The following is a 57,671-nucleotide window of genomic DNA, read 5'->3' as shown; positions in this document are numbered from 1 at the left end:
TGCTGTGGGATAAGAAAACCAACACCATTGTGAGTAACGAGTCGTCTGAAATCATTCGCATGTTTAACTCAGAGTTTAACGAGCTAACGGGTAACACCGATGATTACTACCCGTGGGAGTTGTCCAAGAAGATTGATGAGTGGAATGATTATATCTACCCAAACATCAACAACGGCGTATACCGAACCGGCTTTGCGACAACACAAGAAGCCTACGAAGAGGCGTATGAAGCGTTATTTGAAGCGTTAGATAAAGTGGATGCGCATCTTAGTGAGAAACGTTATTTAGCGGGAGAGCAGATTACTGAAGCGGATTGGCGGTTGTTCACGACCTTGGTTCGATTCGATGCTGTGTATGTGGGTCACTTCAAGTGTAACAAGCAACGAATTGCGGATTACAAACATATCCAAGGTTATCTAAAAGAGCTCTATCAAATAGAGGGTATTAAAGAGACGACCGATTTCTATCATATCAAGCGTCACTACTACTACAGCCACACTGGTATCAATCCGACTCAAGTTGTACCCAAAGGACCAGAGCTAGACTTAGAATCACCACATGGTCGAGGCTAGGCTTACCAAGTAGTTCCTTTACTCCAGACATAAAAAAACCCTAGATAAACATCTAGGGTTTTTGCTTTTTACAAAAGAAAAATTAGTTAATTACTTTTTCTTCAGCTTGTGCAGCTTGGTCTGCTTGGATAGCCGTTAGAGCTACTGTGTAAACGATATCGTCTACTAGAGCGCCACGAGACAAGTCATTTACTGGCTTGCGCATACCTTGAAGCATTGGACCGATAGATACTAGATCTGCTGAACGCTGTACAGCTTTGTAAGTCGTGTTACCCGTGTTTAAGTCTGGGAATACGAATACTGTCGCTTTACCTGCAACTGGAGAGTTAGGCGCTTTAGAAGCGGCTACGTTTTCCATGATTGCTGCATCGTACTGTAGAGGACCGTCGATCACTAGATCAGGACGCTTCTCTTGAGCAAGTTTCGTTGCTTCACGTACTTTATCTACGTCTGCACCCTTACCAGATTCACCAGTAGAGTAAGAGATCATAGCAACGCGTGGGTCGATACCGAATGCCGCAGCAGAATCTGCAGATTGGATAGCGATTTCAGCAAGCTGTTCAGCTGTTGGATCTGGGTTGATCGCACAGTCACCGTATACAAGAACTTGATCAGGCAGAAGCATGAAGAAGATCGAAGATACGATAGAAGCATCAGGAGCAGTCTTGATGATCTGGAACGGAGGAACGATAGTGTTCGCCGTTGTGTGAACAGCACCAGAAACTAGGCCGTCAACTTCGCCAGCTTCAAGCATCATAGTACCTAGGAATACTGAATCTTCTAGCTTCTCACGAGCAACAACTTCAGTCATACCTTTAGCGCCACGAAGTTCTACTAGACGAGCTACGTAGTTTTCGCGAACTGATGCAGAATCGATGATCTCAACGCCAGCGCCAAGCTCAACACCTTGCTGCGCTGCAACGCGACGGATTTCTTCAGGGTTACCTAGAAGTACACACGTTGCGATACCGCGCTCAGCACAGATAGCCGCAGCTTTAACTGTACGTGGCTCATCACCTTCAGGAAGAACGATGCGCTTAGCCGCTTTACGAGCAAATTCAGTTAGCTGGTAACGGAATGCTGGTGGGCTTAGACGACGGATGCCTTGAGTACCTTCAGATAGAGAATCAATCCAAGGGCCATCAATGTGGCTTGCAACGTGATCGTTAACGAACTCGATACGCTCTTTATCGTCTGCAGGAACTTCTAGGTTGAAGCTCTGTAGGTTTAGAGATGTCTGCCAAGTGTTACCTTGAGCCTTGAAGATCGGCAGACCTGAAGCGAATGCTGGTGCACAAAGGTTAGCAATGCTTTCTGGAATGTCGTAACCGCCAGTAAGCAGGATTGCGCCAATCTCAACACCGTTTTTCGCAGCAAGAGCCGCAGCAACGATAACGTCAGGACGGTCTGCAGAAGTTACTAGCAGTGAGCCTGGTTTGAAGTGCTCAATCATGTGCGGTAGAGAACGTGCACAGAAAGTGATGCTCTTAATACGACGAGTTGAGATTTCACCTTCGTTAACGATTTCAGCGTTAAGGTGCTTAGCCATATCAACCGCACGAGTTGCGATTAGATCGATGCTCCATGGCACGCAGCCAAGAACACGGATAGGGCTAGAGTTGAAGATTTGCATTACTTCAAGGTTCGCTTGCTGAGCGCTGTCTGCATCATCAAAGATTTCAGATAGGTCAGGGCGAGTACGGCCAGCCTCATCAACAGGAGCGTTAAGCTTGTTGATGATTACGCCTTTGATGTTTTTGTTCTTAGTACCGCCGAAGTTAGAACATGCTACTTCTATACGCTCTTTAAGCTGCGTAGGGTTGTCAGTACCAGGAGTCGCAACGAATACGATCTCCGCGCCAAGTGTTTTTGCGATTTCCGCGTTCACTTGGTTAGCAAATGGGTGCTTACGAGTAGGTACTAGACCTTCGATTAGCGTAACTTCTGCGTCTTTGTTGATCTTGTTGTATTGCTCAACAACAGACTCAAGAAGCTCGTCCATTTTTTCGCTACCGATCAAAGCTTCAGCTTTAGTCATTGCGATTGGCTCACCAATCTTAATGTCGCTGTTTGCGCTGATGATAGTAGACGTTAGATCTGGTTGGTTACCACCGCTGCGAGGCTGAGCGATTGGCTTGTAGAAAGAAACACTTACGCCCTTACGCTCCATAGCGCGAAGAACACCCATGCTAACACTAGTAAGACCAACACCAGCGCTTGTAGGGATAAGCATAATAGTACGTGACATTGACGAACACCTTTGACTATTGGAAATAAAAAAAGCTCAACTGCTATTCCCACCGATATTTAAATTGGGGTAGGAATAGAAGTTGAGCCCCATTTTCTTGATATGAAAAACTGACTAGCTTCGAATGAAGCTAGTCAGGAAAATCAATTAAAGACCTGCTAGTTTCGCAGTGTCTTCAGCAATTACTAGCTCTTCGTTAGTAGAGATAACCATTGCAGGGATACGGCTGTTAGCTGTAGTGATAGTACCTTCGCCGCCGAAACGAGCTTTAAGGTTAGCTTCACCGTCAACTTCGATACCGAAGATGCCTAGGCGGTTAAGAACCATTTCACGGATTGGGCCTGAGTTCTCGCCGATGCCGCCAGTGAAAGTGATTGCGTCTAGACGACCTTCTAGAGTTGCAGTGTAACCAGCTACGTACTTAGCTAGACGGTGACAGAACACGTCCATTGCACGAGTTGCTTCTTCTTTCTCACCGTAGTTGTCTTCAACGAAACGACAGTCAGAAGTCACTTCAGTTAGACCAGCAAGACCAGACTCTTTAGTTAGCATGTTGTTGATTTCTTCAACAGAGTAACCAAGTGCGTCGTGTAGGTGGAAGATGATTGCAGGGTCTAGGTCACCACAACGAGTACCCATTACAAGACCTTCAAGAGGAGTAAGACCCATAGAAGTGTCTACAGATTTACCGTTCTTGATTGCACATACAGAAGCGCCGTTACCTAGGTGACAGTTGATGATGTTAACTTCTTCAACTGGCTTGTTTAGTAGGCCTGCAACTTCACGAGTGATGAATAGGTGAGAAGTACCGTGCATGCCGTAACGACGGATGCCGTGCTCTTTGTACAGGTTGTACGGTAGAGCGTATAGGTAAGACTCAGAAGGCATTGTTTGGTGGAACGCAGTGTCAAAAACAGCAACGTTTTGTAGACCAGGGAAGTTCTGTTGAGCCGCTTCGATACCGATAAGGTGAGCAGGGTTGTGAAGAGGTGCGAAAGTCGCAGCGTCTTGAATACCCTTAAGAACTTCATCAGTGATAAGTGCAGAAGAAGTGAACTGCTCGCCACCGTGTACGATACGGTGACCGATAGCGCCAAGGTTAGCTTTAAGCTCAGGCTTAGAAGCAAGAATAGTTTCTACCATGAAAGATAGTGCTTCTACGTGAGCTGCGCCCGCGCCTAGTTGTGCTTCATGCTTGCCATCAAGTTTCCACTTCATACGAGCTTCTGGAAGACCTAGACACTCAGCAAGACCAGTTAGGTGCTCTGCACCTGTTTCTGCATCAACAACAGCGAATTTAAGAGAAGAACTACCACAGTTTAAAACTAAAACTAGCTTAGACATTAATGACTACCTGTTTATTTTTCTGATCGAAATCAGTTAAGGATGAAAATTAATCTCAAGAATAGTCGAAGCACATAGGCTTGCGTACTAACCTTGGTCAAAAAAACGTTAATTTCCGTATAAAGTGAAAGCGCTCTTTATCAAAAAGAGGCTTGTGCATTCCTTGCAGAAGTCTTCTCAAAGTTGCTTAAATTGTAAATAAGGGCAACAATGAGATTGAGGTCTGCAAATAATAGCGATATTGTGCAAATATAACAAAAAAATTTGAAAGAATATTATTTTTCGTCAAATTTTTGTGTTTTTAGTTGATGATTTCAACTTTTTTTTAATGGGAGACTCATATGAGCAATAGAGTTGGTTTAGCTAGTAGTTTAAAAGATGGCCAAAAGTACATGGATCTCTGGCCCGTCCGAAAAGAGTTAAACGCGATCTTCCCAGAACAACGCATTATTAAAGCGACCCGCTTTGGCGTGAAAGTGATGCCTGCGATTGCCGCTATCAGTGTTCTTACACAAATGGTCTTTAATAATTACCAAGCGATGCCACAGGCTGTGGTTATGGCTTTGTTTGCGATCAGCTTGCCGCTACAAGGTATGTGGTGGTTGGGCAATCGCTCAAATACACAACTTCCGCCGGCGCTAGTATCGTGGTACCGCGAACTGCATGAAAAGATCACTGAAACGGGTTTTGCGTTAGAGCCTATGAAGCCGCGCCCTCGCTATAAAGAATTGGCAATCATTTTAAATCGTGCCTTTCGTCAGTTAGATAAATCCTCAATGGAGCGTTGGTTCTAAAGAATCCCAGCTCTCCCTCTTGTCTGAGAACAACTATTCATCTTCTATAGCTTGTTCTCAGATTTGCTCCTCTTTTTGTTACCTCGCTTACTTTCCGTTTAGCTTACCTGTCCTTATTCACTTGGTTTCTTACCTTCCTCCGAAGTCAATATAACCTTTCTCACATAACTCGAGCTTTGTTGTATTTTTGTTAAATATCACTTCAAGTTATCAATGGTTACTGGTAATAATGTCAATAGTGATTTTGATGTTGTTCTCTTTGAGCGAGTAATGACGGGTAGAGCTTGATTCAGGGAGCGATAATGAGTTCTGTAAGAAAGGTATTGGCAGCGGTTTTAAGTTGCTTGATGTTGCTATGGACTGGCAATGCAATGGCAAACGTTGCCAAAGTGTCGGTTTCACAAGTTGTTGACCATCCAGATCTGAATGCGACACGTTTAGGGCTTCTTGAAGGATTGAGAGCCAATGGTTATGAACCCGGTAAGAACTTAGAATTCTCCTATGAAATGGCGAATGGTAACCCGGCTCAGGCAGCCAAGATTGCCAGAGAGCTCGTCAGTGAAAATCCACATGTACTTGTTGGTATCGCGACACCGACTTCACAAGCCTTAGTGTCGGCGACTCGCTCGATTCCTATCGTGTTTACCGCGGTTACGGATCCTATCGGCGCTAGGCTCGTTAAACAATTAGAAAAGCCGGGGCGTAATGTCACGGGGCTTTCTGACTTATCTCCGATCACTCAGCATGTGTCATTAATCAAAGAACTGCTCCCTGAAGCTAATTCAATCGGTGTAGTTTACAACCCAGCAGAAGCAAATGCCGTTGCGTTAGTTGGGTTATTGAGAAAGGCAACTCGAGATTTCGGTTATACACTTCACACCGAAAAAGCGCTGACTGTTGACGATGTCGAAGCAAAAGCAGAATCCATTGCTAAGAAGTCCGATGTTATCTATGCCTTGACCGATAATACGGTTGCAAGCGGCATGGAGGGTCTTATCAAAGCGGCTAACCATGCAGATACGCCAGTCGTCGCAGGCGCCACATCTTATGTCGGAAAGGGAGCGATTGCTGGTTTAGGTCTAGATTATTATGATGTTGGGGTTCAGACCGCGGATTATGTCGCAGCCATTTTGGAAGGACAGAAGCCCGGGAAGTTGAGTGTCAAAACTGCGCAGAGCTCTCAGCTGGTGGTCAACCTAGATGCTGCTCGTGAGCTTGGCGTGACAGTGCCTCAATCTGTGATTGAGCGTGCGGTCATTAGCCGGTGAATTGAGTTTGGTGTTAGGTGAGCTAATAGGCCATAAGTCATATTATTAACAGCATTGAAATGGGCTCAGATAACAAACTCACCTGCTCTATATGTTGGCGCTTCTCTATTTTATTCATTTGTAAGCGGTTATTTGACCGTTAGGTGTGTCGTTAATATCAATTTACATTATTTTACGTCGAGCGAATTGCCGATTAATGTAATAATATTAATGGGGAAAATGAAAATAGCTGAACGCTAAGAGCACATTATATGAAAGTAAATAGGCACTTTAGCCTAACCTTTGTTTTCGGGTTTCCCGCTGTGATCGCCGCGATGTTACTTGGCCTAATAGGAAAGAATCATTTTGACGCGGTAGAAAAAGATATCAGTAGTGAGTTTCATCGTATTGAAGATGTGTTCAAAAGAACCACAAAAGTGGCGACAGCCCTAGACTACAGCTTCTCCAACTATTATAAATCAGGAAACCCTCTCTTTCTTGATCACAACAAACATGTTGTGGATGGTCTTTGCCAAATCTGGCCTATTGATGTATTGCTACTTGCCGACGGTAAAACCTCAGACATTCCCTCTGTCGATATCGACTATATGCTAATTGGTCAAGAGTCTCTTTGTTCTGAAAGCAGTGATAGTTATAAGAGCGCGTCAGAAAAAATAGCGTTAGCTCCTATTCTTTCATTTTTATCCCAGCTTGATGAATACCATGCCGGCGTGCACTTTATTGATACGAGCGGCTATGTGATCTCTTCACCTGAAGGTTTTGCCAAAGGGCTGAGCAAAGAGTTACTCTCGACCATAAAGAGTCGTCCTTATTGGCAGAAAACAGCCAACAACCCTGACCAACTCACCCTTTCAGGCCCTGGTTATCGTTTTGATTCCCTTGACCGTATAATCAGTATGACGATCCCTGTATTCCATAAAGGCGTTCACCAAGGGATGCTGTCGGTGGATATTAATGCTGACAAGCTGCTCGCAAACTCGAATGAGCATCTTGCAGGTCGGATCGATATCATTGATACCACTTTAGCGACTCCGGTAGATTCTGCGGCGTTTTATCACGAGATCAAACTGGATGGTGTCTCGTCTCACCATGCGATGTATTACAAATTAGACATCGCGAAAGAGGTTGAGCACTTTTTCGTCTACGAGAAAGACAGCCTTATTGTTGCCATCATTGTGTATCTGTTCTCAGTAACCATCTTCTTCTACGTCAATTCCAATATTGAACGTGGTTACTTCAAAGATCTCGCAGCCAAAGACCCTATGACAGGGTTATTGAATCGTCGTGGCTTAGAAGCGTTCTGGCGCAGTGTAGAGCACGATCAACTGTTTGCATTAACCGTCTTCGATATTGATGATTTTAAGTCAATTAACGACACCTACGGCCACGATAAGGGGGATGATGTGATTCGTTATATGTCGCGTCAGATCAGCAACAGTATTCGAAGCAGTGACGTTGCAGCACGGTTTGGCGGTGAAGAGTTTGTCGTTTATATGAAAGGCGAAGATCGTGAAACTTTGATGAGAACATTAGAGCGAGTGAAGAATGCGATTTGTTCCACTTCAGCCGACATTATTCCAAATGGATTTACGGTGTCTGGCGGTGTCTGCATTGTTGAAACTGAGCAAAGTAAACTTAACTTCGATGAGATATTTAAGTACGCCGATGAAAAGCTGTACGTGGCTAAGACGACGGGTAAAGACCGTCTTGAATTTTAACCACGTTATTGAATCGATGCTTTGTATGAAAATGAAAATGAAAATGAAAATGAAAATGAAAATGAAAGAGGGAAGAGCGAACGTGTCTACCAAGCAAAGCTTATTTGCACCGGTAAACACGTTTGTAGCGTTGGGTATTTAACCCTAAACATAATCTTAAACAGGTTGGCGGCGTTCTTCTTGATAACGCTGAAGGCGTTCTACAATCGGTGGCGCCTTTTTGAAAGTACGAATTTCTTTAAACAGTTCGTTCGCTTCAGGGTAGCCTTTACTTAGATAAACAAACCACTGCTTCACTCTATTGGGGTAGTACATGCCTTTGTCCCCTTTAATTTGAAACTCTGAATAGCGCAGCAAAAGTTCAATGACTTTATCCCACGGCATTTTCTGGTGGTTGTGCTTAACGACGTTACCAAGGTTTGGAATATTGAAAGCACCACGGCAGACCATTAATGAATCGACGCCTGTTGCTTCTATGCAATCTTGACCATCTTGATAGTTCCAGATCTCCCCATTAGCAATCAACGGCAGAGATGTTTTTTCTCTTATTTGATTGATGAAGTCCCATTTGATTTCGCTGGCTTTATAGCCGCCAACTTTGGTTCTTGCATGCACGGTGAGTTCGTCAGCTTTGGCTTGTTCGATGGCATCGACGATTTCAAAGCACTCTTCCGGATGCTCCCAACCTAATCGAATCTTTGCGGACACAGGAATGTGTGCCGGTACCGCTTCTCGACAGGCGTTCACCACTTGATAGATGAGCTCTGGCTCTTTTAGCAATGAAGCGCCACCATTACTTTTGTTGACCGCTTTTGCTGGGCAACCAAAATTAAGATCGATCCCTTTCGCGCCTAAGCTAGCAGCTTGAAAAGCATTCTCGGCCATCCAATTTGGGTGTTGCCCTAGAAGTTGGAGATGGATTGGCACACCAGCCATGGTCTGAGAGCCTTGATGTAGCTCAGGGCAAATACGGTGGAACACATGCGGGGGAAGAAGTTGATCTACGACGCGCACAAACTCTGTCACACAGAGATCGTAATCATTAATCTCTGTGAGAATTTCACGCATTAGGTGGTCTAGAACGCCCTCCATAGGGCCAAGTATTACGCGCATGTTGCTTTACCAAAACTGAATGAACCGAAAAATTCGAGGCGTGATTGTACGGTGTGCTTACAGAATTGTCACTATGAGTGTGGTGCATGTCTTAATGATGGTTTCGTCTCTTAATAGCGACATCTTTGGGAGGATGGCGTTATAATATCGAAAATGCCCAATATCCAGAGCTTTCATGACATATCAATTATTAAGCCTACCAGAATCAATCACTGACATTACTCCGCAGTTTATGGAAGGTGCAATCCTTGCCTCTAACTTAGCGACCAAACCACTCGATCCAGAAGAGTGGCTGGTTATCGTTGCGCCTGAAGCGGGTAAAGAGCTGGTAAAAACGGTGACAGAACAGATTAATCGCCAGCACAACCTGATTCAGCGTAATGAATACCTATTAACAGACGTACTGGCTGAAGGTGACTTTAACGAACAGTTCGCTGATTTTTCTGAAGGCTTCATGATGGTTTGGCCAACAGTGGAAGAGCAGTGGCAGAACGTGACAGTCGCGGATGGTACTCTGCGCATGTTGCAAGCGCTCTTAACCACCTTGATGCTTGCGATTGATGAAGAGCAAACTCAACAACAAATGATCGCTGCAGGGCTTACTAACCCACCATCGCTTGCCGATTTAGTGGGTCAAGTCGATCTGATGATCTCAGAAGTGGCAATGGCAGCGGATGAAGCTATGTTGGGCAATAAGTCCCAGAGCGTGAACCCGTTTAAAGACATTGGTCGAAACGACCTTTGCCCTTGTGAAAGCGGCAAGAAGTTTAAACAATGCTGCGGTAAAAGCAGCTAATCACGGCTTGTTGAGCAACTTAGTTTGTGTGAATAACAGACTCTCTTAATATGTTCAAAAGCTTAAGTAATAAAAAAGTCGACCTCGTGGTCGACTTTTTTGTTGTCCAAGTGTCAACGGCTTACTGCAAGTCCTTTTTCGACTTCACAAATTGAGAAATAACCACAATACCGAAAGCAACCAAGTTACCTGCAAAGATAATTACTAGCCACTGAGGCATAGAAAGATCGAAGAACTGCCACACAACCTTGCTGCAATCGCCGTAAGCCTCAAACATCCACGGAGCCCATTGGTTTAAAGGCGCCCAGCTAGGGAAGGTTACGAATAAGTCGCAGGTTGCGAAAGGGGACGGATTGAACTGGTAATCGACGTGCTCTAAAGCAAGCATCAAACCTTTGTATGCGCCAAATCCCCAGCTAGCAAGGCCTAACCAGCGTGATATTGGGTTATTCGGGGCAATCGCACCAATCATGGCGGCAACACCGATAGCGAGCATAGCAACGCGCTCATAGATACACATCACGCAAGGACCAAGCATCATCACGTGTTGGAAGAAGAGAGCGCACGCTTCAAAAAAGACAATAAAAGCCAGCAGTAAAAGCCAAGATAAACGTCCCTTAGAGAAGTCTTTGATCATTGCTAAAAAGTTCACGAATTGAATCCTGTCTATAAAATAAAAAAGCCCTGATTACTCAGAGCTTTTTATCTTGGATAAGTTTCCTAATCAACTAATATTTTTGATTAGTTAGTTATAGTTATTGTGGTTTGCGACACAGTGTTTAGCTTAGTGACCACCAGAGATAACTGGAGCGACGACTTCACCAGTGCGTTGAATGATCCAACCAGCATCGTAGAACCATGCTGTCATTGGCTCTACGATGAACACAATGCCTGCTAGGCCAACCAGTGCCAATACGATGGTGTATGGCAACGCCATGATAACCATGCGACCGTAAGACAATCTAATTAACGGAGCAAGTGCTGATGTTAATAGGAATAGGAATGCAGCCTGGCCGTTTGGCGTTGCAACAGAAGGTAGGTTAGTACCAGTGTTGATAGCAACAGCAAGTAGGTCGAACTGATCACGAGTGATGATGCCTTCAACCAGTGCAGTTTTCACTTCGTTAATGTAAACCGTACCGACGAACACGTTATCTGAAACCATCGATAAAATACCGTTGGCAATATAGAAGAGTGCGAGCTGTGCGCCTTTATCTTCAACGTGAAGTACTGCATCGATGACTGGCTTAAATAGAGCTTGGTCGATGATCACAGCAACAACAGCGAAGAAAACGGCAAGAAGTGCAGTAAATGGCAGCGCTTCTTCAAAGGCTTTACCCATAGAGTGTTCTTCAATAACACCCGTAAATGCTGTAGCTAAGATGATCACAGACAGGCCAATCAAACCTACTTCAGCAACGTGAAGTGCAAGGCCGACGATAAGCCAAACTGCGATTGCACTTTGAACCCATAGTTTTGCTACGTCTTGCTTTGTGCGGTTTGCACGTTCTTTGTTGTCAAACTCAACTAAGATTTGGCGAACATTCATTGGTAGTTGAGCACCGTAACCAAACACTTTGAATTTTTCGACAAGTGCACAAGTTAAAATACCGCAGAAGAAAACAGGTAGTGTTACTGGCAGCATACGGATGATAAATTCACCGAACTCCCAACCTGCTTGCTTAGCAATTACCAAGTTTTGTGGTTCACCTACCATGGTCATTACACCACCCAGTGCTGTACCCACACCAGCGTGCATTAGCAGTGAACGTAGGAAAGCACGGTAGTTTTCTAGGTCATCACGAGTTAGCTCTGAGATCTCTTCATCATGAGTATGATCGTGCGAAGACGTTGTGCCCTTGCCTGATGCAACCTTGTGGTAGATAGAGTAGAAGCCGACCGCAACGCTAATAACTACGGCGATTACTGTTAGTGCATCTAGGAATGCTGATAAGAAAGCGGCAGCAACACAGAAGGCAACGGAGAGTAAAATTTTAGATTGGATGCCAAGCAAGATCTTCGTGAAAATGAACAAAAGCAGTTCTTTCATGAAGTAAATGCCAGCAACCATGAATACGAGCAAGAGTAATACAGGAAGGTTTGCTTGCAGCTCGTGATAAACCATTTCTGGTTTGGTCATGCCAATGGCGACTGCTTGAATAGCTAATAGACCACCCGGTTGAAGTGGGTAGCATTTGAGAGCCATAGCTAGAGTGAAAATAAACTCAACCACCAATAGCCAGCCCGCAACAAATGGGTCAACTAGGAAGAAAACAAACGGGTTGATGATTAAAAAGGAAATGATGGCAAGTTTATACCAATCAGGAGCTTTACCAAGGAAGTTCTTGATAAAAGCGTTTCCGAGAGACATCGGCATGTTAATACTCTTTTATGTTGATTATGAATAGACAAGCAATACAACATTTTGAGAATCGAGCTATAGAAATTGTTAAAAACTATGACTAACAGTGACTTAGAAAAACTACATTCCATGTAATGTTCTGTGGTCTTGCCAAGTCACTCCCTTAGAAACTCAAGCACTGCTTATTTTTGAGCGCAACTTTACTCTTAGATAACATTTAGTCAACAGGAAAAGCCCTGTAGCCCTAAAAATACCTCTTTTTTGTTGAGAAACGCGATCAAAGTAGCGCAAGCATACCACTTAAAATGTGATAAAAACCGACTAGAATCAATATTTCAGCGAAATGATTGAAAATTACAGAATAACGACGGCTTATATATGATTATTACAACTTAATATTGCAAATTAATAGCTTTAAAAATATGACCAATCCCATTGATTTTAAAGAAAAATTGTTGTGTTAACGGTTTGTTTAAATGGTGGTTTAGAGTCGCTTGCTTTACAAACCTGAGGTGCAAACGTGTGCTGAACTTTAGAGTTATAACTCTAACGGTGTTTAGGGTGAGTAAAATTTTTGAGGGTGTTTCCGCTAGGTGTGAACTAGTGGTATGATGAGTAAATTAGAACAGAATAATTAAATTGGATTGAAGTGTAGATGGTCATTAAGGCGAAGAGCCCGGCAGGATTTGCAGAGAAGTATATCATTGAAAGTATTTGGAATGGCCGTTTCCCTCCAGGTTCTATCTTGCCCGCAGAGCGTGAGCTTTCTGAGCTGATTGGTGTTACACGTACTACGCTTCGTGAAGTACTACAACGTCTTGCTCGTGATGGTTGGTTGACAATCCAACATGGCAAACCAACTAAAGTTAACCAGTTTATGGAAACCTCAGGTCTTCATATCCTTGATACGCTAATGACGTTGGACGTTGATAACGCAAGCAAAATGGTAGAAGATCTGCTTGCTGCTCGTACTAATATCAGCCCGATCTTTATGCGTTATGCATTCAAAGCAAACAAAGAAGCTTCAGAGCGTACTATCAGTAACGTGATTGAATCTTGTGAAGCGCTACTTGCGGCACCAACTTGGGATGAGTTCCTAGAATCGTCGCCATACGCTGACAAGATCAAACAAGCGGTAAAAGAAGATTCAGAAAAAGATGAAGCGAAACGTCAGACGATCTTAATCGCGAAGACTTTCAACTTCTATGATTACATGCTTTTCCAACGTTTGGCATTCCACTCAGGCAACCAGATTTACGGCCTGATCTTTAACGGTGTGCGTAAACTTTATGACCGTATCGGTAGCTACTACTTCTCTAACCCAGAAGCACGACGTTTAGCGATGGACTTTTATAAAGAGTTGTTCATTATCTGTGAAAGTGGCGAGCGCGAAACTTTGCCATTAGTGATTCGTAACTACGGTATCGCAAGTGCACAAGTTTGGAATGAAATGAAAACGACATTGCCGACGAACTTCACTGAAGACGACAGCTAAGGCATAGGTTTACTATTGTTGTTCCTGTTTAGTCAGTGACGTAAAGAAAACGAAAAAGCGGCGAGATAATTCAATTATCTCGCCGCTTTTTATTTATCTGTCGTTACTAGAAAATTATCAGTGGGTCAGTTACTTACCTATGACGAGTAATTTATCTATGTGTAGCAACTTAAAATTTATCTAGGAGTAGTAACTTAACCCGCAAACTCTTCTGAGTCTGGACGGTTGGTAAATTGCACACCGTTTAGAAAATCGCAAAGTAGTTGGTCTTCACACACTTTGTAGTTTTTGTTTTCTGGCTTGCGGAAGTAAGCGCCGATTTCGTACTTGCTCAAGCTAATGCCAACCACTTCTAGTACGTCCAAAACATCTTCTGCTTTCATGTTCAATGCGATACGAAGCTTCATGAAGATCATGTTGTTCGTCAGTGCAACTTCAGGTTTAGGTTGCTCGCCTTCTTTTTTGCCACGCTTAAGGTTGATGAAACCATTTAGGAATACCGCTAACTCTTTATCTTTCATCTTAGAGCATGACTTGTCGTTGTCATCTTTTAGCCAGTTAATCACTTGGTCATGAGCAACAGTCACATCAGCTTGTTCGATAGCTTTGATGATTTGTGCATTTTTAAGGTTTAGTGCGTGTTGAATACGACGCAAGATTTCGTTGTTAGTCACTGGGGATTCCTAAAAAGGGTTTTAGAGTAAAGAGGTGTTGGTTTAGCCTATTTTTGTCGACGAACCAATTTCTACTCTACATAGCATAGTTGACGGCGACTCTAACAGAGAACGCTAATTTTCGGTAGATATAAAAAATCCCCAATGCTGATTAACTCTTTCAAGTCAAAAATGCATTAGGGATTTAGTGATGGGTGCTTGTTATCTGACTGGAGTCAGAATTACATTACACGCATACCAGGTTGAGCACCTTCGTGTGGCTCAAGGATCCATAGGTCGCTGCCGCCAGGGCCCGCTGCTAGGATCATGCCTTCAGACATACCAAACTTCATCTTACGAGGTTTTAGGTTTGCTACCATTACAGTTAGCTTGCCTTCTAGCTCTTCAGGTTTGTATGCTGATTTGATACCAGAGAATACTTGGCGAGTCTCACCACCGATGTCTAGTTGGAACTTCAGTAGTTTGTTCGCTTTTGGTACTTCTTCACAAGAGATGATACGAGCGATACGCATGTCTACTGCTGCAAAGGCATCGAACTCAATCTCGTCTGCGATTGGCTCTTTGTCTAGCTCAGTTTGGCTTGCTTGCTCTTTTTCAGCTTCTGCTTTTTCTTTCGCTGCTGCTTCAGCGGCTGCATCTTCTTTAGAAGACTCAACCATTGCTTCCACTTTCTTAGGGTCAATGCGGTTGAATAGCGCTTTGAACTTAGTGATCTCGTGATCAGTTAGCGGAGTAGCAATCGCTTCCCACGTTAGCTCTTCGTTTAGGAAAGTTTCAGTGCGAGCTGCAAGCTCTGGCATCACTGGTTTCAGGTAAGCCATCAGTACGCGGAATAGGTTAATACCTACAGAAGAAACTTGTTGAAGCTCAGCTTCTTTGCCTTCTTCTTTAGCAAGAACCCAAGGTGCTTTTTCGTCGATGTACTGGTTAGCTTTATCCGCTAGTGCAGTGATTTCACGGATAGCACGGCTGAATTCACGAGTTTCGTATAGCTCACCGATACGCTCAGCTGCAGCAACGAATTCGTTGTATAGCTCAGGCTCTGCAAATTCAGCAGCTAGCTTGCCTTCAAAACGCTTAGTAATGAAGCCAGCGTTACGAGAAGCTAGGTTAACAATCTTGTTTACTACGTCAGCGTTTACACGTTGAGTGAAGTCTTCAAGGTTAAGATCTAAGTCATCGATGCGGCTGTTTAGTTTAGCAGCGTAGTAGTAACGTAGACACTCAGGGTCTAGGTGGTTTAGGTACGTGCTTGCTTTGATGAATGTGCCTTTCGACTTAGACATCTTCGCACCGTTCACTGTTACGTAGCCGTGTACGAATACGTTGTTTGGCTTACGGAAACCTGCGCCGTCTAGCATTGCTGGCCAGAATAGGCTGTGGAAGTAAACAATGTCTTTACCGATGAAGTGGTAAAGCTCAGTTGTGCTGTCTTTCTTCCAGTATTCATCGAAGTTTAGATCGTCACGTTTGTCACATAGGTTCTTGAAAGAAGCCATGTAGCCAACAGGTGCGTCTAGCCATACGTAGAAGAACTTGTCTTTTTCGCCTGGGATTTCAAAGCCGAAGTAAGGTGCATCACGTGAGATATCCCACTGTTGCAGACCAGACTCAAACCATTCCTGCATTTTGTTTGCAGTTTCATTCTGTAGAGAGCCAGAACGAGTCCACTCTTTAAGCATGCTTTCGAACTGAGGTAGGTCGAAGAAGAAGTGCTCAGAGTCTTTCATTACTGGAGTTGCGCCAGAAACCGCTGATTTAGGGTTAATTAGCTCAGTTGGGCTGTATGTCTCACCACAGTTATCACAGTTATCACCATACTGGTCTTCTGACTTACACTTAGGGCAAGTACCTTTTACGAAGCGGTCTGGTAGGAACATCTCTTTCTCAGGATCGAAAAGCTGAGAAATAGTGCGGCTAGAAATGAAGCCGTTCTTTTTAAGTTCTAAGTAGATGTGAGAAGCCAGTTCACGGTTCTCTTCGCTGTGTGTGCTGTGGTAGTTATCAAAGCTGATATCAAAGCCAGCGAAGTCTTTTTGGTGCTCTTCACTAACAGCAGCGATCATCTCTTCTGGCGTGATACCCATCTGTTGAGCTTTAAGCATAATTGGCGTGCCGTGAGCATCGTCAGCACAGATGAAGTTTACAGTGTTGCCACGTAGACGCTGGTATCGAACCCAGATATCAGCTTGGATATGCTCAAGCATATGGCCAAGGTGAATAGAGCCGTTAGCGTACGGAAGCGCACAAGTTACCAAAAGTTGTCTTGGATCAGTTGCCATACTTAATAATTCGCTTTTTTGATAGGTATAAATTTGAGAGGTAATACTACTTTATAACGTGTGATACGCCAAGGTATCAGACTAAGGATTCCCCTAGTTTTTTAGGGGTTCAGTCTTCATCTCGTGGGTGATAGCATAAATAAAAAAAGGAGTCCCAATGCGTAACTTTACTTCTAAGCAAGATTTCTGTTCATGGTTGAATGAGTTCGAGTCACCAATCCTCATCCCAGAGTGGGCGCTACACCAAAATATTGTATCGGTTGATCCGCGTGGATCATTTGTTATCACCTTACCTTTTGCCGCTAATCAGCTTGCGGTTGAATTGGAACAGTGGATTCACTCTCAGATTGAACAACAGCTTGTTAGCGCTTTTCAGTTTGAAGTGAAGGTGAAGCCGTCTGCGTTAGAAACCACGGTTGCGACACCATTGAAGGGGGTGAAGAACATCATCGCCGTGACATCTGCAAAGGGTGGGGTGGGTAAATCGACCACTTCAGTCAACCTTGCTTTGGCTTTATCTAAGTCTGGTTCAAAAGTGGGTTTGTTGGATGCGGATATCTATGGTCCTTCTGTACCTATGATGCTTGGCCAATTAGATGCGAAACCAGAAGTCCAGAATAACAAGTGGATGATGCCAATCGAAGCGCACGGTATTTTCACTCACTCTATCGGTTATCTTGTGTCGAAAGATGACGCTGCGATTTGGCGCGGTCCAATGGCGGCCAAGGCTTTAGGTCAGCTTGTTAACGAAACCGTATGGCCAGAGTTGGATTATCTAGTTATTGATATGCCACCGGGCACGGGCGATATTCAGCTGACGTTATCGCAACAGATCCCAGTGACCGGGGCTGTAGTGGTGACCACTCCTCAAGATTTGGCGCTAGCGGATGCACGTAAAGGCGTAGCGATGTTTGATAAGGTGAGTGTGCCAGTCGCAGGCTTAGTTGAAAACATGAGCTATCATATTTGTAGTCACTGTGGTGAGAAAGAGCATATCTTTGGTGTTGGTGGTGCCGAAGCTATGTCAGAAGAGTTTTACCTCGATATTTTGGCACAGATCCCTCTTCATATTGATGTGCGAGAAGATATCGATGCAGGTTGCCCGACGGTGATTCGTCGTCCAGATAGTGAACATACACGTCACTACTTAGAGCTTGCAGAGAATGTGGCTGCGAAGATGTTCTGGACCGGCAAGGCGAGACCAGAAGCGATTAACTTCTCTATGGTTGAATAACGAATCTATGGTTGAATAGCGCAAGTTAATCACAAAGTCGTTTAAATATAGTTTGGATTAGATAAACAGCGGTGGATTTAAGTCAATATCCATTGGGCTTGTGCAAATAGTTGTAGGCAAGTTATTTGAAAGCAAACGATTGCATTCATTAAATGCATTGATATCATCAATTTGACTGCAATTAGCTAAAATGGCGACTAGAATCTATGTGCTTTAGCCCCTATAATCAGGCGGTTTATCTCTTCCCACCACCAAACCATATCGGGTGCAAAATTAATGTCTGATAATAATCAATGTGTCATCGTAGGTATCGCTGGCGCTTCAGCTTCAGGAAAAAGTCTGATTGCTAGTACAATTTATAATGAATTGCGCGAAAAAGTAGGCGACCATCAAATTGGTGTTATCACGGAAGATTGCTATTACAGCGACCAAAGCCACTTGAGTATGGAAGAGCGTGTTAAAACTAACTACGATCACCCAAATGCACTAGATCATGATCTTTTATGTGAACATCTACAGCAGCTAATGAGTGGCAACGCCGTAGAAGTTCCTGAATACAGCTACACAGAGCACACACGTACTTCTGAAACGACTACACTTACTCCAAAGAAAGTGATCATTTTAGAGGGTATTCTGCTTCTAACAGACCCGCGTCTTCGTAAACTAATGCACGCAAGTGTGTTTATGGATACACCATTAGACATCTGTCTATTACGCCGTGTTAAGCGTGATGTAGAAGAGCGTGGTCGTACAATGGACACGGTACTTAAGCAATACCAAGAAACAGTACGTCCAATGTTCATGCAGTTTATCGAGCCTTCAAAACAACATGCAGACATCATCGTTCCTCGTGGTGGTAAAAACCGTATTGCGATTGATGTGCTAAAAGCGCACATTGCGAAGTTGTTGAAGTCTTAATCGAATAAAATTTTGCCTAAGTGACTCACTTAGCTTTATTTTTTACCGAATCAGTGGCACTTTTATAGTGCCACTTTCTTTTGGAATCTAAGCAAGGAATATGCGGATGAAGAAACTACTCATTTTCATAGCTGTACCAGTGTTTGTTGTCGTTGCAGCAATTCTGGCACTAGTGCTGTTAGTGAATCCCAACCAATTTAAGCCATTAATTGTCGAACAAGCCCAAAAACACACAGGCCTAGAGCTAGTGATCGAGGGTGATATCAGCTGGCAATTCTTCCCATCCATTGGCTTTGAACTTGGTCAAACTGAATTACGCAACCCTGAAGGTTTTACGCAACCTAACCTATTTAAGGTTGATACCGTTGGCGTTGACGTTTCGGTTACTCCGCTATTTAGCAACCAACTAGAGATCGGCAACATTACTCTAGATGGTGCAGAATTCTATTTAGAAACGCTTAAAGATGGTCGCAAGAACATTGATGCACTAACGCAAGCGTCAGCGCCTCAAGAATCTGAGCCTGCAGCAGGCACAAGTCCTGAATCAGCGCCTGCCCCTCAAGAGCAAACTACCACAGACGCATCGGGTTGGACGATCAACCTTGCAGGCGTAACTGTATCAAACGCATTGTTTGAAATGGACGACAAGCAAGCGGGTTCATTCACTAAGCTATACGATGTGTCTTTGAATCTTTCTGAGTTTGCCGTTGATACATGGACAACCGCGACATTTGCGGCTTCTGGTGAGAACAATCAACAGAATTTCTCTGCACAAGGCAGTGCAGAATTCAAATTAGCTGAAGGCTTTGCAAGTTACGCACTTCGTAATATCGACTTAAACGCTAAGTTCAATGATTCAGCGACGTCGATTGAGTCAGCAAAAATTGGCTTGAATACGTTTGAGTTCGATAAGGTAAACCAACTGACTTACGCTGTAATCGGTAATGCAGCTGGCCTTGACCTTGATCTTAAAGGTGGCGGTGAACTTACTGTTGATAGCGCGATTTCAAAAGTAACGCTGAACAAGTTAACGTTAGACTCAACATTCAAAGGCGACACGCTTCCTCAGTCTCCAATGAAAGTCGACATGCTGTCTGACTTAAGCTTCGATCTTAACAAGAGCCACCTGAGCTTTGTGTTAGAGAAGCTACAAGCTAACGCTATTGCATTAGACGGTAAAGCAGACGTAATCCTATCTGAAATACCAAAGGTTCGTTTCTCTCTTCATAGCCCGAATATTGATTTAGATGAATTCTTAGGCTTAGGCAATACAACAGAAACAGCGAGCACAGCGCCTTCTGGTTCTGCTGGTGGTTCAACGTCAAGTTCTGGTAGTTCAGATCCAGCTAAAGAAGTGGAACCTGATCTGTCGGCTCTGAAAACGTTAGACGTGAAAGGTGACATCACGATTGATAAGTTCAAGGCGAACAACGCGAAGATGCAGAATGTTAAAACCGCATTTTCGGTTAACCGTGGTATCGCAGAGCTAACCTCATTCACCTCGAATCTTTACCAAGGTTCTATTTCTGCTACTGCAAAGTTAGACGCTCGTAAAACACCAGCGACTTACACGGCTAAGAAGAAAATCAAAGGCGTGAAAGTACAACCGTTACTGGTTGATGTTGCAGATAACGATATGCTGGAAGGTACCGGTAATATTGATGTCAACGTGAAAGGTAAGAGTCTAACTCCGACGGGTATCAAGAAAAACCTAGTCGGTACTATCGCGATTAACTTTGAAGATGGTGCAGTTAACGGCATCAACGTAGCTCAACTGATTCGAGAAAACTACGCTAAGATCAAGGGCGAGAAAGTTGAAAGCACAAATGAAGCTCAAAAAACGGACTTCAGTGCAATGAAAGCGACGCTGAAAGTGGATAAAGGTTGGGTTTCAACTAACGACTTATCAGCACAGTCGCCACTGTTACGTGTGACAGGTCAAGGTAAAGCAAACTTCATCAATGAAACGGTCGACTTCCTTGTGCGTACATCAATTGTGGGTTCACTTGAAGGTCAGGGCGGTAAGAGCATCGACGACCTGAAAGATGTGACTATCCCAATTAAGGTAACAGGTCAGTGGGCAGCCCCGAAATTTGCACTTGTTTTTGATGATGTATTGAAACAGAAAGCACAGAAAGAAATTGATCGTGGTTTAGAAAAGTTAGACGAAAAGTACGGTGACAAGATCAAAGATGAGAAAACAAGAGACGCAGTAAACGGTCTACTAAAAGGTTTGTTTAACTAGTCTTCATCTCATTTAAAAATGAACAAAGCGCCACTCCTGTTGTAGGAATGGCGCTTTTTATTTTTGGCTCGATAATACTCAAGAGAGATTCCCTATGACACTCGTCCCTCGCTCTAGGGAATGACGATAGGCCGTCGTCCTTTGTTCAAGAGCGTAACGGCCTAGTGGTCGTCATCCTCGAGAGGGAAGAATGACCGAGTCGGGGATCTCTGGTTGAAGGTGATTACCAGTCAACGCCTTGTAGCGCTTTAACACCAGATTCAAAAGCGTGTTTCACATTGCGAACTTCAGATACTGTATCTGCTATCTCAGTAAGAGTACGGTGCGCGCCACGACCTGTAATGATGACAGACTGCATCTTCGGGCGGTTATTCAACGCCTCAACCACTTCATCGAGTTCGATGTAACCGTAGCTAACCATGTAAGTCAGTTCATCAAACAGAATCACATCGATCGACTCATCAGCCAGCATGCGTTGGCACTCTTTCCATACACGCTGCGCAGCTTCAATATCTTGCGCTTTGTTCTGAGTTTCCCAAGTAAAGCCTGTGCCCATGACTTGGAACTCGACATCAAGCTTTTGCAGAACGTTTTTTTCGCCGTTATCCCAGGTACCTTTAACAAACTGAGCAACGGCGCATTTCTTACCATGACCAACTGCACGTGTAATCGTACCAAAACCGGATGTTGATTTACCTTTACCGTTACCCGTGATGACCAGCAATAGGCCTTTTACTTCTTGTGCTGCAGCGACACGTGCATCGACTTGTTCTTTTACTTTCTGTTGTCTTGCTTTGTGGCGTTGTTCTTTGTTGTCTTCAGTCGACATAACAAATCCTTTTAAGTTGTGATTGCGTCTATCATAGCCTAACTTAACGATAGCAAAAACCATCGGAAGAACAGGTGATTAGGGATGAAAAAGATACTCGTAGTTTGTATGGGGAATATTTGCCGCTCGCCAACAGGTGAAGCGGTGCTAAGGAAGAAAGCGCAACAGCTGGATATTGATGTTGTGGTCGACTCTGCGGGGACGATTGGTTTTCATCAAGGCAACCCGCCAGACTCGCGATCCAAATCTGCAGGAGAGAAGCGAGGCTACAGCTTTAAGGGGATTACTTCTCGTAAAGTGGTAGATAATGACTTCGAAGAATTTGACCTGATACTCGCGGCCGATAGGGCGAATTTAGACGACTTAATGAGCCAATGCCCAGTTCACCTCCAATACAAGCTCGCATTATTTTTGAGCTTTGGAGAGTCACAATATCAAGAGATCCCCGATCCGTATTATGGTGAGGGAAATGGTTTTGAATTGGTGTTGGATTTAATCGAAGAGTCTAGCGAAGCGATACTGCGTTCGATGTAGTGTAGGAACAATGTACGTCGTTTTGTTATCAGCGTAAGGGCTGACCGATAGGTATAAAAAAGGCCGACATTGAATGTCGGCCTCTCTAAATCTAACTTAAAGCTACAGCTAAGATTACTTAGACATTACTTTGTAGATTGGGTCTTCTGCAACGTTCGCTTCAACTAAGCTACCTGCTTTGTGCAGCATAGCAACACAGTCTTGGCTTAGGTGGCGAAGGTGAAGTGTTTTACCTAGCGCCGCGTAACGGTCAGCAATCGTGTCGATCGCTTCAATTGCAGAGTGGTCAGTCACGCGTGAGTTTGCGAAATCAACGATTACATCTTGTGGATCGTTGTATGCGTCAAACAACTCTAGGAAGTTAGCCGTTGAACCAAAGAAGATTGGGCCGTTAACTTTGTACTCTTTTGAGCCTTCAGCGTTTACTGATGTATCTGCGTAGATGTGTTTAGCATGTTGCCAAGCAAACATTAGCGCAGAAGCGACAACACCAACACCTACTGCCACAGCAAGATCAGTCAGTACTGTTACTACGGTAACAAGAACGATAACGAAGAAGTCTTGTTTAGGAACGCGACGCGCAAGCTTGAAGGTTGCCCATTCAAATGTGCCGATAACAACCATGAACATTACGCCCACAAGTGCTGCTAGAGGAATCATTTCAATCAGTGCAGAACCGAACAGGATGAACATCAGTAGTGCAACTGCGGCGACGATACCTGAAAGACGACCACGACCACCTGAGTTTACGTTGATCATCGATTGACCGATCATCGCACAACCACCCATCGCACCGAATACAGAACACGTTACGTTAGCCATACCTTGACCAACACATTCACGGTTAGATTGACCACGAGTGTTTGTCATTTCGTCTAGTACTGTCAGTGTCAGCAGAGATTCAATCAGGCCGATAGCCGCAAGGATAATTGCGTAAGGCAGGATGATCTGTAGTGTATCTAAAGAAAACGGAACAGCAGGAATTGAGAATGTTGGAAGAGAGCCCGCTAGCGTAGCAGCTTCGTCACCAGACATTGTACGTAGGAAGTCGACAACAGTGCGAGTTTCAAGGTCAAGACCCACAACCAAAGCCGTTACTGTAACAATAGCAACTAATGAAGATGGTACTGCTGTTGTTAGCTTAGGTAGGAAGTGGATGATAGCCATTGTAAGGGCTACTAGACCTAGCATTAGTGTCATTTGACCGCTTGGTAACCAAGTCAACGCACCTGTTACGTCTGGCGCTTTAAATTGACCAAGTTGAGCTAGGAAGATAACAATGGCCAAACCGTTCACGAAACCAATCATTACTGGGTGTGGAACGATACGGATAAATTTACCTAGTTTAAATACACCTGCTGCAATTTGCAGAAGGCCAGCCAGCATAACGGCTGCGAATAGGTATTGAACACCATGGGTTGCCACTAGGCTCACCATTACAACGGCCATTGCGCCGGTTGCGCCAGAAATCATACCTGGACGGCCGCCAAAGACAGAAGTGATTAAACCTACGATGAATGCTGCATAAAGACCAACCATTGGGTCAACGCCAGCAACAAAGGCGAATGCTACAGCTTCAGGTACCAGAGCCAGGGCTACTGTAAGACCTGAAAGCACGTCATTCTTTACAGAGTGCTTTGAAAATTGTGGGAATTCGAACATGTTTGCTCAGCTATGCTTAAGATGGATTTACCGACACGGGTGTATTGCGTAGCCAAACAGTGATGGAAAAGAGCGGCAATAGCGAAGTGTCGAAAAGATAAGTGCGCGAATGCTACCCAAAAATGTGATTAAGTTCAAGGTTGAACCTAACTTTGAGTAATATATCTGTTAATTTTTATTCGATTAGTAGATATGAAAAAGGCTGCTTTAATAAGCAGCCTTTGATTCTATTTACTCGCGATTACCTATCAGTAATCACTAGTAGTTTGGCTTAGTCATCGCCGCGCCAGCTTTGTTCGACGCTGCCTGACTGCCTGCACCTTTCGATACAAAACGTTCAGTGCGGAACGGAGCTGCAATCACTTCAATCTCTTTGATCTCTTGAGGACCAGGAGCTTTAGTCATTGGTGAACCGGCTTGCTTCTTAGCAACAGCTGCCTTTGGTGCCGCTTTAGGAGCTTCTGCTTTAACAACAGGTGCTTCTTCAACTTTTGCACTTTCAGCTTTAGGCGCTTCAGCTTCAACAACTGGTGTTGCTTCTGCTTGCACAGCTTCTGCTACAACAGGCGCTTCAACTTTCGTCGCTTCTGCAATCACTGGAGCTTCAACTTTCGCGGTTTCAACAACCACTGGTGCTTCTTCAACGACTGCAGGAGCTTCAACTGCAGCAGGAGTCTCAGCTACTTGAGCTTCAACAGCAGCATCTTCACGACGGATGATAACTTTACCCATTGCAAGCTCTGGACATGCGAAGCCGCCAGTCATTGCTACGTTGCTTTGTGGTGCCGTCTCTAGAGCAACATTCTGCTCTTGAACAGATGTTTGAGCTTCAGCTGCTACTTGAACTTCAGCCACTTCAGGCTTTGCCAGCTTGTGGTGAGGTTTTGGAATGAAGCGAGGCATCACTTTACCCATAGCCATCTCTGGAGAAGCTACACCACCTTTACGTAGGCGGAATGGGTTAGGGCGACGATCACGACCGCGACGACGACGTTGACCACTTGCACGTAGGTGACGTGGAGAACGACGGTTACGACGTTGTTTCGGCTCTTCCTGTTCAGTTTGCTCTGCATTCGCTTGAGTTGCTTCTACTTGTTCCGCAACTTTTTGCTCTTGAGCTACTGACTGTTCTTTTGAAACAGATAGTTCTTTAGCAGCAACCTGCTCTTTTGAAGCGTTATCTTCAGCTTGAGCTTGTTGGTCTTTAACACGAACTTGCTTGTTCAGTTTACGACGCTGACGACGCTCTTTAATCTTAGCTGCTTTCGCTTCAGGTTTAGCCTTAGGCGCTTCCGGTTTACCAGCTTGTGCTTCTGCTGCTAGCTGTAGACCTTCTTCTGCTAATTTAGATGGTGCTTGCTCTTCGCGTTGCTTCTGCTCATCACGTGGCTTGTTGCGACGGTCTTGCTTAGGCTTGCGAGGCTGACGAGTTTGCTGTGGAGCTGCTTCTTTTTGCTCTTCAGGCTTCTCATCACGAGCTGGCTTACGGCGGCGTTTGTTGTCACGGTTTTCGTTACGATTGTCACCACGTTCACCACGGTCGTTACGCTGTTCGCCACGCTCACCACGTTGGTTACGACGACGGTTATCGTTACGATCACGGCGTTGACGGTTGCCGTTGTTACGATTGTTTTTAGGTTTTTCTTCTTCTTTCTTCTCTTCTTCTTTTTTCTCTTCTTGAGTTGAAGAGCCAAATAAGAAGCTACCGATAGCTTTGAAGAAACGACCAATTAGGCCTGGTTCTTGAGTCGCTGCTGGTTCAGCTTTCTTCTCTTCTACAGCTTTAGGTGCTGGAGCAGGAGTTGGTGCTGATTGAGCAGGAGCTGCGAAGCCTTTCAGAGCAGGTTCTTCGATCTTCTTAGGACGAATAGTCTGTTCAGCAGGCTCTTTGCTTTCCGCTTCTTTTAGAGCTTCTAGCTTGTTAGGCAGCAAGTAAGATAGTAGATCGAACTCTTCACCTTCACGAACACGGATAACCTCAAAATGCGGCGTTTCCATGTCTGAGTTAGGAACAACAGTGATCTTAACTTCTTGGTTCTTCTCGATGTGGTTTACTGAGCGACGTTTTTCGTTCAGAAGGTAAGAAGCGATTGGAACAGGCACAACAGCAAGTACTTGTGCTGTGTTGTCTTTTAGAGCTTCTTCTTCAATCAAACGTAGAACAGAAAGTGCTAGAGATTCGTTATCACGAACAACACCAGTACCTGTACAACGAGGACAAATGTGGTGGCTTGCTTCTGCTAGTGATGGGCTCAAACGTTGACGAGACATCTCTAGAAGACCAAAGCGAGAAATACGACCAATCTGAACACGTGCGCGATCTAAACGAACGGCATCACGTAGACGGCTTTCTACTTCGCGTTGGTGGCGAACCGGGGTCATATCGATAAAGTCGATTACAACAAGACCACCTAGGTCACGTAGACGTAATTGACGTGCAATTTCATCGGCAGCTTCTAGGTTAGTGTTAAGTGCTGTTTCTTCAATATCGCCGCCCTTTGTTGCACGAGCAGAGTTGATATCGATAGAAGTCAGTGCTTCTGTTGGGTCGATTACGATAGAACCACCAGATGGAAGACGAACTTCACGTTGGAAAGCAGATTCGATCTGGCTTTCAATCTGGTAATGGCTGAATAGTGGCACTTCACCATCGTATTTCTTAACGCGATTCATGAAATCTGGGCGTATTAATTGAATGTGCGCTTGTGCACGTTCAAAAATAGTATTGCTGTCGATTAGAATCTCGCCAATATCACGACGTAGGTAGTCACGAATTGCGCGAACAATAACGTTACTCTCTTGGTGAATTAGGAAAGGAGCTGCATTTGAATCAGAAGCTTGCTTGATAGCGCCCCAATGGTTCAATAGAACATTCAGGTCCCACTCTAGCTCTTCTGCGCTTTTGCCAACACCCGCTGTACGCACGATTAAGCCCATACCTTGAGGAAGCTCAAGAGTGCTTAATGCTGCTTTCAGTTGAGTGCGTTCTTCACCTTCGATACGACGAGAAATACCGCCAGCACGAGGGTTATTAGGCATAAGAACTAAGTAACTACCAGCCAAAGAGATGAAAGTTGTCAGTGCAGCACCTTTGCTACCACGTTCTTCTTTCTCTACTTGTACGATTACTTCTTGGCCTTCTTTTAGCACTTCTTTAATGCTAGGACGGCCTTGGTATGTATAACCTTCAGGGAAGTATTCGCGGGCAATTTCTTTAAGAGGGAGGAAACCGTGACGTTCTGCGCCGTAATCAACGAATGCCGCTTCTAGGCTTGGTTCAATACGGGTAATACGTCCTTTGTAGATATTCGCTTTCTTTGACTCGTGACCTGGACTTTCGATATCTAGATCGAACAGTCGTTGGCCATCAACCAAAGCGACACGCAACTCTTCTTTTTGAGTTGCGTTAATTAACATTCTTTTCATTTAGAAGTTCTCATTGTCTTTTCTTATTTTCATCATTGTTCTTATCGCTTTATTTCGTTTCTCATGGTGCCAGATCCCATGGCTTTATCGGTGCAGCCTCCCGGCTGGAGAGGGATGCTCTGGGGCACGTCAGTCATCATAGGGAGTTAGCCTATGATCCGCGATGTGGCGGTGAATACTCAACATGAGTGTACGTGAGTAGAGCGATAAGGAACTCAGTTGACCGTGTCTTACGCCGATTGCAGCACTGTCTAATCTGAGTTATCTACTCATTTACTTGCTTATGAATGGTTAGCTGTTTAAATAATAGTCAAACCACTGATAGCAGCTGTGAACTATAGCAGCGGTCGGTAAACACAGCAATCTGCTTTGTCGGAATGCTGTAAAAAAAACAGTTTTTGTTTGGGTTTTGATAGCTCTAACTCACTGTCTATAAATAATTTATCAATTGATATTTTAATTTGCAGGAATCTTGGTGCTTTTTTGTTCGAAGAATCAAAGAAATATAGAACTTCGGCGACCATTTTGGGATAGATCGGTAAGGATTAGGGATAAATAAGTTCGGAATAGGGCTAAGAAAATCTCAATTATCAAAAGTGACAGTGATACAATAGCGCAATGAGCGAAATTAGAACCCAAGTCCAATTCGTCGACATTGACGAAGATATGGCTGGTCAGCGTATTGATAACTTCTTACGCAACCAATTAAAAAACATCCCGAAAAGCATGATTTACCGAATCGTGCGTAAAGGCGAAGTCCGCGTAAATAAAAAACGCATTAAGGCTGAGTACAAACTAAAAGCTGGCGATTTAGTTCGTATCCCTCCGGTTACTATTGAAGAGAAAACAGAAGAGAACGTGCCGAGCACGAAACTCAACAAGGTTTCAGAATTAGAACAGTGCATCATTTATGAAGATGATCACATGCTAATTATTAACAAACCGTCTGGCACTGCTGTTCATGGTGGTAGCGGATTAAAATTTGGCGCGATTGAAGCATTACGTGCTCTTCGCCCTGATGCTCGTTTTCTTGAATTAGTGCACCGTATCGATAGAGATACGTCTGGCATTTTGCTTGTTGCTAAGAAGCGCTCGGCGCTAAGACACCTTCAAGCACAGTTCCGTGAAAAAACGGTTCAAAAATACTACTTCGCTTTAGTTATGGGCGAATGGAAGAACAGCTGCAAAGTCGTCAACGCACCTTTGTTGAAAAATGAAGTGAACAGCATTGTTCGAGTTAACCCGAATGGTAAAGCTTCTGAAACCCGTTTTAAGGTTTTAGAAAAATTCCAAGAGGCGACGTTGATTCAAGCAAGCCCAATTACAGGCCGAACACACCAAATTCGTGTGCACGCTCAGTATACTGGTCACCCAATTGCTTGGGATGATCGCTACGGTGATCGTCGTTTTGACGCTTACACGGGTAAGGTTGGTCTTGATCGTCTGTTCCTACATGCAGCAAACATCAAGTTCACACACCCAGGTAGTGAAGAGAAGATGGATATCTCGGCGCCAATGGAAAGAAGGCTAGAGAAAGCCCTAACTGGTTTACGTAAGCTTTAAGAAGATACGAGATACGAGATACGAGATACGAGATACGAGATACGAAGGTATAGAGTGCCTCTAAATTTGTTCTTCAGTATCCATAAATGAGAAAGGTTGACGAATATCGTCAACCTTTTTTGTTTTCATCTGTTGTAGAAGATCCCCAAGTCGCTCGTTCCTCGCTCTTGAGGATGACGACTTTTTAAAATCACGCTCTATATCATTAGTTGGTTAGATAAAATTGCGTGTTCCGCCATTCCCTAGACTGACGAAGGAAGGAGTAGGGAATCTCTAACAAAGAGAGCGTATCCGTTATAGTACCCCCATTCCTTGCGCTTCTAACATATCGACTAGATCGATCAGCGGTAAGCCGATCAAAGTATTTGGGTCTTTCCCTTCCATCTGTTTAAACAACGCGATGCCTAACCCTTCACACATAAAGCTACCTGCGCAGTAATAAGGCTGCTCTTTTTCAACATAACTAATGATCTGTTGCTTAGTTAAATCGCGGAAATGCACTACAAAGGTGTCGAGACGTGTGTCAGCTTCATTGGTTTCGTTGTTCCAAACCGAAAGCCCAGTATAAAAAGTAATGCTCTTGCCGCTTTGACGAGATAACTGCTCGATCGCTTTTTCTCGAGTGTGAGGCTTACCAATGATCTCTCCATCAATTACGCAAACCTGATCAGAACCAATGACTAAGCTAGGTTGCTCCACAACACAAGACTTAGCTTTGGTCTCAGCAAGGCGCATCACCAGCTGTTGAGGCGTCTCTTCAGGAAGCGGCGTTTCATCGCAGTCTGGCTTGGCTGTAATGAAGCTTAACTGTAGTTTTTTGAGGATCTCTTGCCTAAATGGTGATGTAGAGGCTAAAACTAGTTGGTAATTTCTCATTTTAATTTACAATTCAAGGAAGCATTTATCTCAGGATAACGTAACTTGTCCTGCTATTCATAATGCTCTGAATAGGAAAGGCAGGAAAGTACATTTTTTTTGCCATTTCCTTTGACTAAACACGATTTGGAAGATAAGATTCGCGCCCTATGCAAAAGGAAAAAATACCGCGTACAGTTGATCCGGCAAGAACGGCTCAAAAACGACTCGATATGGATGGTATCATCCAGGTCAGTCTTTTGAAGCGTTTAACTGAAGCAACTGAAGGCGTAAAACGTGACGCGCAAGTCTCAATGTCATTTGGGCTTGATGAACAACGATTAGTCGTTATCTCTGGTAAAGCTAACGTCGAAGTCGATTTAGAGTGTCAACGTTGTAATGAGGTTTTCGCACATGAGTGCGATGTCCAATTTACTTATACTCCTGTTTACAGTGAGAAAAGTGAAGAGGAAGCACCGGAAGAGTACGATTTGGTAGATCTGAACGAGTACGGTGAGTTAGACCTGATTCAATTAGTTGAAGACGAGTTCATCCTTGGATTGCCACAAATAGCAATGCACGACGATGCGAAATGTAGCGTTAACTCAAATAACTTGGTGTTTGGTGAACTTCCTGAAGAAATTGAGGAAGACAAAAAGCCGAATCCATTTGATGTTTTAAAAAGCTTAAAGAAGTAATTGCTTCTTTAAGAATTTACATAGGAGTAGGGTCAATGGCCGTACAAAAGAGCAAGAAATCACGTTCAATGCGTGGCATGCGTCGTTCACACGATGCGCTAACTACAGCTGCACTTTCTGTAGACGCAACTTCAGGTGAAACTCACCTACGTCACAACGTGACTGCCGAAGGTTTCTACCGCGGCAAAAAGGTTATCAACAAGTAAGGTTGACCTTTGCAAAATCTAACCGTTGCGCTTGATGCAATGGGCGGGGACTTCGGTCCTCGTGTAACAGTGCCTGCCGCCGTGCAGGCACTGTCGTATTTCCCAGAGCTAAAAGTCATTCTAATAGGTGATCGAAACGCGATCACATCTCAATTATCTTCATTAGGTCGAATGCCTGATTCTCGTTTGAGTATCCAGCATTGTGATCGAGTCATTTCCAATTCTGAAAAACCTTCACTAGCCTTACGTAATAGTCAGGGTAGCTCTATGCGTGCCGCTATCGATCTGGTTGCCGAATCACAGGCTGATGCTTGTGTGAGTGGTGGTAACACTGGCGCACTGATGGCTTTATCCCGTTTCAGACTCAAGCTTCTTCCCGGTATTGATAGGCCTGCATTGGTTTCAGCTTTGCCTACTGCATCCGGAAATCGCACATGGATGCTTGATTTAGGGGCGAACGTTTCTAGTGACGCAGATTCACTCTTTCAGTTTGCTGTCATGGGCAGTGCATTAGCAGAACAACATTTAGGTCGCGCACCACGTGTCGCTATCTTGAATATCGGTGCAGAAGAAATTAAAGGCAATGACCTTGTAAAACGATGCGCTGAAATGTTGTCTAATACCCAGTCTGTGAACTTCATAGGCTATATTGAAGGTAATCAATTACTTCAAGATGCTGCTGATGTCGTCGTATGTGATGGTTTTGTGGGCAATGTCTGCTTAAAAACGTGCGAAGGTACGGCTCAGCTCTTTATTGATAAGCTAAAAACGCGCATGATGGCTTCAACAATAAAGGGTTGGATAGCCAGAATGCTGTTTTCTGAGCTATTTACTGAATTAAAAACCTTGAACCCCGACCAGTATAACGGCGCAAGTTTGTTAGGATTGCGCGGCATTGTCATTAAAAGTCATGGAAGTGCTGATGTGTCTGCAGTCGTCAACGCGATTGGTGAAGCAGTACACGAGGTCAAACGACAAGTCCCCAGCCGCATTAGCGATCGTTTGGAAGCGGTTTTACTCGAGAGGCATTATTAGTCTTCATGTATAGCAAAATTTTAGGTACTGGCAGCTACTTGCCATCTCAGGTGCGTACTAACGCAGACTTAGAGAAAATGGTAGAGACTAGCGATGAGTGGATCGTTGCTAGAACGGGTATTAAAGAGCGTCGTATTTCAGCGGAAAACGAAACCGTTGCTGATATGGCGTTTTACGCTGCTGAAAATGCCATTGAAATGGCAGGTATCGACAAAGAAGAGATTGATTTAATCATCGTTGCGACAACCAGCAGTAGCCACACATTCCCGTCTTCGGCATGTCAGGTACAAGGCAAGCTTGGTATCAAAGGCTGCCCTGCGTTTGATTTGGCTGCAGCGTGTTCTGGTTTTGTCTACGCACTGTCTGTTGCTGATCAACACATCAAGACTGGCATGTGTAAGAACGTTTTGGTAATTGGTGCTGATGCACTGTCAAAAACCTGTGATCCGACTGACCGCTCTACTATCATCCTATTTGGTGATGCAGCAGGCGCGGTGGTTGTAGGCGCAAGCGAAGAGCCAGGTATTTTGTCTACTCATATTTACTCTGATGGTAAATACGGTGAGCTTCTAAGCCTAGAAGTACCAGAGCGCGGCGGTGATGCAGACAAATGGCTGCACATGGCGGGCAACGAAGTATTTAAAGTGGCGGTAACTCAGCTTTCTAAGCTAGTTAAAGACACCTTAGCGGCGAACAATATGGATAAGTCAGAGCTTGATTGGTTAGTTCCACACCAAGCGAACTACCGTATTATCTCGGCAACCGCTAAAAAGCTGACGATGTCGCTTGATCAAGTAGTGATTACTCTTGATAAGCACGGCAACACGTCAGCAGCTACCGTACCAACGGCCCTAGATGAGGCTGTTCGCGACGGGCGAATTAAACGTGGTCAAACGCTTCTACTTGAAGCATTTGGCGGCGGCTTCACTTGGGGTTCTGCGTTAGTTAAATTCTAACCCTAAGCGATAATCAACAAACAAGGCACATAACTTATGTGCCTTATTCAATTTTTTGCTTTGCTTAAAGGAAAATTACAATGAGCAAATTTGCTATCGTATTCCCAGGCCAAGGCTCTCAAGCTATCGGTATGCTTGCTGACCTAGGCGAACAGTATGATGTTGTTAAAAAGACATTTGCTGAAGCTTCAGAAGCACTTGGTTACGATCTATGGGCATTGGTTCAAGATGGTCCTGTAGAAAATCTAAATGAAACTTTTCGCACTCAACCGGCTCTATTAACAGCGTCTGTTGCAATTTGGCGTGTATGGCAAGAGCTTGGCCTAGAGCAACCTGTAAATCTAGCAGGTCACAGCCTAGGTGAATATTCTGCACTTGTATGTGCCGGCGTTATCGACTTTAAAGAAGCGATCAAGCTGGTTGAACTACGTGGTCAACTGATGCAAGAAGCGGTTCCTGCAGGTGTTGGTGCAATGTACGCAATCATCGGTCTAGACGATGAAGCGATTGCTAAAGCGTGTGAAGAAGCTGCGCAAGACGAAGTTGTGTCTCCAGTTAACTTTAACTCTCCTGGCCAAGTTGTTATCGCGGGTAACAAAGCGGCAGTAGAGCGTGCTGGTGCACTTTGTAAAGAAGCGGGCGCTAAGCGTGCACTTCCGCTACCTGTTTCTGTGCCGTCTCACTGTGCACTGATGAAGCCAGCAGCAGACAAGCTAGCGGTGGCTCTAGAAGCTCTAGAGTTCAACACGCCAGCATTGCCTGTTATCAATAACGTTGATGTTATCGCTGAAACAGATCCTGCAAAAATTAAAGACGCACTTGTTCGTCAGCTGTACAGCCCAGTTCGTTGGACTGAAGGCGTACAAGCGATGAATGAGCAAGGCGTTGAGAAGCTACTTGAATTAGGCCCTGGTAAAGTTCTTACTGGTCTAACAAAACGAATCGTAAAAACTATGACAGCTGCTGCAGTTAATGACACTGCATCACTAGAAGCTGCTAAGTAAATAACCACTTAATAGAGAAGTTATGATGAATTTAGAAGGCAAAGTTGCACTAGTTACAGGCGCAAGCCGTGGCATCGGTCGTGCAATCGCTGAACTTTTAGTTGAGCGTGGTGCTAAAGTTATCGGTACTGCGACATCTGAAGGCGGCGCAGCTGCAATCAGCGAGTACCTTGGTGAGAACGGTAAAGGTCTTGCTCTTAATGTAACGGATACTGACTCAATTGCTGCTACACTGAAAACCATCAACGATGAATTCGGTGCGATTGACATTCTAGTTAACAACGCTGGTATCACTCGTGATAACCTACTTATGCGTATGAAAGACGATGAGTGGAACGACATCATTGATACTAACCTAACGCCTATTTTCCGCATGTCTAAAGCTGTATTGCGTGGCATGATGAAGAAGCGTCAAGGCCGTATTGTTAACGTTGGTTCTGTAGTTGGTACTATGGGTAACGCTGGTCAAGCTAACTACGCAGCTGCAAAAGCTGGTGTAATTGGCTTTACTAAATCAATGGCTCGTGAAGTTGCGTCTCGTGGCATTACAGTAAACACTGTAGCGCCTGGTTTTATCGAAACAGACATGACTAAAGCGCTAAATGATGACCAACGTGCAGCAACTTTGGCGAATGTACCAGCAGGTCGACTAGGTGACCCTCGCGAAATCGCTGAAGCTGTGGTATTTTTGGCGTCACCTGCGGCAGCTTATATCACAGGTGAAACACTTCACGTCAATGGCGGTATGTACATGGTGTAAATTATGTGCAACATTTGTGCATGATTTAAGTCAAGATCATACGTAATTTCGGTTAAAATCGTGAAAATTGTGGTTTGACCAGAAAAGTTGACCTTGCAACTTTCAATAGATTGAATAAACTACGGAAAACATCGCATAAAGCGAACTCTGTAAAGGAAAAGAAAAAATGAGCAACCTCGAAGAACGCGTAAAGAAAATCATTGTTGAACAGCTAGGTGTAGACGAAGCTGAAGTTAAAAACGAAGCTTCTTTCGTTGATGACCTAGGTGCAGATTCTCTAGACACAGTAGAGCTAGTAATGGCTCTAGAAGAAGAATTTGACACTGAAATCCCAGATGAAGAAGCTGAGAAAATTACTACTGTTCAAGCAGCTATCGATTACGTAACTAGCGCTCAGTAATAATCTCTCCCAGGCGGTCACCTCGACCGCCTGTGTTTTATCTAACTCATCTATCCTCATCTTAAATCACCTCAATCCCCGGAGTGTAAAATCGTGTCCAAGCGTCGTGTAGTTGTCACTGGCATGGGTATGTTGTCACCGGTAGGCAACACTGTAGAATCTTCTTGGAAAGCCCTGCTAGCTGGTCAAAGTGGTATCGTTAATATCGATCATTTTGATGCAACCAATTTCTCAACTCGTTTTGCAGGTCTAGTTAAAGACTTTAACTGCGAAGAGTATATGACTAAAAAAGATGCTCGTAAGATGGACTTGTTCATCCAGTACGGCGTCGCAGCAGGTATTCAAGCTTTAGATGATTCAGCCCTAACTATTACTGAAGAAAACGCTCCACGTGTGGGTGTTGCTATCGGTTCTGGTATTGGTGGTCTTGGTTTGATCGAAGCCGGTCACCAAGCTCTAACTGAAAAAGGCCCTCGTAAGATCAGCCCGTTCTTCGTACCGTCGACGATCGTGAATATGATTGCTGGTCACATGTCTATCATGCGTGGCCTACGCGGTCCAAATATCGCGATTTCTACTGCATGTACGACTGGCCTACATAACATTGGTCACGCGGCTCGTATGATTGCATACGGCGATGCAGACGCAATGCTAGCGGGTGGTGCTGAAAAAGCATCAACTCCACTAGGTATGGGCGGTTTTGGTGCGGCTAAAGCACTTTCTACTCGTAACGATGAGCCTCAAAAAGCTTCTCGTCCATGGGACAAAGGCCGTGATGGCTTCGTTCTTGGCGACGGTGCAGGCATGATGGTTCTTGAAGAGTACGAATATGCGAAAGCTCGTGGCGCTAAGATTTACTGTGAGCTAGTTGGCTTCGGTATGTCGGGTGACGCTTACCACATGACATCTCCAAGTGAAGATGGCTCAGGTGGCGCACTAGCAATGGAAGCGGCTATGCGTGATGCTGGCATTACTGGTGAACAAATCGGTTATGTAAACGCACACGGTACTTCGACTCCTGCTGGTGACGTAGCGGAAGTTAAGGGCATCAAGCGTGCTCTTGGCGAAGCAGGCAGCAAGCAAGTATTGGTTTCTTCTACGAAATCAATGACAGGCCACCTTCTAGGTGCTGCTGGTTCTGCTGAAGCTATCATCACGGCTATGTCTCTGGTTGACCAAATTGTTCCACCAACAATCAACCTAGATGATCCTGAAGAAGGCTTAGATATTGACTTAGTACCTCACACTGCGCGTGAAGTTAGCAACATGGAATATGCTGCATGTAACTCATTCGGTTTCGGTGGTACAAACGGCTGTTTGATCTTCAAAAAGATTTAATCATCTTATTAAAGACGTAAACACTCGTAGATAGTCACAATTAGACTTGTTTTTAAACGGCTTGATGCTTTAGCATTGAGCCGTTTCTTTTTATGGGGAAAAACATGTTTTGGGTTGATGGAGAAAGCCAGCAAACTATCGATATTTTGGATCGCTCGTTTCAGTACGGAGACGGCTGTTTTACGACAATGCTCGTGAGTGATGGTGAGATACAACATCTTCACGATCATCAGCACCGTGTCGACGAGTGCCTTAAAGCGCTACGCATTTCTGCTCTTGATTGGGATGTTGTTAGTCTTTGGCTCGATACTGCGCTTCAACACATCCAACATAACGCTCTTCATGGCACAAAGAGCCTTGATGGTTCAAAGAAGCTCCATAACGCCAACAAGCCTCATAATCAAAAAGCAGGGATCAAGCTGCACGTTAGTCGTGGAGCGGGTGGGCGTGGCTACAGTACCAAGAATATCGCCAAGCCGACAATCACCATCAGTACCTTTGATTACCCAAGCCATTATTCAGCGTGGCAAGACTCCGGTGTTGAACTCGGTATCTGCCATCAAGCGCTAGGTTTGAGCCCACTACTGGCTGGCCATAAGCACAATAATCGCCTTGAGCAGATTTTGATGAAAGATGAAATGGATCAAGCTAATGAAGTGGATGGCGTGGTTCTTGATATATCGGGCAATGTGATTGAAACCACCATGGCCAATCTGTTCTGGCGCAAAGGTCAGTCGATATACACACCTCAACTCACTCAAAGTGGTGTCGCGGGGGTTATGCGTAAGCAAGTGTTAACCGCGCTGAATCAGGCTGAACTTTCCGTTACAATTAGTGACTACTGCTTATCTCAACTCATGCAAGCTGATGAGGTTTTCATGACAAACTCCATTTTAGGGGTTGCCCCAGTTACCCGTATTAGTGATACCCAATTTAACATTGGAACCATTACTCGTAGCCTTCAAGGACAACTAAACTCGTGATCAAAAAGTTATTTATTTTTATTATCTTGTGCTTAATTGCAGCCGGTGCTGCTGGTTTTTATGTTTACAACCAAGCGCAAGATAACCTGAAACAAGTTATTCAATTAGAAAAACCACAAGTCGTGACTGTTGCTTCAGGTAGCAGCTTTAACCGCGTTCTAGCCCAGTTGATTAACGAGGGGCTGTTTGAGGCTTCTCCTTACGAGAAATTAATCCGTAAGTTACATCCTGAGCTTGTAGACGTAAAAGCGGGTACTTTCCTGCTTGAACCGGGTTTAACCTTAGAGCAAGCGCTACAGGTGCTTGTAGAAGGGAAAGAACACCAGTTTACTATTACCTTTGTTGAAGGCAGTCGTTTTGACGAATGGCTTGTTCAGCTAAAAGACAACGAATTCATTCAACAGACATTGGATGGCGTTTCTGAAAAAGAGATCGCTGAAAAGTTGGGTATTGAAAACGAAAAGCTAGAAGGTCTCTTCTTAGCAGAAACGTATCACTACACCTACGGCACCACTGATTTAGATTTGTTGAAGCGCGCGCATCGAGACCTAATGAGCGTGGTGAATGAAGAGTGGGAAAATCGAGCGGATAAGCTGCCTCTTAAATCGCCATACGAAGCGTTAATTCTTGCATCTATCATTGAGAAAGAGACCGCTGTTGCGTCAGAACGTGAGCGTGTTTCTTCTGTGTTTGTTAACCGTCTAAACAAGCGTATGCGTTTGCAAACTGACCCAACGGTTATCTATGGCATGGGTGACAGCTACGATGGCAACATCCGTAAGAAAGACTTACGCACGCCAACGCCTTACAACACCTATACAATGAGTGGCTTGCCACCGACACCTATCGCTATGGCAGGCAAAGCGTCTATCAACGCGGCGTTGAATCCAGAGAAGAGCAACTACTTGTATTTCGTTGCGAGTGGAACAGGTGGGCACGTATTTTCAAAGAGTTTGACTGAGCATAACCGTGCAGTGCGAGCTTACTTAAAGCAATTAAGAAAAAACAGATAAAGAAATAATTATGAATCAGTCGAAATTTATCGTGGTTGAAGGCCTTGAAGGCGCTGGCAAAAGCACAGCAATCAATGCCATCGTTGAGACATTAAAAGCATCGGGTGTTGAAGATATTGTTAATACTCGCGAGCCGGGTGGTACTGTCTTAGCTGAAAAGATGCGTTCATTGGTTAAAGAAGAGCACGAAGGCGAGAAGCTTCAAGACATGACTGAATTGCTGTTGATGTATGCAGCACGTGTTCAATTAGTCGAGAACGTCATCAAGCCGGCACTCGCCAATGGTCAATGGGTATTGGGTGATCGTCATGATATGTCTTCACAGGCATACCAAGGTGGTGGTCGCCAGATCGCGCGCACGACTATGGAATCACTGAAAGCAACCACGCTAGGCGGCTTTAAACCCGATCTAACGCTATATTTGGACCTAGACCCTAGAGTAGGGCTAGAGCGTGCTAGAGGCCGTGGTGAGCTTGATAGAATTGAAAAGATGGACATCTCATTTTTTGACCGAACGCGTGAGCGCTATCTAGAAATTGCAGAACAAGATGATTCTGTACTTGTGATTAACGCGCAGCAAGAAATTGAGCAAGTAGCCGCTGATATTAAAGTCGCGCTAACTGCTTGGCTCGACAAACAGTAGGTAGTCATGGCTGAAGTGTATTCTTGGCTCACACCGGTATGGAGTGAGTGGAAAAAAAGTCTCGATGCGGAGCGTTTTCCTAACTCTGTGATTGTTAATGCACCGGAAGGGCTCGGCGTTGATGCTTTGATTAGCCAACTTACCGACGCATTGATGTGCACGAACTATGAAAGCGAGTCGTGCGGGTTTTGCCACAGCTGTGAGTTAATGAAGTCGGGCAGTCATCCTGATTTTCATGTGATCTCACCCGAGAAAGAAGGTAAGTCGATCACGGTTGATCAAGTGCGTGCCAGTAACCGCTGGGCTCAAGAGTCTTCTCAGTTAGGTGGTTTGCGCGTTATTTTGCTTAACCCTGCTGAAGCAATGAACGAATCGGCTTCCAACGCACTATTGAAAACTCTGGAAGAGCCATCAAGCAAGTGCATCTTCATTCTGTCTACTCGTAACAGTAATCGCTTAATGCCGACTATTATTAGCCGTTGTCAGCAATTCAATGTGGTTAGTCCGCAGTTAGAGACAGCATCAGCGTGGTTAGATGGTGAAGTGGGCAAAGCGGTACCGCAGTATATTTTAGCACTCAATGACAACGCGCCTTTAAAAGCAAAAGCGATGTTTGAGCAAGGTGGCGTTGAAGCTTCAACAAAAGCGCTCGATGGCTTTGTGAATGTGATAAAAGGCACTCAACCTGACATGCTAAAGTTCTCTACAGAGCTTAGCAAAGACCCTTTGATTCAACTTGGCTGGCTTTGGCATCTATTGTCAGATGTACAGAAGCTGCATTTTGGTTTGGCGAATCAGGCTTTCACTCCGAGTGCGAAAGCACTGTGTGAGGCGATGTCTTATCAAAGTGCTTATGCAGCATCGAATAAACTGCTGACATTGATTGAGCAGTTAAAGCAACACCCTGGGCTCAATACGGAGCTACTCATAATGAATTGGCTGATAGCCACTTGCGAGGAAACATGTTCGTAGATTCCCACTGTCATTTAGACAAACTGGATTACCAAGATTTACACACCAGCGTAGAAGATGTGGTTAACAAGGCGAAGGCTGCTAATGTAGACCAATTGCTTTCTGTCGGTGTGACACTCGATTCGTTTGAAAATATGCTCGAGATGATCTCGCCGTTTGATAACGTTAAAGCCTCTTGTGGCGTTCACCCTCTCGATGTTGAAAGTGATTTCAGCCTAGAGACAATGCGTGAATACGCGAGCAACCCTAAGGTTGTGGCGATTGGAGAGACAGGTTTAGATTATCACTACCAACCAGAGACGGCGGAGCTGCAACAGCTACGATTTAAGCAGCATGTTGAGTTAGCCGTTGAGCTGAATAAACCTTTGATCATTCACACTCGTAACGCACGTGAAGACACATTAGCTATTTTACGTGATGGCGGAGCTGAGAAGTGTGGCGGTGTGATTCACTGCTTTACCGAAGATCAAGCATTCGCTGAAGCAGCAATGGAACTAGGTTTCTATATCTCAATTTCAGGCATTGTGACCTTTAAGCAGGCTACAGAACTTAAAGAAGTTGTTAAGAACCTACCGCTAGACAGGTTGCTGATCGAGACGGATTCGCCATACTTGGCTCCGATTCCATATCGAGGTAAACAGAATCAGCCTGCATATGTAGTCGAAGTGGCGGCTTATATCGCGCAGCTGAAAGGGCTGTCAATGAAAGAGGTTGCTGAACAAACAACCAAAAATTACCGAAAACTTTTTTTGCGATAAAAAACTAACTAAACAAATAAAAGGGAGCAAAAGCTCCCTTTTTGTGTTTTTGATCACCAAAAATACGTTTTTTTTTAATGTTTACGAATTATGTTGAACTTGAGAGCGCTAATTATAACATTTGTAATTTTGTTACTAAAAATAACATTCGCTCCTATTTTATTTACCCAGTAAAATAATAGGGCTCTTGAAAAATACTTATATATTTCAATGCATTAAACACTTGTAAAGCATTGCATTTCTAGATTTGACATGTGATCCAAGACGTGTTTTGAAACTAAATTTCGTAAGTGACTAGAAAGTTAGTTCCCCATCAATATATATTTAGCGGCAGAAAATATAATGCAATACATGGTTACATTTTCGCAGGGTGCTAACATATAGGCTACGGGGGTGTGCCGTTAGAACCCAATATAATTATTTTATCTTTATCAGGAGCATAAACATGTTTAAGAACCTTTTTGCTAGCCTGCAGAAAGTTGGTAAGTCTCTGATGCTTCCAGTATCAGTTTTACCAGTTGCGGGTATTTTGCTAGGTGTCGGTGCAGCAGATCTTCCTTTCATTCCAGAAATCGTTTCAAACTTAATGGAACAAGCTGGTGGTTCAGTATTCGGTCAAATGGCACTACTGTTCGCAGTAGGTGTTGCACTTGGCTTTACTAACAACGATGGTGTAGCGGGTCTAGCTGCTATCGTTGGTTACGGCATCATGACTGCTACACTTGGCGTAATGGCTGGTGTAATGGGCGTTGATAAAATCGATACTGGTGTACTAGGTGGTATCCTAGTCGGTGGTGTTGCTGCTTGGGCATTCAACCGTTTCTTCCGTATTCAACTACCAGAGTACCTTGGCTTCTTCGCTGGTAAGCGTGCTGTGCCAATCATCACAGGTTTCTCTGCGATTGGTCTAGCAATCCTACTATCTGTAGTATGGCCACCAGTTGGCGGCGCTATCTCTGCGTTCTCTGATTGGGCTGCTCACCAAAACCCACAAGTGGCGTTTGGTATCTACGGTATCGTTGAGCGTTCTCTAATTCCATTTGGTCTTCACCACGTTTGGAACGTACCTTTCTTCTTTGAAGCTGGTACTTGTGTAAACGCTGCTGGCGAAACTCAAAACGGTGTTCTTACTTGTTACTTAGTTGCTGATGACGCATCTCGTGCAGCGGGCAATGGCTTCGGTCAGCTAGCTGGTGGTTACATGTTCAAGATGTTCGGTCTACCTGCTGCTGCAATCGCGATTGCACACTCAGCTAAGCCTGAAAACCGCGCTAAAGTAATGGGCATCATGGCTTCTGCTGCGTTGACTTCATTCCTAACGGGTATCACTGAACCAATCGAATTCTCTTTCCTATTCGTTGCTCCAGTACTGTACGCAATCCACGCTCTACTAGCTGGTTCTGCATACGTTCTTGCGAACACTCTAGGTTTTGTACACGGTACATCTTTCTCACACGGTCTAATCGACTTCCTAGTTCTATCTGGCCACGCGTCTAAGATGGGCCTAATGGTTGTATGTGGTATTGCTTACGCTGCAATTTACTACATCGTATTCCGCACTGTGATTAAAGCTCTAGACCTTAAAACTCCAGGCCGTGAAGACGAGACTGAAGAAGAGTCAGTTGCGACTGGTTCTGAACTTGCTGGTGAGCTAGTTGCTGCATTCGGTGGCAAAGCGAACATCACTGGTCTTGACGCTTGTATTACTCGTCTACGTGTTGCAGTAGCTGATACAGCTCTTGTTGACCAAGACAAGCTGAAGAAACTAGGCGCTGCAGGTGTTGTAGTAGTAGCGGGTGGCGTACAAGCTATCTTCGGTACTAAGTCTGACAACCTTAAGACAGACATGGATGAGTGGATCCGTAACAACGGTTAATTCTCTGATTCAATAAATTGAAAGGAGGCCGAAAGGCCTCCTTTTTTGTTTTCTGCTCTATGAAAGATCTATTGTGCTTAATCTCCATTAACTCAGGTACTTATCATTCAACTCGATCATTTGATGGTCGTTCCCAAATTTTTCGTGTCTTTTATCTTTTACCCAGCGATGACACCTTTTGCTGAGATTCCAGTAGACTTCCGTTTTTTAAGTACAGTCTGAGAATATTATGAAACATCGTTACTTGTTCGGCCTTATGTGCTGCAGCGGAGCCTCGTTTGCTCAAGCTTCTGAAGCTCCAGCTTTGGAAGTTGGACTCGCCATTGACCAAGACCTGAGTGTCGTTGTGGAATTTGATCAGAAATACCGTGCTACGATTGGCAATGACGGCGCTGCCTTTGATTACATTTTGAAGCGTGGTCAGTTCGAGACTGAAGCTCCGTTGAGCTGGTACGTCGGTGCTGGTGCTTGGGCTGAATGGAATGACGACTTTGGCTTACGCTTGCCGTTAGGCGTGAAAGTGAATTTCTACGAAGGTTGGAATGCTTACGCTCAAGTTCACCCTGAACTCGATATGTATAAAGGTGTTGAGTTGCAAGTGGGCGGCGCTTTAGGTGTTACCTATAAGTTCTAACCTGAACTAAAACCGTTTTAATAATGAAAAAACCAGCATTTAGCTGGTTTTTTAGTTTGGGCCGATCTTATATTTTTGCTTCATTGAGCCGCTTAGAAAGTAAAACTCAGTCCGACATTGGCTTGGAATTGGTTCATCCAGTCGGTATCAAAGCGAATGATGCACTCTTGCCCGTTATTTGGGATATTACAAACACCGGAGGTATCGTTGTCGACAACCGTGCCTAACCAACGTACTTGTGTGTTCAACGCTAGTCGGTCACTAAATTTGTACTCTAAGCCACCAAAGATAGAAGTTGAGAATCCATACTTATCTTTTGCCCAGTCTACATCGACGTAAGAAGCACCCAGGCCTAGCCCTAGATAACCCGACAACACAGGCGAAGCAGGGTAGTAGATGCTGCTTTGAAGGTGCAGGTATTGGATGGAGGAGCTTAGGTTAAGCGTTTCTAATTCCGAGCTCTGATTGGAGTAGAAGAAGCCGATGCGTCCTTTTTCAAGTGGCGTTTCAATGGCAAAGGTGTAATTTTCAGAGCCTTTCATGTCATAGGTTTTACCGTCCTGGTCTTCGACACTGCCACCGCCGGTATAACCTACCATAGGTGTAATGATGATCTCCGGCGAAGCATACGCGCTTGAAACGGAGAGAAGCGTAATCAGTGCCATCATATTTGCTTTGTTATTCATGAGTATATCCTTATCCATACACTTACTAATTGTGATGGTTACATCAATATTGTGCGACTAATTTCGACGATTCTTGAAGATACTTCACACACCTGATAGTACTTAAATAGAGACTCGACAAATTAATAATAAGCCAGAGGTGTCTATGGACCATAATCTGAAAAATGCCCTACAAATTACCGTGTTTATCTACATGATCATTCTTTCATTTGGCTTTATTGCGATTGGTAGTTAATACCATCTATTGCGAGGCTGAGTTTTGATACTCAGGGAATAATGAATAGTGGGATTATAACCAATATTGATACAGCAATAGACTTGGATTATTACGCTAAGTTTATTGCTGGAAAAACAGCACTGGTCGCTCAAGGTGGCGGACAGAGAAGTATTTTTACTTCTGGAGTGCTGGATGCCTTTCTTCTCTCAAATTTTGACCCCTTCGACGAATTTTTTGGTACCTCAGCAGGTGCTCTCAACTTATGTGCTTATCTGTGCCGTGATAAAGGCCTTGGACGTTCTTTTGTTCTCGACCTCACAACCTCACCAGAGTTCTTCAATCTCTTTTCCTATATACGACACAGAAAGAACCTAGGATTAGAATGGGCGCTAGAACAAATCATGGCTTACCCATATAAGCTCGATCTGGATTTAGGGCGACAAACGCTAGGCGATCGCCACTTCTATGCGGCTGTAACGGATTCCAAAGACTTACGAGACCACTACTTCCCATTATTGGGCGAAGATTGGTACAAGGTGATGATTGCGACCTGTGCTATTCCTCGCTTGTACAATGACGAAGTCTTTATTGGTGACAGTGCTTATGTGGACGGTGGTGTATCGGCGTGTATCCCAGTTCAGGAAGCGTGGCGAAGACAAGCTCGTTCTATTGTGGTGATTCGTACTGAGCCAGTGGTGGAGGAAGGTAATACCCATTTGGTTGAAGCACCAGTTAAGGGATCTTCAGTCAAAGCGCCTAAACCTATATCTGCAGAAGAACTGGAGTGGTTCCGCGAATCTTTCGACAGTGTTCAAGGCCATTGGCAACAGAAAGTGGAACAGTGGAAAACCGACTGGACCTCTTTCTTCCAACAACAAATTATGCGCTCAAAAGAGCAGAAGCGTGACCGTGGGCATTTAGACCTGCTGAACGGTGGTCGCTGGCTATTTGGTGCAGATGATATTTATCGCTTAAGTCATTTAATCGGAGATAAGTTTGATTCAGGGTTGGCTGACATGCTGATGGTGCATTATCAGACCTACTCATTGACTCAGGATTTTTTGAATTCGCCACCAGACGACGCGTTTGTGGTTCAGATAGCACCTAGTCAAACGCTTAAATCGAGCTCATTAATGAGTCATAAAGATGATTTACTGCATGATTACGAATTGGGTTTAGAAGCCGGTTACCGATTTGTGGAGAGCTATACCTCAACGGAAAACGCTCGCAACTCGCATATGCCACAGTTAGCCACCATTGCTGCGGGTAACTAATTCCCGAAGTTGATGAGCTAGCATGCTGTGAGCTCGTTATGCTGTTTAAGCAGATTTTAGTGAGTCGTGTTCTGAAATGAAAAAGGGTTATTGAACTTGGTTCGATAACCCTTTTAAGTTTTTGAGATTAGGCGAATCGTTTCGCCTTAAGGTCAAATATTAGGTGACAGGCAAGATTCTCATACAGTTGGTTGACCCTGCTACATCCATAATGTCGCCTTGAGTGACGATCACTAGGTCACCAAACTTAAGGTGTCCTTTCTCTTTCAAGCAAGTGAGTGTAGATAGTGCAATGTCAAAGCTGTCTTCGGCTTCTGTCTCGAAGTAGATTGGTGTCACACCTCGGTATAAGGTACAGCGATTAAGCGTTCCTTCGTTACGAGACAGCGCGTAGATCGGCATGTCGGCACTCAGGCGAGACATCATCAGTGCGGTGCGGCCTGACTCGGTGAGAGTGACAACGCCTTTAATGCCTTCCATATGGTTTGCAGAGTAGATGGTCGCCATCGAAACGGTTTCTTCGGCAGTAACAAAGGTGCGGTCAATACGGTAATTGGATTGGTTATTAATGCCTGCCATTTTTTCCGCACCAATACAGACTTCAGCCATCGATTTTACGGTCTCGACTGGGTAGTCACCAGCTGCAGTTTCACCAGACAGCATCACAGCATCGGTGCCATCGAGTACGGCGTTGGCAACATCCATAACTTCGGCACGGGTTGGCATTGGCGCAGAAATCATTGATTCCATCATCTGAGTTGCGGTGATGACAGTTCGGTTAAGCGCTCTGGCACGGCGTATAAGCTGTTTTTGTACTCCGACTAACTCAGGGTCGCCAATTTCCACTCCGAGGTCACCACGAGCCACCATGACCACATCTGAGGCCATTATGATGTCATCCATGTTCTCAACTGTAGCTACTGTCTCTGCTCGCTCCACTTTTGCGACGAGGTGAGCTTCTAAGCCGGCTTCTCGTGCAAGCTGACGAGCATAGTGCATGTCTTCACCATTACGAGGGAAAGACACCGCTAGGTAATCCACTTTGATTTGTGCGGCGGTGACGATGTCGCGCTTGTCTTTTTCTGTTAGCGCTTCTGCGGAAAGGCCACCCCCTTTTTTGTTGATGCCTTTGTTATTTGAGAGTGGGCCGCCAATGATGACTTCGGTATGAACGCGACAGCCTTCCACTTTGGTTACTTTGAGTTGAACACGACCATCGTCAAGCAACAGTATATCGCCGGCGGATACGTCGTTAGGCAGTTCTTTGTAATCAAGGCCAACGGCTTCTTGATTGCCTTCACCTAAACCTAGGCTGCTATCGAGAGTGAACAGGTCGCCTACGGCAAGTTGGATTTTGCCATCTTTGAATGTCGACACACGAATCTTGGGACCTTGTAAGTCTCCGAGAATGGCGATTTGAGTACCGTGTCTTTTTGCTATTGCTCTGACTTTTTCTGCGCGTTGTATATGGTCGTCGCTGGTGCCGTGAGAGAAGTTCATACGGACTATATTGGCACCGGCTTTGATGATCTCTTCAAGCACGTTACCTTTATCAGTAGAAGGGCCTAGCGTTGTGACGATTTTCGTTTTTCTTAATTCGGCTGTCATGAATACTCCTAGAGTGAGGCCAAGTAATCTTTTAAAAGACTGAATTAAGTATATGCATTAATTGATAATTTATTGGGAGCTAGGAGGATATTTCTTGATTTGCCTTTAATTATTGAATTCAGGGCTCAAACGCAATGTTTTACTCTGAAAATTAAGTCGCAAATTATCGATGTGGGTGTTAATTTTCCTCGAACTATTTGACTCGATACACAAAGATTCATGTATATACGTGATACTGGTCACGGCGATATACCAAGTGACTTCACAATTACTTCGCAAAGTAAAAAAATTACCTCGTTGATGATTTCTGGAGCGTAAAATGTACATGGCTCAACCGGGCCATATTGATCATATCAAACAGGTCAATGCTGGTCGTGTATATAAACTAATTGACCTTAAAGGTCCTATTTCTCGTATCGATCTGTCCAAGCAAAGTGAGTTGGCTCCGGCGAGTATTACTAAAATTACCCGTGAACTCATTGAAGCTCACCTTATTCACGAAACGACGGTTCAAGAAGCCACGACTCGTGGGCGTCCTGCTGTCGGTCTGCAAACCAATAACGAAGGTTGGCAATTTTTGTCGATGCGTCTTGGTCGCGGATACTTGACGATCGCGCTCCATGAATTGGGCGGCGACGTGCTTATCGATACCAAGATTGATATCCATGAACGTGATCAAGACGATGTGCTTGCGCGTCTTCTCCATGAAATCGATGAGTTCTTCCAAACCTATGCCGAGCAACTCGACAGGGTGACGAGTATCGCTATCACACTGCCAGGTCTGGTGAATTCAGAGCAAGGTATTGTGTTGCAGATGCCGCACTATAACGTTGAAAACTTAGCGTTGGGGCCGGAGATCTACAAAGAAACCGGTTTGCCAGTCTTTATTGCCAATGATACCCGAGCGTGGGCATTAGCAGAAAAGCTGTTTGGTAACTCACAAGACAACGACAACTCTGTTCTTATCTCGATTCACCACGGTTTAGGTGCCGGGATCATTCTTGATGGTCGCGTTCTGCAAGGACGTCACGGTAACATCGGTGAGTTGGGGCATATCCAGATCGATAAAGAAGGCAAGCTTTGCCACTGTGGTAATCGAGGCTGTTTAGAAACGGTGGCGAGTTCTCAGGCAATCCGTGACCAAGTCAAAGAGCGATTGGTAAATGGTGAAGAATCAACGCTAACGGTGTTTGAAGACGTCACTATTGAACAGATCTGTGCTGCCGCTGCTAATGGGGATCCGCTGGCTGTCGAAGTGATTGAACAGTTAGGCCGTTATCTAGGTTCTGCGATTGCGATTGTGATTAACCTGTTCAACCCAGAGAAAATCTTGGTGGGTGGTGTTATCAATCAGGCGAAGAGCGTGTTATACCCGGCGATTCAAAAGTGTATCGAAGAGCAGAGTCTATCGGTTTACCATAAAGACTTAGAGCTGGTGGAATCTCGTTTTTATAAGCAGGCAACCATGCCAGGTGCTGCGCTCATCAAGCAGGCCTTATACGATGGCCAACTGTTAATGAAAGTTATTGAAGGTTAACCCCTTTTTCTCGTCTTGTAGCCTTACCTTGAACCTTAACATGTACTTAAGCTTTGTATAACATCATTTGTTGTACTTAGTTTAAGCATTCTGTGCATTGGCGCTTTGCTTTAACCTATTGAAGTAGGCTATTGTAGCCACAGTTATTATTTGTCACTAAGGTGTTGTATGTCTGGCGTTTTAAATTCGGTTGATCAGAGAACCAAACTGGTCGGTGAAAACCGTCTGGAACTCTTGTTATTCAGCTTAAATAGTCGTCAACTATTTGCGATTAACGTATTTAAAGTGAAAGAAGTCCTCAAAGTGCCAGTACTCACTCGCTTACCGGGCTCTCATCATCATATTACGGGTGTTGCGTCTTTACGTGGTGAATCGGTGCCTGTTATCGATTTACGCAGTGCCATTGGCTTTCCGCCATCTCGTGCGGAGTCTCAAGAGAGCAACCTGATTATTACGGAATACAACCGAACCGTACAAGGTTTCTTGGTTGGGCAAGTTCGTAATATCGTGAACACGACATGGACAGAAATCCAGCCGCCGCCAAAGACAACAGGCCGTGCAAACTACCTAACCGCTATTACGCATATTCAAGAAGAAGAGCAGCACAAGATCGTCGAGATCATCGATGTTGAGAAAGTGTTGGCTGAGATCATTGATTACGATGTCTCGATCTCTGAAGGCGTTTTAGATGAACAATTAGCTCAGGAGATGATAGGACGCAATGTGCTTATCGTTGATGACTCTTCAACAGCGCGTAACCAGATCAAAGGCACCTTGTCGCAGTTGGGTTTGAACATTATTGAGTGTTGTGATGGCTTAGAAGCACTGACCTTACTTAAGGGCTGGTGTGATGAAGGCAAAGACATCAATCAAGAAATATTGTTGATGATCACCGATGCTGAAATGCCTGAAATGGACGGCTACAAGCTGACACACGAAGTACGTACTGACCCAAGAATGCATGACCTATTCATCACGCTAAATACTTCATTAAGTGGAAGTTTTAATGAAGCTATGGTTGAGAAAGTAGGGTGTAACCGCTTTATTTCTAAGTTCCAGCCAGACCTCTTGGTTGAAGTGACTCAAGAGCGAATGCGTCAGATTTTATAATTAATGCTGCTGTACGGTTTGTTTTGAGTGACCTTATAGAAAACGCTTGCTAATATTCACGCAGCATATTTTTCTTAACGAAATATGCTCAACTACTAGCGTAATTTTTCACACACAATCTAAGGTAGTTCCTCTTAATGATATGGTTAACGTCTAAAGTCGTCATGACTTTGAGCTTATTACTGTATAGGGAATTTAAGAAAAGACGTACGGAAGCTGAAGTTGAGTCATAACTCAACAACTGGAATTGAAGGGAAGCGGATGCTTCCCTTTTTCGTTTTTCTTTCTCTCTTTTCTTTAGCCAATGATCGATTGAGAACAGTTGGTACTTCGCTAATGAAAATCCCGAGATTTGGTTTTCAAGCCAACAATTTCATCGGTAATATCGATAAGTTTTCCCGCGATAACATGCACGACTTCACCTTCTTTTTCTAATATCCCTTGTACTTTTAACGCCTTGGCTGTGAGATAAGCTTGCTGTTGAGCGCGTGCGGTTGCTCCCCATACCACGACATTAATATTGCCAGTGCTATCTTCCAGCGTAACAAAGGTGACACCTGCCACGGTGCCGGGAGATTGTTTACCTGTGACTAATCCGACAACGGTGACCATAGATTTGTGTCTTTGCTGTATTAAATCTTTCATGTGTGTGAATCGACCTAATCGTCCTGCTTCTTCGAGCAAAGTGATGGGGTGCTTGTTCAATGAAATTCCGACACTGGTGAAGTCTTCGAGTAGATCTTGCATCTCGTTGGGCTTGTGCAGTACATGTTCGTCATGCCCTGCCTCAGCATCGTCATAGGCTTGGCTAAACAGAGGTAAATCCGACGCCGAGTCCATGATCGCCCAGCGAGTCTGGAAGCGGTCACCAGAAACGTTATGTAGCGCATTGGCTGATGCCAGTAGCTCGATATCTTTCTTATTCATCGATAACTGTTTGACCTGACTAGGGTGGCGATAACCGGATTGTGGGCGATTGGCGAGCACGCTTTGAATTCCATGCTCGCTGAATCCTTTGATTTGTCGCAGCCCTAAGCGAATCGCTAGACCATTCTGATGAGAGACAACCGTGTGGTCGTTTTGAGAAGCGTTCACACATATCGGAAGTATCACCACATTGTGTCGTTGTGCGTCTTGTACCAATTGTGAGGGGCTATAAAAGCCCATGGGTTGGCTATTCAACAGAGAAGCGTAGAAACATTCAGGGTAGTAGCACTTCAACCAAGCGGAGCAATACGCTAACACCGCAAACGAAGCCGAGTGGCTTTCAGGAAAACCGTACTCGCCAAAGCCGCATATCTGTTTAAAGATCTGCTCAGCAAACTCTGTCTCATAGTCGCGCTTTTGCATTCCCTCGATAAGTTTGTTTTTAAACTTAAAGACGTTGCCATTTTTCTTCCAAGCGGCCATTGCCCGTCTGAGTTGATCTGCTTCTCCGCCTGTGAACCCTGCAGCCACCATAGCGAGTTTAATCACTTGCTCTTGGAAGATAGGTACACCTAAGGTGCGTGACAGTACCGACTCCACATCTTTAGATGGATAACTGATTGGCTCAATGCCATCTCGACGCTTGAGAAATGGATGCACCATATCGCCCTGAATAGGACCTGGACGTACGATAGCGATTTGAATCACCAAGTCGTAATAAGTTTTCGGTTTAAGCCTTGGCAGCATGCTCATTTGCGCGCGAGACTCAATTTGGAATATCCCGACCGTGTCTGCTCGCTGAATCATGCCGTAAACCTGAGGATCGTCCTTAAGGCGAGTGAGCTCAGCAATGGTCAGTGATCGCCCGTGAATACGTTTGATCAGGTCGAAACATTTACGAATCGCAGAGAGCATACCCAACGCGAGCACATCAACTTTCAGCAGCCCCAAGGTTTCTAGATCGTCCTTATCCCATTGGATAATGGTTCGATCGTGCATTGCGGCATTCTCGACGGGAACCAGTTCATACAAAGGCCCTGAAGATATGACAAAGCCACCAACGTGTTGAGATAGGTGACGTGGAAAGCCGATGATCTCATTCACCAAGTGGATAAACTGTTGCCCCTTCAAAGAATCAGGTTGTAGACCCAATTGAGTGAGCTGAGCCTGCCAACCTAGGCTTTTGTCCCTGCGATTGGTGTTCTTGATGAAGTAGTCGAGCTGAGTTTCTTGTAGCCCTAATGCTTTCCCCACATCTCTCACCGCACTTTTGAAGCGATAAGAGATGACAGTTGCAGCAAGTGCAGCCCGTTCTCTACCGTATTTTTTATAGATGTATTGGATGACTTCTTCACGACGTTCGTGTTCAAAATCGACATCAATATCAGGCGGCTCATCGCGCTCTTTACTGATGAAACGCTCAAACAGCACCGAGATCTGTCTTGGGTCGACAGAGGTGATTTCTAAGCAGTAACAGACCACGGAATTGGCCGCTGAACCTCGACCTTGGTAAAGAATGCCTTGGCTTTTGGCAAACATCACGATGTCATGAATGGTGAGAAAAAAGAAAGGGTAGTCAAGCTCGTCAATTAATCCCAATTCTTTATCTATGATTTGTTGGATGTCGTTAGGTACACCTTGTGGGAAGCGAGTCTGTTTTCCTTTTTCGACCAACATGCGCAGATAACTCATGGGTGTCTCCCCTTGAGGAATCAGCTCACTGGGATATTCGTATCGCAAGCTATTTAAATCAAATTCACACAGCTCAGCGATACGGTTGCTCTCTTCTAGCCATTCCGCTTTGAAGATATGAGAGAGCTTATTGATACTCCGTAAACAGCGCTCGGCATTAGCGAGTAAGTGACTGCCCACTTCGGTAATGGGCTTTTGGTACTTTATCGCAGTGAGTGAGTGCTGCAAGGGTAAGCGATTCGCATTGTGCATCAACACACCACCACAAGCTGTAATCGGCAGTTGGTGATGTTGTGACAGCTCAACGCAGTAATCTGTGTACTGCTGGTCGGTTTGCTTTAGGTGTCTTTGTAAGCCAATCCACAACCGACCTGAATGATGCTGGGAGAGCCATTGCCCCCAGTGTGCGTCTTCATTTTTCTGTTGAGGAAGCCAAAGAATAAAGCAGTGCTTAGCCGACATGATATCCCACTCAGAGAGCTGATAATGTCCCTTGCTGCTACGACGTCTCGCGTTGGTAATAATACGGCACAGCTCGGCGTAGGCTTGTCTGTTTGGGCATATCAAGACCACTTGGCACTCTTCATTTAGCCAAAACATGCTCCCGACAATTTGCTTGAGCGACAGTTTATGTTGCTTGATCGCAGAGTGAACCTTAACGATGCCCGCGACTGAGCACTCATCAGTAACCGCGAGTGCTTTGTAACGCAAGAAATCGGCCTGTAAAACAAGCTCCTCTGCGTGTGAGGCTCCCTCAAGGAAGGAGTAATTACTTTGACAGAAGAGCTCTGAATATTGCTGAGACATAACGTAATCTCACTTAATCATTGCGAGTGAACATGATTGAAAAGGGATGTTGAAATTGAGTAAATGGTGCGGGCTGGCGATTCAACTCTTTGTTGGTTAGCTAAATAAGCCGTGCAAAAACCACTGCTTATCTGGCGTTCTAAAGACCCATAACCACCGACCGTTTTCACTGTGAGCAATGAAGTAGTCACGAATAATTTTTTCGCCATCCCACCACCCAGAAACGATACGCTCAGGGCCTTGAGATAAGGTGACGCTTTCGGTTAAGGCTTCGGGCTCTGGCAGTAAAATACTGGGCCTGAGCCGCTGTTGAACGACGCTGAGAGCTATGGTTTGTTGCTCGCTCTCTGGGGGTGTTTGCCTTTTTGTCACAGACTTACTCAGTGTTGGGAGCGAATACTGATTGGCCTTTTCTGGCCTTGGGTCGTGCTGTATTTTTGGTGTTTGAATACAGGCTTGTCCAAGCTTTGCTTGCAGTAGTGAGAGCAAATCTAACGCGGCAAGTGTTCCGGTATTACCATCAAAAAGATCATGGTAGGCCATTTGGGGTTCTCCATGACGAACCAAGCTGAGGGTCAGTCCTTGAACCGGTGCGGTGAGCTTGAGTGACTCTAAGGTGAGATGAGTAAGGTTCGCCCATTTTTCAGCAAGGTAATCACCTTGTGCCGAATAAAAAGAGACAGGGTGATCGTCTTTATCTCTTAGGTGTAAAGTCAGAGTTAACTCGAAAGCCACTCGATCGCGTAGCTTCAAAAAACATTCGAGTTGATTCAGTAATTTCAGCAACGGCTTTTCGATAAATAGGATGTTTTCAATATCAAACAATAGCTCCAAATATTGCTGGAAATTCTCTGGTGGATGATAGAAATCAATCGGGTGCTTGAACTGGCCGTTAAGGCGACCGACATAATTCACCAAGTCGATATCAAAGCGGCGTGCGACCTCTTGCAAAGGCAGCTTTAATAAGTCTTCAACGGTATTGATACCGACACGGTTCAGGCGTTCCACTTGCTTGGTCGGTAGCTCACTGGAAATTAATGCTTGTTGATTGACCCAAGTTTTCATCTGCTCAATATTGTTTGTTGCTTGGTTGATCGCTTGCTTACCCAAAAGGATCGCAGAAAGCGGCGAATAACCCGTAGCGAAGCTGAACTGGATATTGAGCGTTTCTAAGTGGCTTTTGAGCTCATGCCAGTAGTTATCTAGCCCGTCGTAAAGTGACAGCATGTTAGAGGCTTTAATCAACAAACCATTAGGTGGCAATAACGCCATGTCGGAAGTGACCAGATACGCCCATTGAGCGATCTCTTTAAGCTTACTTTTCTCCAGTTCAATACTGTAAGGGTGGACGTGTAAGTTGTGGCACAAAGCTGCTGCAGACCCTAAGCCCATACCAAGCGAAATTCCCGATTGCAGCGCAGCTGGGTTTGCTTGCAGTACATGGTGATCTTTTTCATCCACGATGATAATAGGTTGTTCGCGTGAGTCTTCGCTCGAACCCAATTCATTAGAGTTAAACAAGGTATCCAACTGCAGAGATGGAAAGTGCAGATAAAGCCACAACATACGTTAGCCTTGCTTCGCAATAGGAAAAGCCAGCACAGTGTTACCAGACAAAGCGCGGTCTGAATTGTCTTCATAAACGACTTTCTCTGTGAGTAACGGCCAGTAGTGTGTCATGTCTAGAATAAAGCTGCCATACGACCAGCTGCCTTTTCTCTTAGTCACTTCAACCTTTAATCCCTGCGCGTGAGAAGAGAGTTTCATGCTTAAGGAAACGGGCAGGGATAATTGATTATGGCTGGTGGCTTTAAAGTGAAACTGCAGGCACTTACCGGTTTCACTGGCTGCTTGTAGGCGCTTTGTTTGGTGTATTTCTAGATCGGCTCCCCATAGCAATACAGAGTGACAAGCGCCGCTTTTGAGGCACTGCTCAGCTGCCCACAACGCATCGAGATCGCGTTGAGGCTGGATAACGAGAATGTTTTCTAATTCAATGCCTTGGCTGTTAAAAAACTCAGCACAGATCTTCCCTGGCGGGTTAATGAATATGGCCAGTTTTTGCGAGTTTTGTTGAGATAAATAGGGCGTCAGTAGGCGAAGCTCGCCGATCCCTTGTTGTGATTCAACTTCAATAACGCCGTGCGTCGGGAAGCCGCCATCAAGCTGTTTATCCAGTTGAGGATAGCCTGTTGAAGTGGTGCTTCCTTGCGTTGTTGATTGTAACCCTTTCCAGATTAGCTGGCGGTCTTGTAAGTTTTTTATTAGTTCATGCATAATTAAATACCTGTATATTTATACAGTATATTTAACAATGAAAAAGATGCAAAGAGAAATGATGAAAATTAGCGGCAGTAATAGTTGATTGATTTAGATACAAAAAAAGCCGCTATGGAAGCGACTTTTTACTATTGGTCAATGATATCAGTTACTTAGGTTGAGCATCGATACATTGGCCATTAATGTCTGTCACACTTGGGTTCATTAAGTGTAGGTACAGTGGGATGATGTCGAGTGGCGTTTTCAGCTTGTTCGCATCTTCACCTGGGTACGCTTTTGCACGCATACGTGTTTGAGTACCGCCTGGGTTGATCGCATTAACACGGATGTTTGTGTCTTCAAGCTCATCCGCTAAGATCTGCATCATCCCTTCGGTAGCAAACTTAGAAATCGCGTAAGTGCCCCAGAATGCACGGCCAGAGTGACCAACGGTAGAAGAGGTGAATACGATACGACCTGCTTCTGCTTTTTTAAGTGCAGGTAGCAGAGCTTGAGTCATCAAGAACTCAGACTTCACATTGATCTGCATAACATCATCAAAGGTTTCTTCATCAATCTGCTCAAACGGGCTCAGAGTGCCAAGAACGCCAGCATTATGAAGTAGGCCGTCTAAACGACCGAACTGTGATTGAATGGTTTCAGCCATATCAACGTAGTTCTGCTTTGTCGCACCTTTTAAATCCAATGGGATAATTGCAGGCTGCGGGTAACCAGCGCTTTCGATTTCATCGTAAATGAATTCTAGGTTTTTAACATTGCGGCCTAACAGAATGACAGTTGCGCCATGTTGAGCGAAGCTTAGTGCAGCTTGGCGACCAATGCCAGCACCGGCACCTGTAACCAAAATTACTTTATCTTTGAGGGCATCTGTAGAGATTGGGTAATCCACTGTGCTTATCCTTCTTTCTTTTATTATGTTCGTCATTCCATTGATGTTTAATCACACAGATAACCGCAGGAATGATGAGAAATTCTTGGTAATCGTGACAAGATGGTTACAATACACTAATTCATACAATAGGGGATATGACATTGGAATTTTTGTTGGACTACGGCTTGTTTTTAGCCAAGATTGCGACCGTTGTAATCGCCATCATTGCAATTTTAGTCATTGCTAAATCTGTGGGTGGAAAATCAAGCGCGATTAAAGGTGAGCTGGAAATCACGAACCTATCTGAACACCATAAACAGACGATTGAACAATTAGAGCACCATCTACACGATGATGCTTTCATCAAAGCCCGTGATAAAGCAGAAAAGAAAGCGGAAAAAGAGAAAGTAAAATCACGCGGTAAAGAAGTGAAGAAAGCAGCGAAAGAGGGTGAGCTTGATAGCAAGCGTGAACCACATCTATTCGTTCTTGATTTTAACGGCAGCATTGATGCGAAAGAAGTGGCTTCATTACGTGAAGAGGTAACGGCGGTTCTGGCTGTGGCTCGTGAAGGTGATGAAGTATTGCTGAAACTTGAATCTGGCGGTGGCATGGTTCATGGCTATGGTCTGGCGTCTTCTCAACTTGATCGTATCAAAGCGGCTGGCCTGCCTTTGATTATCTCGGTAGACAAAGTAGCAGCAAGCGGTGGTTACATGATGGCATGTATCGCAGACAAAATCGTATCAGCACCTTTTGCTATCGTTGGTTCTATTGGCGTGATTGCTCAACTACCAAACTTCAATAAACTGCTTAAAAAGCACGACATTGAGTTTGAACAGCTAACTGCGGGTGAGTACAAGCGCACACTGACTATGTTTGGTGAGAACAGCGATAAAGCACGTGAGAAGTTCAAAGAAGAGCTAGAAGAGACACACGGCTTATTCAAAGACTTCATTCGTGACCATCGTCCAGCGCTAGACCTTGATAAGGTTGCAACGGGTGAGCACTGGTTTGGTACACAAGCACATGAACTTGGGCTGGTGGATGAGATCCGTACTTCTGATGACTTAGTTGTTGAAGCATGCAAAGACAAGACGGTTCTAGCGATTCACTATGTACAGAAGAAAAAGCTGTCAGACAAGCTAGCTGGCGTGGCAGGTAAATCTGCAGACAGCGTGCTGATGAAGCTGATTGAACGCGGTCAAAAGCCGATTGTTTAAGCTTATTTAGTTCGAGCCTTAAAAAGAAAGCGCATAAGTCATCAGACTTATGCGCTTTTTTATTGCTCCACTTCCGAGCGGGTGACCACTATGTTGTAGGGGGAGCGGAGTTTTATACCCATAATCTACTTACTATGATGGGTATTAAATCTTGGCTCCATAGTCATTGCGTTTCGGACAAGTCGTCAGGATTTCTCGATGACCCGTGTCTTTGAGCTCTTCCAAAATCAC

The 57,671-nt window shown here is 44.6% G+C and carries 49 protein-coding genes (2 of these 49 running past the window's edge); 31 read left to right on the top strand and 18 right to left on the bottom strand.

Annotated features, from left to right (window positions below; all coding sequences use genetic code 11):
• Positions 1–572, top strand: the 3' portion of a protein-coding gene (locus tag AB4185_RS02530) for a glutathione S-transferase family protein (protein ID WP_136978363.1). 367 nt of this gene lie to the left of the window's left edge; 572 of the gene's 939 nt are visible here — the last part of the coding sequence; its start codon lies beyond the left edge, outside the window; its stop codon occupies positions 570–572.
• 82 nt (positions 573–654) lie between these two features.
• On the opposite strand, the gene pta is transcribed toward AB4185_RS02530, so the two are convergent.
• Entirely contained in the window at positions 655–2,820 is a 2,166-nt protein-coding gene (pta, locus tag AB4185_RS02525) for a phosphate acetyltransferase (protein WP_017069189.1), read from the bottom strand.
• A 147-nt stretch (positions 2,821–2,967) separates the two neighbouring features.
• A complete protein-coding gene (locus tag AB4185_RS02520) occupies positions 2,968–4,164 on the bottom strand; it encodes an acetate kinase (protein ID WP_017062169.1) in 1,197 nt (398 codons plus the stop codon).
• 341 nt (positions 4,165–4,505) lie between these two features.
• On the opposite strand from AB4185_RS02520, the gene yfbV reads away from it, so the two are divergent.
• The 3 genes from yfbV (at position 4,506) to AB4185_RS02505 (ending at position 7,944) form a co-directional block, all read left to right on the top strand.
• The gene (gene yfbV, locus AB4185_RS02515) at positions 4,506–4,958 is read left to right on the top strand and encodes a terminus macrodomain insulation protein YfbV (RefSeq protein ID WP_017062168.1); all 453 of its coding nucleotides are present in this window, start codon (positions 4,506–4,508) and stop codon (positions 4,956–4,958) included.
• A gap of 302 nt (positions 4,959–5,260) precedes the next feature.
• Positions 5,261–6,226 carry an ABC transporter substrate-binding protein gene (locus AB4185_RS02510; RefSeq protein WP_017062167.1) on the top strand — a complete coding sequence of 322 codons (966 nt, stop codon included), beginning with the start codon at positions 5,261–5,263 and terminating at the stop codon, positions 6,224–6,226.
• Positions 6,227–6,477: 251 nt separating this feature from the next.
• Positions 6,478–7,944: a sensor domain-containing diguanylate cyclase gene (locus tag AB4185_RS02505; RefSeq protein ID WP_229647109.1), complete on the top strand. Its 1,467-nt coding sequence runs from the start codon at positions 6,478–6,480 to the stop codon at positions 7,942–7,944.
• A gap of 156 nt (positions 7,945–8,100) precedes the next feature.
• Here AB4185_RS02505 and dusC read toward each other — a convergent pair whose 3' ends face one another.
• On the bottom strand, positions 8,101–9,057 hold the full coding sequence (gene dusC / locus AB4185_RS02500) for a tRNA dihydrouridine(16) synthase DusC (RefSeq protein ID WP_017069187.1): 957 nt from the start codon (positions 9,055–9,057) through the stop codon (positions 8,101–8,103).
• A 175-nt stretch (positions 9,058–9,232) separates the two neighbouring features.
• Here dusC and AB4185_RS02495 point away from each other — a divergent pair, with 175 nt between their 5' ends.
• Positions 9,233–9,853 (top strand): YecA family protein, encoded by a 621-nt coding sequence (locus AB4185_RS02495; protein WP_102394331.1) that lies wholly within the window; start codon positions 9,233–9,235, stop codon positions 9,851–9,853.
• 121 nt (positions 9,854–9,974) lie between these two features.
• Here the strand turns inward: AB4185_RS02495 and dsbB are convergent, their stop codons facing one another.
• On the bottom strand, positions 9,975–10,490 hold the full coding sequence (gene dsbB / locus AB4185_RS02490; protein WP_029235613.1) for a disulfide bond formation protein DsbB: 516 nt from the start codon (positions 10,488–10,490) through the stop codon (positions 9,975–9,977).
• A 147-nt stretch (positions 10,491–10,637) separates the two neighbouring features.
• Positions 10,638–12,230 (bottom strand): Na(+)/H(+) antiporter NhaB, encoded by a 1,593-nt coding sequence (gene nhaB / locus AB4185_RS02485; protein WP_017062162.1) that lies wholly within the window; start codon positions 12,228–12,230, stop codon positions 10,638–10,640.
• A 640-nt stretch (positions 12,231–12,870) separates the two neighbouring features.
• On the opposite strand from nhaB, the gene fadR reads away from it, so the two are divergent.
• On the top strand, positions 12,871–13,710 hold the full coding sequence (fadR, locus tag AB4185_RS02480) for a fatty acid metabolism transcriptional regulator FadR (protein WP_017062161.1): 840 nt from the start codon (positions 12,871–12,873) through the stop codon (positions 13,708–13,710).
• Positions 13,711–13,904: 194 nt separating this feature from the next.
• Here the strand turns inward: fadR and AB4185_RS02475 are convergent, their stop codons facing one another.
• Both AB4185_RS02475 and metG read right to left on the bottom strand, forming a co-directional pair.
• The gene (locus tag AB4185_RS02475) at positions 13,905–14,384 is read right to left on the bottom strand and encodes a DUF1456 family protein (protein ID WP_010437231.1); all 480 of its coding nucleotides are present in this window, start codon (positions 14,382–14,384) and stop codon (positions 13,905–13,907) included.
• Between the two features lie 221 nt (positions 14,385–14,605).
• Positions 14,606–16,666, bottom strand: a complete 2,061-nt coding sequence (gene metG / locus AB4185_RS02470) for a methionine--tRNA ligase (protein ID WP_372058192.1) — start codon at positions 16,664–16,666, stop codon at positions 14,606–14,608.
• Positions 16,667–16,823: 157 nt separating this feature from the next.
• Between metG and apbC the strand changes: the two genes are divergently transcribed.
• The 3 genes from apbC (at position 16,824) to AB4185_RS02455 (ending at position 21,063) form a co-directional block, all read left to right on the top strand.
• Entirely contained in the window at positions 16,824–17,900 is a 1,077-nt protein-coding gene (apbC, locus tag AB4185_RS02465; protein WP_017063474.1) for an iron-sulfur cluster carrier protein ApbC, read from the top strand.
• A gap of 276 nt (positions 17,901–18,176) precedes the next feature.
• On the top strand, positions 18,177–18,818 hold the full coding sequence (gene udk / locus AB4185_RS02460) for a uridine kinase (RefSeq protein WP_004734002.1): 642 nt from the start codon (positions 18,177–18,179) through the stop codon (positions 18,816–18,818).
• Positions 18,819–18,924: 106 nt separating this feature from the next.
• Positions 18,925–21,063, top strand: a complete 2,139-nt coding sequence (locus AB4185_RS02455; protein ID WP_017067201.1) for an AsmA family protein — start codon at positions 18,925–18,927, stop codon at positions 21,061–21,063.
• Positions 21,064–21,286: 223 nt separating this feature from the next.
• Here AB4185_RS02455 and cobO read toward each other — a convergent pair whose 3' ends face one another.
• Positions 21,287–21,892 (bottom strand): cob(I)yrinic acid a,c-diamide adenosyltransferase, encoded by a 606-nt coding sequence (gene cobO / locus AB4185_RS02450; RefSeq protein ID WP_017062158.1) that lies wholly within the window; start codon positions 21,890–21,892, stop codon positions 21,287–21,289.
• Between the two features lie 84 nt (positions 21,893–21,976).
• Between cobO and AB4185_RS02445 the strand changes: the two genes are divergently transcribed.
• Entirely contained in the window at positions 21,977–22,426 is a 450-nt protein-coding gene (locus tag AB4185_RS02445; RefSeq protein ID WP_017067202.1) for a low molecular weight protein-tyrosine-phosphatase, read from the top strand.
• Between the two features lie 114 nt (positions 22,427–22,540).
• On the opposite strand, the gene AB4185_RS02440 is transcribed toward AB4185_RS02445, so the two are convergent.
• Together AB4185_RS02440 and rne are read right to left on the bottom strand one after the other, a co-directional pair.
• Complete coding sequence (locus tag AB4185_RS02440; RefSeq protein WP_017062156.1) at positions 22,541–24,088, bottom strand: SulP family inorganic anion transporter; 1,548 nt, start codon at positions 24,086–24,088, stop codon at positions 22,541–22,543.
• 258 nt (positions 24,089–24,346) lie between these two features.
• Positions 24,347–27,514: a ribonuclease E gene (gene rne, locus AB4185_RS02435; protein ID WP_372058191.1), complete on the bottom strand. Its 3,168-nt coding sequence runs from the start codon at positions 27,512–27,514 to the stop codon at positions 24,347–24,349.
• A 618-nt stretch (positions 27,515–28,132) separates the two neighbouring features.
• Here rne and rluC point away from each other — a divergent pair.
• Complete coding sequence (rluC, locus tag AB4185_RS02430) at positions 28,133–29,077, top strand: 23S rRNA pseudouridine(955/2504/2580) synthase RluC (RefSeq protein WP_372058190.1); 945 nt, start codon at positions 28,133–28,135, stop codon at positions 29,075–29,077.
• 294 nt (positions 29,078–29,371) lie between these two features.
• Here rluC and AB4185_RS02425 read toward each other — a convergent pair whose 3' ends face one another.
• Entirely contained in the window at positions 29,372–29,953 is a 582-nt protein-coding gene (locus AB4185_RS02425) for a nucleoside triphosphate pyrophosphatase (protein WP_017067204.1), read from the bottom strand.
• Between the two features lie 149 nt (positions 29,954–30,102).
• Between AB4185_RS02425 and yceD the strand changes: the two genes are divergently transcribed.
• From yceD to AB4185_RS02350, 15 genes are all read left to right on the top strand, one after another.
• Positions 30,103–30,630, top strand: a complete 528-nt coding sequence (gene yceD / locus AB4185_RS02420) for a 23S rRNA accumulation protein YceD (protein WP_017062153.1) — start codon at positions 30,103–30,105, stop codon at positions 30,628–30,630.
• Positions 30,631–30,665: 35 nt separating this feature from the next.
• Positions 30,666–30,836: a 50S ribosomal protein L32 gene (gene rpmF / locus AB4185_RS02415; protein ID WP_004737376.1), complete on the top strand. Its 171-nt coding sequence runs from the start codon at positions 30,666–30,668 to the stop codon at positions 30,834–30,836.
• A 9-nt stretch (positions 30,837–30,845) separates the two neighbouring features.
• Positions 30,846–31,871, top strand: a complete 1,026-nt coding sequence (gene plsX, locus AB4185_RS02410) for a phosphate acyltransferase PlsX (RefSeq protein ID WP_017062152.1) — start codon at positions 30,846–30,848, stop codon at positions 31,869–31,871.
• 5 nt (positions 31,872–31,876) lie between these two features.
• The gene (locus AB4185_RS02405) at positions 31,877–32,827 is read left to right on the top strand and encodes a beta-ketoacyl-ACP synthase III (protein ID WP_017054985.1); all 951 of its coding nucleotides are present in this window, start codon (positions 31,877–31,879) and stop codon (positions 32,825–32,827) included.
• A gap of 80 nt (positions 32,828–32,907) precedes the next feature.
• Positions 32,908–33,831, top strand: coding sequence for an ACP S-malonyltransferase (fabD, locus tag AB4185_RS02400; RefSeq protein ID WP_017063479.1), 924 nt, complete (start codon positions 32,908–32,910; stop codon positions 33,829–33,831).
• A 25-nt stretch (positions 33,832–33,856) separates the two neighbouring features.
• Positions 33,857–34,591: a 3-oxoacyl-ACP reductase FabG gene (fabG, locus tag AB4185_RS02395; RefSeq protein ID WP_170962450.1), complete on the top strand. Its 735-nt coding sequence runs from the start codon at positions 33,857–33,859 to the stop codon at positions 34,589–34,591.
• A 166-nt stretch (positions 34,592–34,757) separates the two neighbouring features.
• A complete protein-coding gene (gene acpP, locus AB4185_RS02390) occupies positions 34,758–34,991 on the top strand; it encodes an acyl carrier protein (RefSeq protein ID WP_004737381.1) in 234 nt (77 codons plus the stop codon).
• A 93-nt stretch (positions 34,992–35,084) separates the two neighbouring features.
• Positions 35,085–36,329 (top strand): beta-ketoacyl-ACP synthase II, encoded by a 1,245-nt coding sequence (fabF, locus tag AB4185_RS02385; RefSeq protein ID WP_372058189.1) that lies wholly within the window; start codon positions 35,085–35,087, stop codon positions 36,327–36,329.
• A gap of 104 nt (positions 36,330–36,433) precedes the next feature.
• Complete coding sequence (pabC, locus tag AB4185_RS02380) at positions 36,434–37,312, top strand: aminodeoxychorismate lyase (protein ID WP_017062150.1); 879 nt, start codon at positions 36,434–36,436, stop codon at positions 37,310–37,312.
• Entirely contained in the window at positions 37,309–38,325 is a 1,017-nt protein-coding gene (mltG, locus tag AB4185_RS02375; protein ID WP_017062149.1) for an endolytic transglycosylase MltG, read from the top strand. The genes pabC and mltG overlap by 4 nt, the downstream gene beginning before the upstream one ends.
• Positions 38,326–38,335: 10 nt before the next feature.
• Positions 38,336–38,968, top strand: coding sequence for a dTMP kinase (tmk, locus tag AB4185_RS02370; protein WP_017062148.1), 633 nt, complete (start codon positions 38,336–38,338; stop codon positions 38,966–38,968).
• 6 nt (positions 38,969–38,974) lie between these two features.
• Positions 38,975–39,940: a DNA polymerase III subunit delta' gene (locus AB4185_RS02365; protein WP_017062147.1), complete on the top strand. Its 966-nt coding sequence runs from the start codon at positions 38,975–38,977 to the stop codon at positions 39,938–39,940.
• Complete coding sequence (locus AB4185_RS02360; RefSeq protein WP_372134784.1) at positions 39,931–40,698, top strand: TatD family hydrolase; 768 nt, start codon at positions 39,931–39,933, stop codon at positions 40,696–40,698. Before AB4185_RS02365 ends, AB4185_RS02360 begins: the two co-directional genes overlap by 10 nt.
• Before the next feature lie 445 nt (positions 40,699–41,143).
• Positions 41,144–42,574 (top strand): PTS glucose transporter subunit IIBC, encoded by a 1,431-nt coding sequence (gene ptsG, locus AB4185_RS02355; RefSeq protein WP_102332502.1) that lies wholly within the window; start codon positions 41,144–41,146, stop codon positions 42,572–42,574.
• Between the two features lie 229 nt (positions 42,575–42,803).
• A complete protein-coding gene (locus AB4185_RS02350; RefSeq protein WP_372102488.1) occupies positions 42,804–43,208 on the top strand; it encodes a hypothetical protein in 405 nt (134 codons plus the stop codon).
• Positions 43,209–43,300: 92 nt separating this feature from the next.
• Here the strand turns inward: AB4185_RS02350 and AB4185_RS02345 are convergent, their stop codons facing one another.
• Entirely contained in the window at positions 43,301–43,894 is a 594-nt protein-coding gene (locus tag AB4185_RS02345) for an outer membrane beta-barrel protein (RefSeq protein WP_017067207.1), read from the bottom strand.
• Positions 43,895–44,039: 145 nt separating this feature from the next.
• Here AB4185_RS02345 and AB4185_RS02340 point away from each other — a divergent pair, with 145 nt between their 5' ends.
• Both AB4185_RS02340 and AB4185_RS02335 read left to right on the top strand, forming a co-directional pair.
• The gene (locus AB4185_RS02340; protein WP_100214626.1) at positions 44,040–44,129 is read left to right on the top strand and encodes a YnhF family membrane protein; all 90 of its coding nucleotides are present in this window, start codon (positions 44,040–44,042) and stop codon (positions 44,127–44,129) included.
• A gap of 41 nt (positions 44,130–44,170) precedes the next feature.
• Positions 44,171–45,385 (top strand): patatin family protein, encoded by a 1,215-nt coding sequence (locus tag AB4185_RS02335; protein ID WP_372134782.1) that lies wholly within the window; start codon positions 44,171–44,173, stop codon positions 45,383–45,385.
• A gap of 159 nt (positions 45,386–45,544) precedes the next feature.
• Here the strand turns inward: AB4185_RS02335 and pyk are convergent, their stop codons facing one another.
• The gene (pyk, locus tag AB4185_RS02330) at positions 45,545–46,993 is read right to left on the bottom strand and encodes a pyruvate kinase (RefSeq protein WP_017062141.1); all 1,449 of its coding nucleotides are present in this window, start codon (positions 46,991–46,993) and stop codon (positions 45,545–45,547) included.
• Between the two features lie 319 nt (positions 46,994–47,312).
• Here pyk and AB4185_RS02325 point away from each other — a divergent pair, with 319 nt between their 5' ends.
• On the top strand, positions 47,313–48,530 hold the full coding sequence (locus tag AB4185_RS02325) for an ROK family protein (protein ID WP_136973549.1): 1,218 nt from the start codon (positions 47,313–47,315) through the stop codon (positions 48,528–48,530).
• A gap of 168 nt (positions 48,531–48,698) precedes the next feature.
• Complete coding sequence (locus AB4185_RS02320; RefSeq protein ID WP_017062139.1) at positions 48,699–49,640, top strand: chemotaxis protein CheV; 942 nt, start codon at positions 48,699–48,701, stop codon at positions 49,638–49,640.
• Between the two features lie 333 nt (positions 49,641–49,973).
• On the opposite strand, the gene AB4185_RS02315 is transcribed toward AB4185_RS02320, so the two are convergent.
• The 4 genes from AB4185_RS02315 to AB4185_RS02300 all read right to left on the bottom strand — a co-directional run bounded on the left by AB4185_RS02315 (position 49,974) and on the right by AB4185_RS02300 (position 56,235).
• Complete coding sequence (locus AB4185_RS02315) at positions 49,974–53,066, bottom strand: error-prone DNA polymerase (protein WP_372134780.1); 3,093 nt, start codon at positions 53,064–53,066, stop codon at positions 49,974–49,976.
• 96 nt (positions 53,067–53,162) lie between these two features.
• A complete protein-coding gene (locus tag AB4185_RS02310; protein WP_372116411.1) occupies positions 53,163–54,632 on the bottom strand; it encodes a DNA polymerase Y family protein in 1,470 nt (489 codons plus the stop codon).
• 3 nt (positions 54,633–54,635) lie between these two features.
• Entirely contained in the window at positions 54,636–55,343 is a 708-nt protein-coding gene (gene imuA / locus AB4185_RS02305) for a translesion DNA synthesis-associated protein ImuA (protein WP_017063488.1), read from the bottom strand.
• Positions 55,344–55,494: 151 nt separating this feature from the next.
• Positions 55,495–56,235, bottom strand: a complete 741-nt coding sequence (locus tag AB4185_RS02300) for a YciK family oxidoreductase (protein WP_017062135.1) — start codon at positions 56,233–56,235, stop codon at positions 55,495–55,497.
• 137 nt (positions 56,236–56,372) lie between these two features.
• On the opposite strand from AB4185_RS02300, the gene sohB reads away from it, so the two are divergent.
• Complete coding sequence (sohB, locus tag AB4185_RS02295) at positions 56,373–57,440, top strand: protease SohB (protein ID WP_065583981.1); 1,068 nt, start codon at positions 56,373–56,375, stop codon at positions 57,438–57,440.
• Positions 57,441–57,584: 144 nt separating this feature from the next.
• Here sohB and AB4185_RS02290 read toward each other — a convergent pair whose 3' ends face one another.
• Positions 57,585–57,671, bottom strand: partial view of a SpoVR family protein gene (locus tag AB4185_RS02290; protein ID WP_372134777.1) — the 3' end only. It continues 1,476 nt past the right edge of the window; the window shows 87 of its 1,563 coding nt (coding positions 1,477–1,563); its start codon lies off the right edge, out of view; the stop codon is at positions 57,585–57,587.

Origin of the sequence: Vibrio sp. 10N.286.48.F5, from assembly GCF_041469785.1 — a bacterium.
Lineage (GTDB): Bacteria > Pseudomonadota > Gammaproteobacteria > Enterobacterales > Vibrionaceae > Vibrio > Vibrio crassostreae_C.
The sequence above is the reverse complement of the archived record's forward strand: the minus strand, read 5'-3'. Positions and strand labels throughout refer to the sequence as shown.

Coding starts and splice junctions, on each gene's coding strand:
- pta (WP_017069189.1), bottom strand. CDS start 2,820: ATGTCACGTACTATTATGCTTATCCCTACAAGCGCTGGTGTTGGTCTT.
- AB4185_RS02520 (WP_017062169.1), bottom strand. CDS start 4,164: ATGTCTAAGCTAGTTTTAGTTTTAAACTGTGGTAGTTCTTCTCTTAAA.
- yfbV (WP_017062168.1), top strand. CDS start 4,506: ATGAGCAATAGAGTTGGTTTAGCTAGTAGTTTAAAAGATGGCCAAAAG.
- AB4185_RS02510 (WP_017062167.1), top strand. CDS start 5,261: ATGAGTTCTGTAAGAAAGGTATTGGCAGCGGTTTTAAGTTGCTTGATG.
- AB4185_RS02505 (WP_229647109.1), top strand. CDS start 6,478: ATGAAAGTAAATAGGCACTTTAGCCTAACCTTTGTTTTCGGGTTTCCC.
- dusC (WP_017069187.1), bottom strand. CDS start 9,057: ATGCGCGTAATACTTGGCCCTATGGAGGGCGTTCTAGACCACCTAATG.
- AB4185_RS02495 (WP_102394331.1), top strand. CDS start 9,233: ATGACATATCAATTATTAAGCCTACCAGAATCAATCACTGACATTACT.
- dsbB (WP_029235613.1), bottom strand. CDS start 10,490: ATGATCAAAGACTTCTCTAAGGGACGTTTATCTTGGCTTTTACTGCTG.
- nhaB (WP_017062162.1), bottom strand. CDS start 12,230: ATGCCGATGTCTCTCGGAAACGCTTTTATCAAGAACTTCCTTGGTAAA.
- fadR (WP_017062161.1), top strand. CDS start 12,871: ATGGTCATTAAGGCGAAGAGCCCGGCAGGATTTGCAGAGAAGTATATC.
- metG (WP_372058192.1), bottom strand. CDS start 16,666: ATGGCAACTGATCCAAGACAACTTTTGGTAACTTGTGCGCTTCCGTAC.
- apbC (WP_017063474.1), top strand. CDS start 16,824: ATGCGTAACTTTACTTCTAAGCAAGATTTCTGTTCATGGTTGAATGAG.
- udk (WP_004734002.1), top strand. CDS start 18,177: ATGTCTGATAATAATCAATGTGTCATCGTAGGTATCGCTGGCGCTTCA.
- AB4185_RS02455 (WP_017067201.1), top strand. CDS start 18,925: ATGAAGAAACTACTCATTTTCATAGCTGTACCAGTGTTTGTTGTCGTT.
- cobO (WP_017062158.1), bottom strand. CDS start 21,892: ATGTCGACTGAAGACAACAAAGAACAACGCCACAAAGCAAGACAACAG.
- AB4185_RS02445 (WP_017067202.1), top strand. CDS start 21,977: ATGAAAAAGATACTCGTAGTTTGTATGGGGAATATTTGCCGCTCGCCA.
- AB4185_RS02440 (WP_017062156.1), bottom strand. CDS start 24,088: ATGTTCGAATTCCCACAATTTTCAAAGCACTCTGTAAAGAATGACGTG.
- rne (WP_372058191.1), bottom strand. CDS start 27,514: ATGAAAAGAATGTTAATTAACGCAACTCAAAAAGAAGAGTTGCGTGTC.
- rluC (WP_372058190.1), top strand. CDS start 28,133: ATGAGCGAAATTAGAACCCAAGTCCAATTCGTCGACATTGACGAAGAT.
- AB4185_RS02425 (WP_017067204.1), bottom strand. CDS start 29,953: ATGAGAAATTACCAACTAGTTTTAGCCTCTACATCACCATTTAGGCAA.
- yceD (WP_017062153.1), top strand. CDS start 30,103: ATGCAAAAGGAAAAAATACCGCGTACAGTTGATCCGGCAAGAACGGCT.
- rpmF (WP_004737376.1), top strand. CDS start 30,666: ATGGCCGTACAAAAGAGCAAGAAATCACGTTCAATGCGTGGCATGCGT.
- AB4185_RS02405 (WP_017054985.1), top strand. CDS start 31,877: ATGTATAGCAAAATTTTAGGTACTGGCAGCTACTTGCCATCTCAGGTG.
- fabD (WP_017063479.1), top strand. CDS start 32,908: ATGAGCAAATTTGCTATCGTATTCCCAGGCCAAGGCTCTCAAGCTATC.
- fabG (WP_170962450.1), top strand. CDS start 33,857: ATGAATTTAGAAGGCAAAGTTGCACTAGTTACAGGCGCAAGCCGTGGC.
- acpP (WP_004737381.1), top strand. CDS start 34,758: ATGAGCAACCTCGAAGAACGCGTAAAGAAAATCATTGTTGAACAGCTA.
- pabC (WP_017062150.1), top strand. CDS start 36,434: ATGTTTTGGGTTGATGGAGAAAGCCAGCAAACTATCGATATTTTGGAT.
- tmk (WP_017062148.1), top strand. CDS start 38,336: ATGAATCAGTCGAAATTTATCGTGGTTGAAGGCCTTGAAGGCGCTGGC.
- AB4185_RS02365 (WP_017062147.1), top strand. CDS start 38,975: ATGGCTGAAGTGTATTCTTGGCTCACACCGGTATGGAGTGAGTGGAAA.
- AB4185_RS02360 (WP_372134784.1), top strand. CDS start 39,931: ATGTTCGTAGATTCCCACTGTCATTTAGACAAACTGGATTACCAAGAT.
- ptsG (WP_102332502.1), top strand. CDS start 41,144: ATGTTTAAGAACCTTTTTGCTAGCCTGCAGAAAGTTGGTAAGTCTCTG.
- AB4185_RS02350 (WP_372102488.1), top strand. CDS start 42,804: ATGAAACATCGTTACTTGTTCGGCCTTATGTGCTGCAGCGGAGCCTCG.
- AB4185_RS02345 (WP_017067207.1), bottom strand. CDS start 43,894: ATGAATAACAAAGCAAATATGATGGCACTGATTACGCTTCTCTCCGTT.
- AB4185_RS02340 (WP_100214626.1), top strand. CDS start 44,040: ATGGACCATAATCTGAAAAATGCCCTACAAATTACCGTGTTTATCTAC.
- AB4185_RS02335 (WP_372134782.1), top strand. CDS start 44,171: ATGAATAGTGGGATTATAACCAATATTGATACAGCAATAGACTTGGAT.
- pyk (WP_017062141.1), bottom strand. CDS start 46,993: ATGACAGCCGAATTAAGAAAAACGAAAATCGTCACAACGCTAGGCCCT.
- AB4185_RS02325 (WP_136973549.1), top strand. CDS start 47,313: ATGTACATGGCTCAACCGGGCCATATTGATCATATCAAACAGGTCAAT.
- AB4185_RS02320 (WP_017062139.1), top strand. CDS start 48,699: ATGTCTGGCGTTTTAAATTCGGTTGATCAGAGAACCAAACTGGTCGGT.
- AB4185_RS02315 (WP_372134780.1), bottom strand. CDS start 53,066: ATGTCTCAGCAATATTCAGAGCTCTTCTGTCAAAGTAATTACTCCTTC.
- AB4185_RS02310 (WP_372116411.1), bottom strand. CDS start 54,632: ATGTTGTGGCTTTATCTGCACTTTCCATCTCTGCAGTTGGATACCTTG.
- imuA (WP_017063488.1), bottom strand. CDS start 55,343: ATGCATGAACTAATAAAAAACTTACAAGACCGCCAGCTAATCTGGAAA.
- sohB (WP_065583981.1), top strand. CDS start 56,373: ATGACATTGGAATTTTTGTTGGACTACGGCTTGTTTTTAGCCAAGATT.